Source organism: Vibrio tritonius, assembly GCF_001547935.1.
Lineage (GTDB): Bacteria > Pseudomonadota > Gammaproteobacteria > Enterobacterales > Vibrionaceae > Vibrio > Vibrio tritonius.
Window position 1 is genome coordinate 1,038,090 of record NZ_AP014635.1, and the last position, 57,671, is coordinate 1,095,760.

General features: G+C 42.8%; 34 protein-coding genes, 1 other RNA gene and 2 pseudogenes (2 of these 37 cut by a window edge). 24 read left to right on the top strand and 13 right to left on the bottom strand.

The genetic code is table 11. From position 1 onward, the window contains the following. From JCM16456_RS04845 to ptuB, 6 genes are all read left to right on the top strand, one after another. Positions 1 to 1,423, top strand: partial view of a GGDEF domain-containing protein gene (locus tag JCM16456_RS04845; protein WP_162266524.1) — the 3' portion only. Its footprint begins 458 nt before the window's first position; the window shows 1,423 of its 1,881 coding nt (coding positions 459-1,881); its start codon lies off the left edge, out of view; the stop codon is at positions 1,421 to 1,423. Positions 1,424 to 1,568: 145 nt separating this feature from the next. After that, positions 1,569 to 1,665: signal recognition particle sRNA small type (ffs, locus tag JCM16456_RS04850), an RNA gene on the top strand. 91 nt (positions 1,666 to 1,756) lie between these two features. Next, positions 1,757 to 3,817: a site-specific integrase gene (locus JCM16456_RS04855; RefSeq protein ID WP_068712878.1), complete on the top strand. Its 2,061-nt coding sequence runs from the start codon at positions 1,757 to 1,759 to the stop codon at positions 3,815 to 3,817. Between the two features lie 238 nt (positions 3,818 to 4,055). Then, positions 4,056 to 5,084 (top strand): retron St85 family RNA-directed DNA polymerase, encoded by a 1,029-nt coding sequence (locus tag JCM16456_RS04860; protein ID WP_082712213.1) that lies wholly within the window; start codon positions 4,056 to 4,058, stop codon positions 5,082 to 5,084. Continuing rightward, positions 5,068 to 6,723 carry an AAA family ATPase gene (locus tag JCM16456_RS04865; RefSeq protein ID WP_068712880.1) on the top strand — a complete coding sequence of 552 codons (1,656 nt, stop codon included), beginning with the start codon at positions 5,068 to 5,070 and terminating at the stop codon, positions 6,721 to 6,723. The genes JCM16456_RS04860 and JCM16456_RS04865 overlap by 17 nt, the downstream gene beginning before the upstream one ends. Then, entirely contained in the window at positions 6,710 to 7,486 is a 777-nt protein-coding gene (gene ptuB, locus JCM16456_RS04870) for a retron Ec78 anti-phage system effector HNH endonuclease PtuB (protein ID WP_068712882.1), read from the top strand. Before JCM16456_RS04865 ends, ptuB begins: the two co-directional genes overlap by 14 nt. An 11-nt stretch (positions 7,487 to 7,497) precedes the next feature. On the opposite strand, the gene JCM16456_RS04875 is transcribed toward ptuB, so the two are convergent. Further along, entirely contained in the window at positions 7,498 to 8,343 is an 846-nt protein-coding gene (locus JCM16456_RS04875; RefSeq protein WP_068712884.1) for a hypothetical protein, read from the bottom strand. Between the two features lie 191 nt (positions 8,344 to 8,534). On the opposite strand from JCM16456_RS04875, the gene JCM16456_RS04880 reads away from it, so the two are divergent. After that, the gene (locus JCM16456_RS04880) at positions 8,535 to 8,885 is read left to right on the top strand and encodes a hypothetical protein (protein ID WP_068712886.1); all 351 of its coding nucleotides are present in this window, start codon (positions 8,535 to 8,537) and stop codon (positions 8,883 to 8,885) included. Positions 8,886 to 8,940: 55 nt separating this feature from the next. On the opposite strand, the gene JCM16456_RS04885 is transcribed toward JCM16456_RS04880, so the two are convergent. Next, positions 8,941 to 10,563, bottom strand: coding sequence for a DUF3987 domain-containing protein (locus JCM16456_RS04885; RefSeq protein WP_068712888.1), 1,623 nt, complete (start codon positions 10,561 to 10,563; stop codon positions 8,941 to 8,943). A 348-nt stretch (positions 10,564 to 10,911) separates the two neighbouring features. Between JCM16456_RS04885 and JCM16456_RS04890 the strand changes: the two genes are divergently transcribed. From JCM16456_RS04890 to JCM16456_RS04900, 3 genes are read left to right on the top strand one after another with little or no spacing between them, the layout of a single operon-like run. Then, complete coding sequence (locus JCM16456_RS04890) at positions 10,912 to 11,535, top strand: TnsA endonuclease N-terminal domain-containing protein (RefSeq protein ID WP_068712890.1); 624 nt, start codon at positions 10,912 to 10,914, stop codon at positions 11,533 to 11,535. A 7-nt stretch (positions 11,536 to 11,542) separates the two neighbouring features. Next, positions 11,543 to 13,450 carry a DDE-type integrase/transposase/recombinase gene (locus tag JCM16456_RS04895; RefSeq protein WP_068715893.1) on the top strand — a complete coding sequence of 636 codons (1,908 nt, stop codon included), beginning with the start codon at positions 11,543 to 11,545 and terminating at the stop codon, positions 13,448 to 13,450. Beyond that, entirely contained in the window at positions 13,447 to 14,433 is a 987-nt protein-coding gene (locus JCM16456_RS04900) for a TniB family NTP-binding protein (protein ID WP_068712892.1), read from the top strand. The genes JCM16456_RS04895 and JCM16456_RS04900 overlap by 4 nt, the downstream gene beginning before the upstream one ends. A gap of 3 nt (positions 14,434 to 14,436) precedes the next feature. Here JCM16456_RS04900 and JCM16456_RS04905 read toward each other — a convergent pair whose 3' ends face one another. Further along, positions 14,437 to 14,739 (bottom strand): helix-turn-helix domain-containing protein, encoded by a 303-nt coding sequence (locus JCM16456_RS04905; RefSeq protein ID WP_068712894.1) that lies wholly within the window; start codon positions 14,737 to 14,739, stop codon positions 14,437 to 14,439. Positions 14,740 to 14,900: 161 nt separating this feature from the next. Between JCM16456_RS04905 and JCM16456_RS04910 the strand changes: the two genes are divergently transcribed. The 5 genes and pseudogenes from JCM16456_RS04910 to tnpC form a co-directional block, all read left to right on the top strand. Then, positions 14,901 to 15,407: a hypothetical protein gene (locus JCM16456_RS04910; protein ID WP_156430446.1), complete on the top strand. Its 507-nt coding sequence runs from the start codon at positions 14,901 to 14,903 to the stop codon at positions 15,405 to 15,407. After that, complete coding sequence (locus tag JCM16456_RS04915) at positions 15,401 to 16,780, top strand: DEAD/DEAH box helicase (RefSeq protein WP_068712898.1); 1,380 nt, start codon at positions 15,401 to 15,403, stop codon at positions 16,778 to 16,780. Before JCM16456_RS04910 ends, JCM16456_RS04915 begins: the two co-directional genes overlap by 7 nt. 176 nt (positions 16,781 to 16,956) lie before the next feature. Beyond that, positions 16,957 to 17,277, top strand: a complete 321-nt coding sequence (gene tnpA / locus JCM16456_RS04920; protein WP_068712900.1) for an IS66 family insertion sequence element accessory protein TnpA — start codon at positions 16,957 to 16,959, stop codon at positions 17,275 to 17,277. Then, a complete protein-coding gene (tnpB, locus tag JCM16456_RS04925; RefSeq protein ID WP_068712902.1) occupies positions 17,274 to 17,627 on the top strand; it encodes an IS66 family insertion sequence element accessory protein TnpB in 354 nt (117 codons plus the stop codon). Before tnpA ends, tnpB begins: the two co-directional genes overlap by 4 nt. Before the next feature lie 59 nt (positions 17,628 to 17,686). Beyond that, a pseudogene (gene tnpC / locus JCM16456_RS04930) lies at positions 17,687 to 19,063 on the top strand (IS66 family transposase); the annotation flags it as partial. Between the two features lie 257 nt (positions 19,064 to 19,320). Here the strand turns inward: tnpC and JCM16456_RS04935 are convergent. Further along, complete coding sequence (locus tag JCM16456_RS04935; protein ID WP_068712904.1) at positions 19,321 to 20,439, bottom strand: IS110 family RNA-guided transposase; 1,119 nt, start codon at positions 20,437 to 20,439, stop codon at positions 19,321 to 19,323. 46 nt (positions 20,440 to 20,485) lie between these two features. Between JCM16456_RS04935 and JCM16456_RS23235 the strand changes: the two are divergent. Beyond that, positions 20,486 to 20,674 (top strand): annotated as a pseudogene (locus tag JCM16456_RS23235) (transposase domain-containing protein); the annotation flags it as partial. 25 nt (positions 20,675 to 20,699) lie between these two features. Here JCM16456_RS23235 and JCM16456_RS24125 read toward each other — a convergent pair. The 3 genes from JCM16456_RS24125 to JCM16456_RS04945 all read right to left on the bottom strand — a co-directional run bounded on the left by JCM16456_RS24125 (position 20,700) and on the right by JCM16456_RS04945 (position 22,502). Next, on the bottom strand, positions 20,700 to 20,819 hold the full coding sequence (locus JCM16456_RS24125; RefSeq protein WP_231894419.1) for a transcriptional regulator domain-containing protein: 120 nt from the start codon (positions 20,817 to 20,819) through the stop codon (positions 20,700 to 20,702). 712 nt (positions 20,820 to 21,531) lie between these two features. Continuing rightward, on the bottom strand, positions 21,532 to 22,059 hold the full coding sequence (locus JCM16456_RS04940; RefSeq protein WP_068712906.1) for a hypothetical protein: 528 nt from the start codon (positions 22,057 to 22,059) through the stop codon (positions 21,532 to 21,534). Between the two features lie 92 nt (positions 22,060 to 22,151). Next, positions 22,152 to 22,502 carry a ZmpA/ZmpB/ZmpC family metallo-endopeptidase-related protein gene (locus JCM16456_RS04945; protein ID WP_068712908.1) on the bottom strand — a complete coding sequence of 117 codons (351 nt, stop codon included), beginning with the start codon at positions 22,500 to 22,502 and terminating at the stop codon, positions 22,152 to 22,154. A 457-nt stretch (positions 22,503 to 22,959) separates the two neighbouring features. Between JCM16456_RS04945 and JCM16456_RS04950 the strand changes: the two genes are divergently transcribed. The 3 genes from JCM16456_RS04950 to JCM16456_RS24310 all read left to right on the top strand — a co-directional run bounded on the left by JCM16456_RS04950 (position 22,960) and on the right by JCM16456_RS24310 (position 26,498). Next, entirely contained in the window at positions 22,960 to 23,304 is a 345-nt protein-coding gene (locus JCM16456_RS04950) for a YajD family HNH nuclease (RefSeq protein WP_068712910.1), read from the top strand. Positions 23,305 to 23,670: 366 nt separating this feature from the next. Further along, entirely contained in the window at positions 23,671 to 24,927 is a 1,257-nt protein-coding gene (locus tag JCM16456_RS04955) for a DEAD/DEAH box helicase (protein ID WP_068712911.1), read from the top strand. Between the two features lie 269 nt (positions 24,928 to 25,196). Beyond that, complete coding sequence (locus JCM16456_RS24310) at positions 25,197 to 26,498, top strand: methyl-accepting chemotaxis protein (protein WP_068712912.1); 1,302 nt, start codon at positions 25,197 to 25,199, stop codon at positions 26,496 to 26,498. Positions 26,499 to 26,554: 56 nt separating this feature from the next. Here the strand turns inward: JCM16456_RS24310 and JCM16456_RS04965 are convergent, their stop codons facing one another. Genes JCM16456_RS04965 through JCM16456_RS04990 form a run of 6 tightly spaced genes read right to left on the bottom strand, consistent with a single transcriptional unit; the run spans position 26,555 to position 34,647 of the window. Further along, on the bottom strand, positions 26,555 to 28,672 hold the full coding sequence (locus JCM16456_RS04965; protein WP_068712915.1) for a type I secretion system permease/ATPase: 2,118 nt from the start codon (positions 28,670 to 28,672) through the stop codon (positions 26,555 to 26,557). Positions 28,673 to 28,690: 18 nt separating this feature from the next. After that, positions 28,691 to 30,604, bottom strand: a complete 1,914-nt coding sequence (locus JCM16456_RS04970; RefSeq protein WP_068712917.1) for a bifunctional diguanylate cyclase/phosphodiesterase — start codon at positions 30,602 to 30,604, stop codon at positions 28,691 to 28,693. A 5-nt stretch (positions 30,605 to 30,609) separates the two neighbouring features. Beyond that, positions 30,610 to 31,272, bottom strand: a complete 663-nt coding sequence (locus tag JCM16456_RS04975; RefSeq protein ID WP_068712919.1) for a transglutaminase-like cysteine peptidase — start codon at positions 31,270 to 31,272, stop codon at positions 30,610 to 30,612. 48 nt (positions 31,273 to 31,320) lie between these two features. Then, positions 31,321 to 32,712 (bottom strand): HlyD family type I secretion periplasmic adaptor subunit, encoded by a 1,392-nt coding sequence (locus JCM16456_RS04980; RefSeq protein WP_068712921.1) that lies wholly within the window; start codon positions 32,710 to 32,712, stop codon positions 31,321 to 31,323. Between the two features lie 49 nt (positions 32,713 to 32,761). Further along, on the bottom strand, positions 32,762 to 33,376 hold the full coding sequence (locus JCM16456_RS04985) for an OmpA family protein (protein WP_068712923.1): 615 nt from the start codon (positions 33,374 to 33,376) through the stop codon (positions 32,762 to 32,764). Positions 33,377 to 33,378: 2 nt separating this feature from the next. Next, positions 33,379 to 34,647, bottom strand: a complete 1,269-nt coding sequence (locus tag JCM16456_RS04990; protein ID WP_404819158.1) for a TolC family outer membrane protein — start codon at positions 34,645 to 34,647, stop codon at positions 33,379 to 33,381. A 465-nt stretch (positions 34,648 to 35,112) separates the two neighbouring features. Between JCM16456_RS04990 and JCM16456_RS04995 the strand changes: the two genes are divergently transcribed. The 5 genes from JCM16456_RS04995 to JCM16456_RS05015 all read left to right on the top strand — a co-directional run. Continuing rightward, positions 35,113 to 54,633: an Ig-like domain-containing protein gene (locus JCM16456_RS04995; RefSeq protein WP_068712927.1), complete on the top strand. Its 19,521-nt coding sequence runs from the start codon at positions 35,113 to 35,115 to the stop codon at positions 54,631 to 54,633. 73 nt (positions 54,634 to 54,706) lie between these two features. Next, complete coding sequence (locus JCM16456_RS05000; RefSeq protein ID WP_068712929.1) at positions 54,707 to 55,063, top strand: response regulator; 357 nt, start codon at positions 54,707 to 54,709, stop codon at positions 55,061 to 55,063. After that, on the top strand, positions 55,063 to 55,674 hold the full coding sequence (locus tag JCM16456_RS05005) for a chemotaxis protein CheX (RefSeq protein WP_068712931.1): 612 nt from the start codon (positions 55,063 to 55,065) through the stop codon (positions 55,672 to 55,674). The genes JCM16456_RS05000 and JCM16456_RS05005 overlap by 1 nt, the downstream gene beginning before the upstream one ends. A 7-nt stretch (positions 55,675 to 55,681) precedes the next feature. Beyond that, positions 55,682 to 56,590, top strand: a complete 909-nt coding sequence (locus JCM16456_RS05010; RefSeq protein ID WP_162266525.1) for a sensor domain-containing diguanylate cyclase — start codon at positions 55,682 to 55,684, stop codon at positions 56,588 to 56,590. Positions 56,591 to 57,287: 697 nt separating this feature from the next. Continuing rightward, on the top strand, positions 57,288 to 57,671 hold the beginning of the coding sequence (locus tag JCM16456_RS05015) for a LysR family transcriptional regulator (protein ID WP_068712937.1). It continues 543 nt past the right edge of the window; only the first 384 of its 927 coding nucleotides appear in the window; the start codon lies at positions 57,288 to 57,290; its stop codon lies off the right edge, out of view.

Sequence of the window (57,671 nt, forward strand, 5' to 3'; positions counted from 1 at the left end):
CAACAGTGAAATGATGGTACATCCTGTCTCTATCATTGCCACCAAAGGTAAGCATCAGCAATTACTCAAACAGTTTGAGCATTTTGCTTATACCAACGACATACAAAAATTGCTGCGAGATACCATAGAGCGTTATCAATTTGAATTGCGTCGCCAAGCACTAAGGCAGCGAGTGTTAGACAGCGGTATAAACCCACAGCGAACCTTAAAGGTGAAATTTCAAAACTTGCCAATTTACGCCAATTACCAAAGCGATGGGCAAGTGAAGGGAATTAGTGCAGATGTTGTGATGGAAGCCTGTGATGTTTTGCTACTGCGTTGTGAAATTACCAGCCGAGAAAATGAAACTTGGGAACATATGTATCAGCAGTTGCGTGATGGGCAAATAGACGTTGTTGCACCAATCATTATTTCTGATGAGCGCAAGAAATACATTAACTTTAGCGATAGTTACTATCGCCCTCATGCCTTATTAATTAAGCGTGAACATTACAAAGATAATGTCTATCACGATATAACGGAAATGGTAGTAGAGCGCATAGGGGTAATTAAAGACGATTTCTTCGAAGAGTTGCTGCATCAAATCTTGCCCCATAAGTCATTGTATACGTTCAATTCTCAGCAAGATCTGGTTAAAGCTGTGCTTGACGGGAAAGTGGATTACATTGTGCTCAGTGAAGCCGACTACATTCAAGTACTAAGAGATTCGCCTAAAATGCTGCCCTTGGTGGTGGACGAAATGGTTGGCGATTTTTACCAATTCGATGTGGCAGTTGGGTTCAAAAAGGATGTAACTGGCCATAATTTAGCCTATTTGTTCTCGCAAGCGATCAATATTATTGATACCGACCTAGTAATCAAACAATATGAATATCAGCCAGATTGGCGTTCGAACATGGCGTTACAAAAGCGTTATGACCGTAACTCTCAAATCATGCTGGTGCTAGTGATTGTGCTTTTGGTCTTTATCGGTTTTTATGTGCAACGACACCTGATTATCGATTCATTAACGAAAGCCCGTAATCGTCGAAGTTTGTGTCGTCGTTTTTTACACGGAGTCCCAAAAGACATCTCTTTGGTTTACGTGGAAGTGAATAACTTTAAAGAGATCAATGAAAAGTATGGCTTTGATATTGGAGATGCCGTGCTTAAAGAGCTGTCGCGTAGAATGAAATCACTATGGAAAGGCCAATGTTATCGCTTCAGTGGTGATGAGTTTGTAGCGGTAAACCTCGCTTCACCGAAAGATGTTCAAGATTACATCGAGCGCATAGAAAGCTACATTTATGTTGATTCAGAGCGTGAGTTGAGCTTCCCCGTAGATTTATCGATTGGCGTATCGTTGTCTCGTGAACGCACTATGCCATTACGTGAAGTGTTGCACCTCATTTATCAGCAAATGAAGAACAATAGATTATCGTAGGTGAACTGAACAAATCGTCTATAGTGTAAGCACTTAACACCAATTTTTTGAATTTTATTGGTAACAGGGTTGCATTAGAGTAGGGGATGTTTAATAATCTCCGCACTCTTTGGTGACACGAAAACACTAAAGTGATCTATGGAGGCTCTGGTCCTCCCGCAACACTAGTTTGTGAACCTGGTCAGGCCCGGAAGGGAGCAGCCACAGCAAATGACGTGTGTGCCGGGATGTGGCTGGGGCTTCCACCCTTTTGTCTCTTTCCTGAGAAAAATCAATCCCTTACATTTCAGTTGATTATGTTTGTTTGCGCAGGTACTGACCTCAGGTACTAAAATGCGCTATTTATCACAATTAAAAAATGGCTCTTGGCAGTTTAGATTTCAGATTCCGGCGCAGTTTCGCGAACTACTGGATCATAAATGCGAATATAAGCGAAATTTCGGGTTTATTGATAAAAGCTCTGCTAGATTGCTTGCGTTAGAACATGAAATAGAGATTCGCAAACGCATGAGTGCCGTCGTCTACAACAGACAAACTTCAAACTTCGATCAGACATTTGTCGATGACATCATTTCTACTAAAGGGAATGAAGTTAAGGCATGTATTCTTATGTGCATCGATGCATTTAAGAAAGATGTTCGTTTGAAACAAGCACTAAGATTTTCAGTAATTGCTGCCCAAAGCGAACCTTCTATCTCGCCTTCCGGTTGTCTAATTGATGTAGCAAGTGGCGGTGCGCTGAGACAGTTAAGATCGATACACCCCAGAGAATTATCAGCGCAAGATCGGACGCAGGCATATTTAGATACAATTGATTTCGATTCAAAGGCGAAGAGTAGTACCGAATATGACCTACTTGATCAACAGCTCCGAATGATTCATTTGATTGCTATAAAAGCAAGAATGGCGATAGAACTAGAGGAATTTGAATTAGCTTATGACTTAAGTCAGTTGCTTGGCTATGGCTCTCTTGACGAGACTAAATGCAAAAAATATTTATTGACTAATGTTCAGTCGTTAAAGACAACTCAGCCTTTAGAGCCTTTAGAGCCTTTAGAGCCTTTAGAGCCTTTAGAGCCTTTAGAGCCTAAATTCTGGAAAGCTGGTAATCAAGACAATACGGTATCTATAACACCTAAAATTGAACGTCTGATTCCAAGTAATAGTAATGTTGAGACACCAGACAAACCCTCATATAAGTGTATAAATGGCTGGCTGGAAGAATATTCAGAATTAAAGTATGGCTTAAAGGCAATCAAAAATAGAATAGATAGAGAACTGCTTATAGAAGATCGTCATATCGATGCTCAGGTGCGAAAAGCTAGAATTGTTCATCAGCTAATAGGTAAGAAGAACATGTATGATATCACGAGAAGTGATGCAACTCAGTGCTTGATGACCTTATTCGATTTTCCCAAGGATCCAAAGAACAACCCAATATATGGTGACTTGTTCAGAAATTCTGATGAGTCAGAGTGGATTACTATAAATCAGCAGCTCAAATTAGAGACAATAATGAAGAAAACAGCCGCTAGGTATATAGAAGCTGCTTCTACAGTGTACAAACAAGCTATTCGATACGATAAAAATTTCACTTACAATCCTTTTGAAGGGATATCTTCAGAAATTGGAAAGGATGATGATGAAATCGATGATAAATTCCCTCTAAGTCAGAATGATTTGAGAGTCATATTTTCAGATCCTATCTTTACTGAGCATAAGTTTTCGTTAAATCATATAACCAAGCAGCTATTAACTTATCAGTATTGGTTACCTATTTGCAGTTTATTGACAGGAGGGCGACCTAATGAACTGGCACAGTCTCGTTGTGGGGATATACGTAGTGAGAAGGGGATAGTCTATTGGGATATCAATAAAGATAATATCAATAAAAATAATACCAATACCAATACCAATAAACGGCTCAAGAATAAATCGGCAAAAAGGAAAGTGCCGATTCATCCAAAATTAATTGAACTCGGATTTCTTGAGTTTGTTAAGGGTAGACCAAAGCACGAATTAATTTTTAATGACCTCAACTATATGGGGAAAGATGGCTACTTTGGTAAAGTTGGAGAATGGTTTAAACGACATTTTGCAAAGCCTAACAACTTTAAACAACAGAAAAAGTCATACTACAGCTTTAGACATACCTTCGCGGATTTCTATAAACAACAAGATAATATAGCTCCTCATCTTTCGGGGGCTCTTATGGGGCATAAAGATCCTTCCATAACCTATGGTGTTTATGGTCATCAACTTCCCTTAGAGAAGTTGAAAAAACTTATTGATATACTTGATTTTGATGACGTCTTGAAAGGTGTTAAGCCTTTTTATCAAAGAGTTAAGTGTGATTCTTCTAGAGCTGATAACGATTGGCAAATTGCAGAATAGCTATAAAATTGATATGATGTTTATGCTCTTTAGCTTGTGGCTCAAATTTTAGCCTAGTCGGGCGATTAGCCAGACTCAAACTTATTGAACGGGTTTTTGGGTGCGAAAGCACATAAAGCTTTACGCCCCGCTCTCGTTCCTCGTTTGGGGCGTAAAGCTTTATGCACTTTCGCGTCCTCTAGTAAAGAGCTTCCTTTAATGCCCTCAACTATGAGGGCATACATTTTAGAGCTGTTATATGACTAAAATTGCCAAGCAACTTCTCAGTTCACCTTTTATACATTCATATGCTTATAAAGAATTGGATGAACTGATGGATAATGTGACACAAAAGGACATTGATTCGTTTGTTGAGCTCACTGTTGATGATGCAATCATTAACGGACCAAAAATGTACAAGGTTTATGCTATCCCCAAGCGTAATGGTGGTCGAAGAATTATTGCACACCCATCACAGCCTTTAAAAGCTGTACAAAGAGATCTAATAGAGATTCTAAAGAGTCAGTTACCTATACATGATGCTGCATTTGCATATCAACAAGGGAAAAGTATAAAAGGCAATGCTGAAGTTCATCGGTTTAATAAGTTCTTTTTGAAGATGGACTTATCAAACTTCTTCAACAGTATTGATGTAGATTTATTTTATAATCATCTAGATTTGAATAGCGTTAACATTGATATTGAAGATAAAAGCACAATAAAAAATATAATCTTTTGGCGTCCTCAAAAGAATGAGACGGGTGAGTTAAGGTTAAGTGTAGGTGCTCCATCATCCCCATTAATATCAAACTTCATTATGTACAAGTTTGATTCAATAATATCAGAAGTCTGTGCATCATTTAAAATAAAATATACTAGATATGCTGATGATTTGTTTTTTTCTACAACTGTAAAAGGAGTTTTATTTAAAATTCCTGATATAGTTGAGTTTATTTTAAAGTCTAAGTATGACGATGTTTTAACAATAAATAAATCAAAGACTAGCTTTTCATCGAAAGCTCATAATAGGAATATTACAGGTATTACTATTACTAATTCAAACGAGCTTTCATTGGGTAGAAATAGGAAAAGATATATATCTGCATTAGTTCATAAATATCGTATTGGATTATTGGATGATAATGCTACTGAAAGTTTGCAGGGGCTTCTGGCATTTGCAAAAAATATAGAACCTAAATTCCTAATGAGACTTAAAAATAAGTATTCGAACGATGTTATTGAATCTATTATAAGTGGTAGGTGGAAAAATCATGAATCAGAAGAATGATAGAAAGACGCGAACAACCACTGACAAAGTTGAGTATGCATCTTTAGGTCACTTAGGTTACCTATATGAGGTTGCTGAATGGTATAAGACTGGACGCTATTCTTGTGTGAAAGATGAAGCAAAGTCTGAAGAATACCTAAATGCAGCCCGGATTGGTCTTGAATCAGAAAAGATTTATTTTGATGAGTTAGAACTTATTAATTTTAAAGGGATAACCTCAACGCAAACTCGAATAAATTTAGACCCAAATTTAAATGTTTTTGTCGGTGTTAATGGAAGTGGCAAAACTTCCATTATTGACTCGATTGTAAAAGTTACCTCATGGCTTGTCTATGGTATCAGGAATAACGCCAATGGGAAGTCGATAGAAATTAACGAAATTAACAATCATCCAAACAATAAAGATTGCTTTATTAAAGCTAAGCTGTGTATTGGTGATAAAAGCGATTTTAATATTGAGTTGTTTAAAAGTAAAAATAAATCTACAAGGTTAAAAAGTGAGTTAGCTGAGTTTAAAAATATTTCAGAAGCTTATAGTTATTTTAATGATGTAGATTATGATAATTTTCCATTACCTCTATTCGCTCACTACTCTGTAAGCCGTGCTCTTGATATAAAAGATGAACATGGGAAAAGGGATAGTGAAGAAATAGTATTTCAGAATAAGCTAGATGGCTATGCCAATTTCTCAGAGAGCAATCATAATTTCAAAAAATTATTAGAATGGTTAACACAACATGATCTTGTAAATAAAGAAGATGTTGTTAAGAAAACGGAGTTCACTGTAGTAACGGCTGAGTATAACACGACAAAAAAAATCTATGATTCTTTGACACAAGACCTTAAAGCTCATGCTGATGTCGGTAAGCCATTGGAAAAAAAACTTATAGAATTGAGGAAACAAATTGAACTTCTAATGCCAAGTCAAGACAACGATGATGATGAAGTTAGAGCTGTGAAAGATGCAATATATGCATTTATGGATATAAAAAACATAAGGGTGGAAGTAACAAAAGAAAGCATATCCATTCTTATGGAAAAAAACAACATAACTATTTCAGCAATGGATTTATCTCAAGGAGAGAAAGCTCTATTTGCTCTTGTTAGTGACATAACTCGTAGATTGATTCTGTTAAATCCAAACAAAGATTTTGATGCGCGTAATGGGTTCGGTATCGTGACTATTGATGAAATAGACCTGCATTTACATCCTAAATGGCAACAAGATATTGTTCTACAGTTGACTAAGGTTTTTCCAAACATTCAATTTATCTTAACGACCCATAGTCCCCAAGTGATATCCACTATTCCTAATTATTGCGTTAAAGTTCTCAACAGCGACGATGATGGAAAATTGAGAATTTCAGAACCAGAGTTTTCTTTAGGCTCCGAATCTAAAATGATTTTGGAGGATATATTTCTTGTTGATTCACGACCTAGCAATGTAGAGGAAGTTAAGAAGCTTGGGCGTTATAAAGAGTTAATACGGGCAGATAATTGGGATACTGAAGAAGCGGAACGCTTGGAGCTAGAACTTGCGAAATGGGCTGGAGAGCATGATCCAGTTATGAAGCAACTGAAAATGGATGTGAGATTACGTAAACGTCGTAGAGGAACTGCTTTTAATGAAAAAAATTAATAAGGGAGCAGAACCTCAGACTCTTACTGACTATCGATCCATGAATCCTGACGACGATTGGAAAAAAGGATTTAAGAAGAATGCAGGTCAGCAGCCGAATCAGGACGTTAGAGAGTATTTAGTAAAAGAACAAAAGGGACTTTGTGTCTACTGTGAAATTGATCTGAAGGATGGTGGAGGGCAAGCCCTTCACGATTTTAGAGTGGAACATTTTTATCCGGAAAACCCATCTCAGACTGATAAAAGGAATGATGGTGTCAATTATGCTCTTCTTTGGAATAATATGTTTGGTTGTTGTACTGGTGGGAATGCTCAATCAGTAACTGAAAGTGAATTTCGTTATACTAACCCTGATTTTAGTTGTGATGTTAATAAAGGTAATCATGATTGGACTGATGAACTTTTAAATCCGCTCACAGATATACCACCTTTCCCCCCAATTTTTGATTTTAATGAGGACGGTGAAGTTTCTGTCTCTATTAATTGCCCTGAAGAAATCAAACATAAGTCTGAGAAGACTATTGAGCTATTAGGGTTAGACTCTGAAAGACTTCGTCGATTTCGTAAGGCTATTATTGAAGATCTCAATCAAAAATTACAAGAATACGATGACGACAACTTAGATGACGCGATGATTGAATTAGCTTCTACTTATTTGCTGGAGGACGACCAAGGGTTATACGCATCATTTTTTTCCACAATAAGATGGTATTTAGCAGATGCAGCAGAAAAAGTTCTAGAAGATAATAATTATAATGGTTAATCTTTTAGTATCTATCTTGGTTGATTTTTATTAATTATTTCTTTGAATTTTTCAAGTGTGCCATGTGCTTCATTTGAATATCCGGTTTTTGTCAATTTTTCGTATGTTTTATACATGCGACTGTATTGTCTATTCACCTGCCTCAAGTCATTTTCTTCTTTAGCTTTTATCCATTTATCGACTTGATTCTGCAATTGTCGAATGAGCTTAAGCTCTTCCTTCGATTGTTCTACTCGTGAATATTGCATCTTCCATTGTTCTAAACGCTTTGAGCGCCCAATTTCCAAAGGTGTATAGTCGTTTATTGAATAGTTTGTATGCTTAAGTACAGAAAGGGTAAATGCAGATTTTAATGCTCTTGTTGCTCCTTTCTTCTGTAACTGAGTTAGCACGCCTTTTCCAGCAAGGACTTTCGACACAATAAAATGAACATGGTCACCAGTTCCCCTTGAATTGTTCTGATTCTGCTGATGTAGTACCGCACGAATGCCTTTTTTATAATTTTCATAATCTGATGAACTCAGGTTACAAACCTGAGCTAAAGCCTTAACACAATCAATAGTGATTGATTTCCATTGCTGAGGCGTCGGAGATATACCTTTGGGCAGAGTTATGCAATATTCAACTGCGTATGAGGAGAGAGGGCGACCACCTCTTTTTTGTTTCTGTTGCTGATATAGTTTGTATTGTTCACCTAAAATTGCCATTCTGCGCGATGTTTCTGGTGAACCTATTAGTGAAATAATTTTTGTTTCTTTATGACTTGCATTTTTAGTCGAGACTAAATAACGTTCCCTCTTCATTATTCCGTTAGATCCATCTTTTACTGCCTGTGTTATAACCGTCCAATTTTTCATGTCTTTATTTTAAATATATTAAATATAAAAACTTGATGCAAACTTTTATTAATATTCCGAGTTCAAGATAGGACAACGGATAAATACCTTAGTTGTTCCATCTTGTCGGGGTGCCCCCAAACCCCAAATAAATTTGTTTTTATATATAAAATTTCATTTAATGTATTATATAAATAAAACAAATTATAATTATGCCAAATACTTTCAAAAAGATTATTAATTCAATTAGTGAGAATATACAAAACAACCACGGAGAATATGTTTTAAACAAGGTAGTAAAAATATGTATAGAATCTAATTATATTAATTATTACGATATAAATAATAATTCAAATAAATATAAATGGATTCAACAAGTAGTATCAACGCACTTAATGGTAAATCGTGTTCTTGGTCACTGCTATAAAGATGATGAAATTAAATTTACGTCACAGCAGGTAATAGAAAATGAAGACCTTGTCGTGAACAAAATAATTGATGATATTTGTGCTAAATTTTTAGCATCAATACCAGACTTCACTAGCAATTGTTTTAAATTTTAAGTTCGACAAGTGAATATCCCCCATTTGGGGGATATTTGTATGCAGGCAACGCAGGTTATGCAGTGTAGGTGGGAGCATATTTTGGATGTACTAGATACTTTCTTGTCGGTTGCTCAACGACTTTGATATAACCAGAATCCAAAAGTGTCGATAAGGCTTCATCACGATCTTTTGCTGTTTTTAGGTTGCTCCATCCTTTCTGCGACAATTGGTGTTTAGTAAACTCCGGATAAAGGTCAGGCAATTTGCTCTCCAGTTTAACAGCTGATGATGTTTCTTGTGTTTGTAAACCTAAAGCGAATATCTTTTTTACATGTGTGTTTAGATATTTAATCCACTTGAAACTAAGCAACAATGTTTCTTCTGATATATAAGGGCACGGTTTGAATTCTTTTTGATCTTTATATAAAATCGCATATGTTTCAGCCTCATTATAAATGTGAAATATCGATGCTAACTTTCCACATGTGGCAATTTGTTTCGTCAAGAATGGTTGTAAACTTTCAGGAGATTGTTCAATCTTATGAATAAATTTCCTATTCCATTCTTCCCACAAACGCTGTGCATTTGTATCAAACTTTAGTTTAATAGGTTCGAACGGCTGATGAATCTGTGCAATTGTTTCTATCACAGAGTAAAGTCTCATATTAGAGTATGTATCTGGTAAAATATCCGTATACTCCATACCCTCTATATCAGGGAAAACGGAAAATTGCAAAAGCCGTTCCAGAAATCCATCGTCTTTTAGACCATGTAGTTTTTCCTTTACTATTGGGACAATAAGAGAGGGTTGGATACCTCCAAATATCTGTAATATAACACGATCAATTTCGACAATTTCGACATTTTCGCGCCCAATCCTTTCTTGGACATATGATGACTTGGATGCATTAAATGCTTCAAGGTAGAAAGATCTTTCATGCTCTCTTGCTTGTGAATTCATCGATGCTATAAAGCCAGATAATTCATCTCTCCAATTTAGAACGCCGCTTGGGTTTTCGGAAAGTCTTATTTGCATTGCCTCCACTGTCCCATCATTTATATACACATTTCTGAGGTACGGTCTTTTAGGTTCGGTCAGACTAGCCAATTTTTTAATACATTCCATTTTCAACTCCGAATCTCCGATTTCATGAGCTTGTTCAGCTTCCGATTGAATTCGTTGATAATCTTTGTCGTACATCTTTTTTTCGAAGTTATATACCGTTTTAGTTTCTTTTCCTTCGACTGAAAAAATTTCCGTCTGAATTTTTTGTAGCATGCCTAGCCCTAATGCAGCAGATGGAGTTTTCATCGATGAAGCAGGACCAATTAGCGCCCCCCACAAGACGATTGGTATTGACCAATCATCATTTTCTTTGGGGACTAACTCTACACTTCCTCCGCAAATCGTACTGATTACGATCAGTAAAGTCGTAGCAGTAAAGTCAGGTTTAGTATTGTTTAAACGTTCTGCATGATTGAAGACCGCATCTGCCATATAGCCCGGCAACATATCACGCGTAAGTTCTTGAGGTGAGGGTAGTCCAGTTGCAACAAGCTCTCTCGGATCTGACCATTTACCTTCATTTAAGGGTGGGGTAGCTGCATTGCCTGCATAACCTGCATGTTGGTCATTTAGTTTTTCTTTTGTGTTTTGCTCTAGGCTTAAAGTCCCTCGACTATCATTTTTTTTCATAAGTTACATTTGATTTAAAAGTAACTTAGAAATTTTGAAATATGCTTGTCAACACCTTGCGAAAAAAAATTAAAAAGTGAGTTTTTTAGTGCGTTTAGAAGTGATATTGTTCATCTCAGGACTGGTACTTGTTTCAGGTACTAAACTTAAATTCTCAAGCCTGCGAACACTTAACTTATTGAAAATTAGGCAAGTATTTTTCGTAATTGGAAGAGGCTGGGGCTTCCACCCATTTCATGTCGCTGAAAGCATAAAGTGTCCAATTAAAAGCATAAGCTGTCCTTTTAAAACTCATAAAGTGTCCTAAACTTAATTTGGTTGTTTTATTACAACGTTAAGGGACAAGTTATGTACGTTCGAAATCTCCGCAAACCATCTGCAACAAAAAATGTGTACAAGTTTGCGAGTTCTAAAAACCGAAGTGTCATTTTGTGTGAAAGTTCTTTAGAACGAGATTGTTGTTACCATCTCGAATACTCAAAGGACGTTATTTCATTCCAATCACAACCCGAAGGCTTCTATTATTCTTCAGGTAACAAACGCTGTCCCTATACTCCTGATTTTCTCGTCCGAAACCAAGATGGTTCAGAGTATTACCTTGAAGTAAAACCTCTTGCTAAAACCTTTTCTGAAGATTTCAAACGTTCCTTCGCTCTAAAGCGAATTGCAGCACAGCATCAAGGGAAACCACTGGTATTAGTCACAGATAAGCAGATACGTAATGGAGTGTATCTAGAAAACCTTAACTTAATACATCGATATAGTGGGCTAGTGGATTTCAGCTTGTCCTCAACAAAAATTGTTGAGGAGTTGAGTACTGCAGGAAGAATGTGTATTCGTTCGCTTGCGGATAACCTGAAACTATCGATTGGTGAAGTGATAGCAGTCGTCTTTCGTTTAGCTGGATTAGGCAGAGTTAATGTGCCTTTAGATTCTGCAATTAATGAGATGTCTGTGATCTCGGTGAATTGAAATGGTCATGCCTTTTGATGATGAGTTTGAATCCATAACAGATGATACTCAGGCCGAATATGATGCATCTTCTGAGGCTAAGCTAGCTCGAAAACAATACCAACCACTTGATTCAGTTACTATTCATGAACGAGACCTGTCATCTTTTTCTGAAGAACAGAAAAATAAGGCATTGGAGCGATACAAACTTATTTCTGCTGTCGCTAAAGAGATATCCGGTGGTTGGACACCTAAAAATATTAACCCATTAATTGATAAATACAGTCCCAACTTATCGATCAAACGGCCAAGTTACAAATCAGTTATTCGTTGGTATAAATCCTTTTGTGAGAGCGATGGAAACATTGTGTGTTTAGTGGATCACAATCACTCAAAAGGAAATAGAACCAAACGAATTATTGATGACGAATCCTTTTTTGTTGAGGCCACTGAACGTTTTCTTGATGCAAAAAGACCCAACTATTCACAAGCGTATCAGTTTTACTGTGACAGAATTGAAATTGAAAACAGCAATATTATTTCCGGTCAAATATCCAAAGTTAGTTATCAGGCGTTTAAAGAAAGACTGAAAAAACTTCCTCCTTATGAAGTTGCATTAAAACGATTTGGTCAAAATTATGCGAACAAGCTTTTCAACTACTATCAATCATCAGTTCCGACCACGAGAATATTGGAACGTGTAGAGCTAGACCATACGCCACTCGATTTAATCCTTCTTGATGATGACTTACTGATACCTTTAGGTCGAGCCTATTTGACGTTACTGGTCGATGTGTTTAGTGGCTGTATTATTGGTTTCCATCTTGGTTTCAATCCCCCTAGCTATGTCTCTGTTGCTAAAGCGATCATCCATTCAGTAAAAAGCAAAGACTATGTTCATGATTTGAATATTGAGCTCACTAATGACTGGTTATGCCACGGGAAAATGGAAACACTGGTTTTTGATAATGGAGCTGAGTTCTGGTCAAAAAGCGTAGATCAAGCCTGTATGGAAGCTGGAATACACGTTGAGTATTGTAAAGTGGGGCAACCGTGGGAAAAGCCTCGGGTTGAAAGGAAATTTTTAGAAATTATTCAGGGAATTGTTGGATGGGTTCCGGGAAAAACTTTTTCGAATATATTGGAAAAAGATCGGTATGACCCACAAAAAGACGCCGTAATGCGGTTTAGTAGTTTTGTTGAAGAGCTGCATCGTTGGATTATTGATGTTCATAATGCCTCACCTGATTCTCGGAATACGAAGATTCCCAATTACCATTGGAAAAAGAGTGAAGAAGCCTTGCCACCCGCAGCGCTCAGTGACCGAGATGAAAAGCAGTTTCGAATCATCATGGGGGTTATTCATGAAGGCGTTGTGACAACTAAAGGTATAAAATATAAGCACTTAATGTATGACAATGTGGCGTTAGAACAATATCGGAAGCAGTACCCACAAACAAAAGAGTCTCGTAAGAAAACAATAAAGATTGACCCCGATGATCTGTCTAGCATATTCGTTTATCTGGAGGAAATCGGTGGATACACCGAAGTTCAATGCAAAAATGATCCTTTGGGATACACAAAGAAACTATCACTGAGTGAGCATGTTCGCATTACTAAAATACATCGTGATTTTATAAAAGGCCAAGTAGATGCTTTATCATTAGCGAAAGCTCGGCAAGCACTTCATGAACGTATTAAAACGGAGCAAGAGCACCTTTCTTTAATGTCGGTTGAGAGCCGAGCGAAAAAAGCCAAACATGGTAAGAAAATGGCAGCTCTTTCAGGTATATCAAATGAGCAACCTATGTCCATACAGAATGCTTTAGAAAACAAGAATAAGCAGTTAGATGACAATCTTGACGAGCCTACTCCTGTGGATAATCTCAAATCGCTCTGGAATAAACGCAAAGCGATGAAAAGGTCTAAAGAATGAATCTATCTGCTAAACAAGAAATTGCTATTGATGAGTTACTAACTCAATACCACAATTCATTCGTTATATATCCAGATGTGCAACAGATATTCGATGGCCTTGATTGGATTGTACGTCGCAGTCAATTTGGCAATTTTACGCCATCGATGCTTATAACTGGTGGCACTGGGGCAGGTAAAACATCACTCATTAACTATTATCTAAAACACCATTTTAATGATAATGAAGTGTTGGTGACGCGTGTCAGACCGAGCTTTATCGAAACATTGATTTGGGCGATTGATAAGTTAGGTCTTCCTCATAATACCCGTTCGAAAGGTTCTGAAATTGGCTTACAGGATTATTTCATTAACAGTGTTAAAAAATCCAATCTTAAGCTCTTAGTTATCGAAGAAGCTCAAGAATTATTTGAGTGTGCATCTACCAAAGAAAGACAAAAAATTCGTGACCGGCTCAAAATGATCAGTGATGAATGCCGGTTACCTATTGTGTTTATAGGAATTCCGACTGCCAAACTTATCTTGGAAGACTCTCAGTGGGATAGACGAATTATGGTCAAAAGAGAATTACCATATATTCGAATCACATCCGCATCATCAGTAGATGTATACATCGATTTACTTGAAGAACTCGAAAAGCAACTTCCAATTCCAGTTGAACCGGAACTTTCGGATATGGATACAGCGATGAGATTACTAGCAGCGACCAAAGGTATGCTTGGAGCTATTAAAGAGTTAGTCGGTTATGCATTAGAACTTGCATTACTAGCAGGTAAATCAGCAGTGACCAATGAAGACTTTGTATTGGCATTCGAAACAATTAATGGCCCTGATGTTCTTAATCCCTTTACAACCAATATCGATAACCTATTGATACCGCAAGTTATAGAGTACGAAGGATTTATCATTGACCCTGAAAGTGGGGAAATCAAATTTACTAAACAGCTATTTCAAGACATGCCGTTAGCAGCGCTATTAGGGTAACCCTTACTTAGACTCAATCAATTTTTCTAACAGTTCCTGTTTCTCCTCTGTACTCAGCTTATCAATCAAGCACGCAAGCTCAGCAGACATCTCATCCTTACAGAAAAAGTAGTTTAGAGGCACATCGAGCTCTTCTGCCATCCGAGTTAATGTACCAATGTCGGGTACATGACGACCCTTTTCATAATGGTTCATTCGACCACTTGCAGAACTTTGTTCCATACCAATTTTCACACCCAAATCTTTTTGGGTGATCTTGGCTTTTTTACGTGCTGCTTTGAGCCTCGCTGGGATTGGGTTTTCCACTTAGACATTCTTTTTTGTACCTATAGATAACTTAGATTGTCTAAGTTTTACTTATTTTTGTATACTTAGCAATCCTAAGTTTTTTAAGTGCTAAGATAGTCGTGATGAACAAAACACCGAAGTTATTAAAACCGATGTATAACCTTTTGATAGAAAAGAACATGGATAACTTTTCTATCCTTCAAGCTAGGGATGAATTACTAAAATCGACGGATCGGTTTAGTGACGAAAACGAAGCAAGAAAGTTCATTCATAGGCAAGTTCATCATTTAGCTTCAAAAGGGTATTTGATCATACTGGGAACGGGTAGGCAAAAGCGGTTTAAGAAGACAGAGTTGTTCAATAAAACTGTATTTTCAGTGAGAACAGAAAAATCTAAACCTAAGTCAGTCATCATCAAGCATGAATCACAAGAGCCGCCAACTAAGAGACTTGATGACCATATTGTGCTGATCAAAGAACGTAACCAATATCAAGGCGAGTTAGCTATTTCGTTAGCTGAAGCGGAAGAGTACAAAGCTTTACTGGGACGCTTTCCTGATCGTTCAACGCTCCTATTTCCACTGCATTCGGCAGCTAAAGAGAAAGCAGCTACCATCTTAGGAAAGATGAACGCAGTTAATGCGTTAATTGCATCGATTGAGCAAGATGGTAACCAAACGTGTTAAGAGCGTGGCAAGAAGGCTGCGTTAAAGCTGCCATTCAAAAATACCAATCGGGACATCGACATTTCTTGTGTCAGGCGACGCCTGGTGCAGGTAAAACGGTCATGGCAGCTGAATTGGCAAAAGCACTGATTGATATCGGCAAAGTTGATCTGGTTGTATGCTTTTCTCCATCGATTTCTGTTGCTGAAAACATGAGATCTACTTTCTCTTGGAAGCTGGATTGCCAATTTAGCGGTAGCTTAGGTGAGATGGGCGGCTCTTATACTTACCAAAGCCTCAAATATCAATCCGATGGATTTTGGAAAACCATTCGCAAGTATCGTGTGCTGGCAGTGTTTGATGAGATACACCATTGTGCTGCTGATGAAGATGGTCGAAGTAATTTATGGGGTGAACAAATCGTCTCTAAACTTCAGCATGAAGCAGAGTACACATTGGCCTTGACGGGAACGCCATGGCGGTCTGATAAAGCTTCAATTGCTTTGGCAAGCTACACCAATCCTGAAGGGCAGATTATTTGTGACTATCAATATAGCTTAAGAGAAGCCATACACGAGAAAGTGTGCCGAATCCCTAAACTTGTTTTGGTCGATAACGACAATCTAACTATAACAGAAGGGGCTCAGCGGAAATCATTTTCTTCTATCGTTGAAATGCTTAAACAATCTCGCAGCTCATATCAGGACATCATTCAGAATGAGCAGGCATTGGGTTACTTAATTTCTTTAGGTTGCCGGCGTTTAGCCACGATTAGGCAAGTTAATGAAAATGCGGGAGGGTTGATTGTTGCTGCATCTGTCAAACATGCTCAGAAGATACAAAGTATGTTAGTAAACCGTTTTAAGCAGACGGCAACGATAGTGACTTATCAACACGATAACCCACTTCAAACGATAGATAATTTTCGTGAAAGTGACTGCCAATGGATTGTTAGTGTTGGAATGATCAGTGAAGGTACGGATATTCCTAGGTTACAAGTCTGTTGTCACCTTAGCGCGGTAAAAACTGAGCTTTATTTCCGTCAGGTTTTAGGCCGAATTTTGCGAACCAATGGAGAGCAAGAACAAGAAGCATGGCTCTATACATTTGCAGAAGAATCATTAGTGGGTTTTGCTGAGCGTATCGAGCAAGACATTCCAGAAACTTGCCAGTTTATTAACTTAGCTGAAGCTGAAAACAACAATACTGAAGTCGAATTTGCTGTTAGTTCACCAGGAATATCATCGGGTGGAATGTCTACAGCATCAAGTCGATCGATGTTCTCTTGGGAGTTATTTGGGGATGGGGAAGAACTTGTTGATTCCCATCTCTCGCAACAAGAGTGTGTGCTAATGGGGACGTTTAAACAGAGAGTGATTGCTGCGTTTAGTTGATGGTTTTGGGGAATAGAAAAGCAGCGCTGATCTAATGTATCTCTATCAGCAGTACAGTATTATCCATGTGAATTTACACCATTAAGTGTTTAAAACGTAAGCGCACCACAAACCCCACATTCTAATCAGGCTTTGCCCACTTTATGATCACATCTCCAATCCAAAGGAGATGTGACATGAATAAACGACGTACCGACCAAGAATGGCTTTCGCTGATTGAGCAATGCCAAGCCAGTTCGCTCACACAACAAGCTTTTTGCCAAAAACACGACATTAGCGTATCGACGTTTTACGCTAAGCGGCAGCAGTTGAGTGTTAACCCATCCCCAACTCAGAGTGGCTTCGTTAAGGCCGAAATTATTGAAAAAACCACCTGTCGCAAGGTGACCCAGACGTCGGTAGCCAACATGACTTTGATGGTAAATAACGTCGAATTGAGTATTCCTCAAGGCACGCCACCACACTATCTTGCTGAGTTGATTGGAGCCTTGTCATGAAGCGCATGATGACCGCGCCAGTGGTGTATTTATACCGCGAGTTTGTCGATTTCAGAAAGTCTATCAATGGTCTGGCGCTGTTGATTGAATCCGAAACCGACCTTGAGCTAGGCTCTGGGGCATTGTTCCTCTTCACCAATAAACAACGCGATAAAATCAAAGCGTTGTATTGGGACCAAACGGGTTATGCGCTCTGGTATAAACGCCTCGAAAAAGCCAAGTTTAAATGGCCCACACAAGAGAAAAATGCCGTGTTTACCTTAACGCAATTTGACCTCGACAGGCTGCTTTCTGGCTTCACAATAATCGGCCATAAACCGATAAAAATCGACAGTTTTACAATGGGTTAATGGCAATAAAAGTCAGATAAACCAAGCCTTTTTTATCGGTATAAAGTACAATAACCACCATGAAAAAGACGACCCCCGACATCAATCCAGACAGCCAAAACATCGCGGAACTTCAAGCGATGGTGAAGGCGTTGATGTCTGAGCAAGAAGCTTGGCAGCAAAAAGAATCACAGTGGCAACAAGAGCGCCAATCCTTGATTGAGCAGTTCAAACTGGCACTTGACCGTCAGTTCGCCAAACGCTCTGAAGCGTTAAAACCGTATAACGAAGCTCAGGGCGACTTCTTTAATGAAGTGGAATGCGAAGCGGAGAACGTCGAGGAAGAAGTGGTGACCACGACGACCACAACAAAGCGCCGTGGTAAACGCAAGTCATTACCGAAAGACTTACCTCGCGAAACCGTGGTGCTTGACCTGGATGAGCACGATAAAAATTGTCCTTGCTGCCAGCATTCTCTGCATCAAATCGGGGAAGACCGTAGCGAGAAACTGGAGTTCACGCCTGCAGTCCTCAAAGTTATCGAATACGTTCGTCCTAAATACGCGTGCCGTCATTGTGAGCAACACAGTGAGACTAACCCAGTTCACCAACAGCCAGCACCCGAGAGCATTATCCCGAAAAGCTTCGCCACAGAAAGCTTGCTGGCCAATATCATCTTGGGTAAATACCAGTACGCATTGCCGCTTTATCGACAAGAAACCTTGTTCACGCAATCGGGTATCGATTTATCAAGAACCACTATGGCTCGCTGGGTTATCCAAGTCAGTGAGAAGTTCCAACCCTTGTACCAAGCCTTAAAAACGCACTTACTTGAGCAAGTGGTGGTTCATGCCGATGAAACCCCGTTGAATGTTCTTCAAGAAGAGAAGCGCAGTTACATGTGGCTTTACTGCTCAGGAGCTGACTCTCCGCAAGCTGGTTTACCGGATATGAAAAACATCGTCTTGTACGACTATCAAAACAGTCGCGCGAGAGCGTGCCCAATGGACTTCTTGGGAGATTACTCGGGTTACCTGCAAACTGATGGTTATGCGGCGTACGATGGTCTCACTCAAGTGACGAATGTTGGTTGCTTCGCTCATGCTCGCCGTAAGTTCATGGAGGCAAAAAAGATTCAGGGAAAAGGCAAGACTGGGAAAGTGGATATCGCGCTAGCAAAAATCCAAAAACTCTATGCGCTTGAAGCTCGCTTAAAACAGTCGTCAGCTGAAGAGCGTTGGTCAGAAAGACAAACACACGCCAAACCAATATTGGACGACCTGTATCAATGGCTCACGACACAGAAAGTGTTCGAATCCAGCCCACTGGGTAAAGCGATTAAATACACCTTGGGTCAATGGCCAAAGTTGGTGCGTTATGTGGATGATGGGCACTTATCCATCGACAACAATCGAGCAGAACGTGCGATAAAATCAATGGTCATTGGCCGAAAAAATTCTTATGACCTTTTTCAAGTTTTTCGACAAAACCTCTCTCTCCTCTGTGAGACGAGGCATATTCTCAGAGTTGGAATTGCCTGAAAGTGAATCAACAAATACTTGGGTTATACATACTCTTATTCGGGGATCTTTAGCCCCAACATGGTTTTCGTAATGAGCTTGCCTCTTTCTGGCTGCTAGTATCTAACCTAATGGTCGACTTAAATTCTTGACGAGGATTACTCACCTTGAGCTTCTTCACTTCCAAGCAAATTTTAAACTCTCTGATTTTGAGTAGTTACCGCGATATCCCACATGAATCCAAGTAACTCTCTAGCAACAGCCGTAATAGCCACCTGCGATTTTTTGCCTTTTGCTACCAAGCTTCTATAACGGAAACATAAACGTTGTTGTGCTTTCCAAGAAATATCCTTAGCTTCTTGGCAGACGCTATCTGGGCGGTAGGTGACTAACCAGTTACCTACTTTTGCATTGGTTCTATAGCTCCATGCTGCTTCATATAACAAGCGCCTAAGTTCTACGTTGCCAGCCTTAGTTATTCCGGCTTTTCTGACGGTAGCTCCACTTGAATACTCACCAGGAATCAACCCCAGAAACGCCATGATTTGCTTGGGATTACTAAATCGAGAGAAATCTCCCAGTTCAGCAACAACTGAAATTGCAATAGTCCGACCGACGCCTTTCAAAGCTTGTAATTGGTTAACAAGATTATTAAGCGACCAATCTGGAAGTAATCGATCAATCTCTTGGTCAAGCTGTGTGATTCTATTTTCTATTTGTTCAAGGCTTTGTCGATAGTGCTCGTACGCAATTTGTTGGGATGGAAGCGGGAATGACTGATTTGCCAGCCATACTCGGTGGCGAACAGTCCACATCTTTTTCTCGTATATTTTTCCTGCTCTCAGAAGAATACTCTGAATTCGTTGCTTGGCTACTTTGGTATCCTTTTTTGCACAACTTCTCGCCCTAACAAGATCGCGCATTGCTTCATGCGTAATATCGGGAACCCAAATATCCACCAACTCTCCTGCTCTCAACAGCCTTGCTAATGCAACCGCATCTCGGTGATCATTTTTTATCTTGTTGGTTGATAGCTTGGGAATTCTAGAAGGAGCGACAACGATGCAATCGATATTCATACTTAACAATAATCGATATAGACCGTAGCCAGTTGGCCCTGCTTCATAGCAAACAAGAATCGGTTCGTGGAGTTTTATGAGCTTCTTCATCAAACGAATGACAGAATCTTTAGCTGACGATATATTGCCATAAAAACGTACTTCACCCTGTCTCTCGGGGCTTGCTATTGCAACAGCAATTGTATCTTTGTGAACATCCAGCCCAATATAAGCAGAATAGTTAACTGGTTTCATATTGACGACCTCCAAAAACGCACCATAGGTGAGTCTTAGTATATAAGGTCATACCATCTGGCTCTTCGCCAACACATCAAAAGGTGCTGATGCTAGCGCATTACTCTATAGCATCATCGAGACGGCTAAAGCCAATGGGCTCATTCTCTACGATTACATGGTCAAGTGCATGAAAGAGCTGGCGAAAGCAGAGCCCGACATTGACTCACTTCTTCCGTGGAACTTCTCACATTAAAACGCCCCGTGTGTTCATGGGGCGCTTACATATTATCTTGGTCTTTCTTTAGGTTTTTCCACTCATTGATGTAATCTGGATTTCTTCTCAAAAACTCCCAAGCCAAAGATAAATTACTGGTCGCTGTACTACGATGTTGTGTCATATTGCTCTCATTATTCTGAATTAAAACTGATTAATGTTTGCAATATTTTGATTTATAAAATTTTAATGTGATAGCAGTTCTTTTTGACCAAATATGGTGGAATGGTAGCGTAATCCCGGTAGGCCTGAATTGCCAAATAATTCGACCCGAGCAAGATTATACGTTGCATTAACTCGCGCACATCATAATGTTGCTATTGTGCCAGACCCTAATGAAGAAGTATTCGAAGGGACTGTTGTTTATCAAGGGTAAAGTGGGGTGATTTCAAGATACTTTTTCTAATCTGTTGTGGTCGTGTTAGTGCAATTGTACTAACACGTTTCTGTCCAGAAATCAGTTACAGACACGTTGTTCATGTCTGCAAATCTATATGTAATTTTCCTACATTCACTATCACTTGAAATTACACTACTTCAAAATAGGACAACTTATGCTTTCAATTTGGGACACGTTATGGTTTCAGGGGGTTGTTAACTAATTGATTCTAGGTAGGGTAGTAGGACACTTTATGCTTTCAGCGACATTTCAGGCCCCTGAAAATTCAAAATCCCAATTCTCAAAATAAGCTTAGTTCAGCAAACCAAATTTTGATCTTGTGTCGCTCTCTCTTGGCTAATTTTTGTTCATTCTGCAAACGTCGAAGTATTAGGTTTCGTATACGTAGCCATCAGTGAAATAGTATAAAGGAGCACAAAGTGCTCCTTTATAGCGGTTAGTTCTTAATGATCTGCTCCGTTAGAACGCCTGTGTCATGCCTTGGGTTATACCAATACAAGCCCTCATTGATGTCGTAAGTTTGGATGTTAGATAAAGTCGCGGCTGTCTTTGATGGTTTCAGGATATTGCCAGCGGCAATCCCTTTGTTTAATTGGTCATCTTCTACAGGTGCATCCAATACATCGCTACGAATTTCTGCATTAGCGAGTGTGCTGCCATTGGTTAATTGCCCAGTCAGTAACCCCACATTAGCCTTATCTAAGATTTGAGCGGAAATGCGATTGTCGCTGCTCTGGATGTTTGCAAGGCTACTGTTAAGCGCATTTCCTACAATGCCACCTACAAATTCTTGTTTATCATTGGTAATGGTAAGAACGTTGTTGCTGTTTACTAGCTCGGTTAGCTGGCTATCCTTGGTCTGGCCGAATAACATCCCCAATGCGTTTGTATGAACAACAGTAAGGTTTGAGTTGCTCACTTTTACCATATCAACGGTTGTGTCTTCGATGTTTCCTACCAGCATTCCTGCTCCGTGAACCACTTTTACAGGTGCTGTGACTGTGCTGTTATCAATGTTCACGTTAGTTAAATAGCTATCGTAAGCTCGCCCAGCAATTACACCAATACTATGATTGTGCTGGTTCCTGTGACCGAGATATTGCTTAGCGTTAGGTTTCTAACCGTTGCATTTCTGAGTTGAGCAAACAGTCCAACGTTCCCGGTCCCCATCAGTTTTAAATTACTAAGGGTAAATCCGTTCCCGTTCAACTCTCCTTTTAGGTAGCTAATAGGCTCAAAGGTTTGGTCACAGCTGATGTTTGCTGTTAGTTCGTAGTGTCCTTTGGGGTTGTCGTTAATTTGCAGTAAGTCGTCGCAATTGCTGATAGAAATAATTGAGGTTTCAGCATGTACAGTATGTGAAGCTAGCGCTGCAACGACCATTGCAGTAATTGATGCAAGTTTCATTAGGATTTTCCTGTGCTTAAGTTAGATTTATGTAGCTTTCAACGCTACGAAGATTGCTTTTTAAAAGCTGAAATCATCTTAACTCAAAGCATTTCAAACCAATTGATCATGTGATTTGATCAGAGAATTCTAAAAAATGGATATGATCAGAGGTTTATTCTGTGGTTTGTGCATGTCGATTAGATCAAGAGATGGCTAAGAGGCTTGTTAAACACGATAAAACGGCTTAAATATATGTCCGGAATTAGTTGACCACTATAGTCCAAAAACCTCACATAAAGACTAAAACTATGACAAAAAAACACGAAATTTTTCGATGACTTTTGTTGTAGTTTGCCTTTTGCTCCGGTGAGGTTTTACCTCAATTAAATACTCACCGCAGTGTGATGTGAAGTACTTTCGGCCATACTAAAAGCGGCTACTATGCTGGTGGCTATTCACCTATAAAGGCATCATGATGTCATCAGACCATTATGGAACCAGTGCTCGTTACGCACGTAAAGAAGCAAACTACCGTGAGAAAGCACTCAAAGTTTACCCTTGGGTGTGTGCAAGGTGCGCTAGAGAGTTTGACTATTCCAATCTCAGTGAATTAACGGTTCACCACAAAGATCATGACCATACCAATAATCCCGAAGATGGCAGCAACTGGGAGTTGTTGTGTATTTATTGCCACGATCACGAGCATAGTAAATACCTAGACTATGAACGTTACGGTAGCGAAATAACGCCCGGAGAAGTTGAACACAAAGGGGCGACGTATAACCCATTTGCTGATTTAGCCAAGATGATGAAGAAATGATGTAAAAGGATCCGAACGATTTGGGTTTTAGCTCTGAAACACGAAGAGTGACTATTCATTTTACGAGTGCATTATTTGACCTACTCAATTAGCTTTAAACCTTATTGGGTGATCAGCATATTTATCAAAATAACATGGTGGAATATAACCAAATGCTTCCTACAGAGACCTAAGAACGCCAACGATTGTCGAAAAAGATCTGTGCAGAGATTGGCGAAAATTGTACTGTTGAAACTCCACTGCATTCTAACTAAGCATCTTATGAATCATCGCTAGTGAATGTTCTTTGAGCCAAATATCACTAACATCCACAAGGCAAATAGCATAAGATACACGGCCTTTACCTAGCACTGAGCCACATAAGTAATGACCGAAACAACTCCGCAAGCAACATTTGCCAGCCTTGGCCTGATTCCAACCTTAATCGAGCGTCTCGATGTGTTGGAATATCACCAGCCGACTCCGATTCAATCTCATGTTATTCCTCATATTTTAAATGGAAGAGACATAGTTGGTGGTGCCAATACGGGTTCCGGTAAAACAGCGGCGTTCGCACTGCCTATTTTGCAAAAAGTATTGCAAGAAGAAGCGCAGCCTCGCCGTGGAAATTTTGTGTCACATCTTATTTTAGTGCCAACCCGTGAACTGGCTTCGCAAGTGGCGTACAGCGTGAAATCTTACTCGTACCATGTGCGCGAAAAGGTAAAAACGACGGCTCTGTTTGGCGGTGTATCGGTCAATCCGCAAATGTTAGCACTACGCGGTGGCAGTGATATTGTTGTGGCGACTCCGGGTCGCTTGTTGGATCTAGTCTCCAGCAACGCGTTAAAGTTAGACCACGTGAAAACTCTAGTTCTCGATGAAGCCGACCGCATGTTGAGCCTTGGCTTTACTGATGAACTCAATAAGATTCTGGCCTTACTGCCACAGAAGAAACAGACGCTGCTGTTCTCGGCAACTTTCCCTGAAAAAGTGACCAGCCTTGCTCAGAACCTACTGCACGACCCGATTGAGATTCAATTGCAAAGTGCGGATGCCAGTACCTTAGTGCAGCGAGTGTTTAGTGTTAACAAGGGGCAGAAAACCGCTGTGCTAGCTCACCTCATCAAGCAGCATCAATGGCGTCAAACGTTGATCTTTGTTAACGCTAAAAACGCCTGTAACCACCTAGCGCAAAAGCTGTCAAAGCGCGGCATTACGGCCGAAGTTTTCCATGGTGATCAAGGGCAAGGTGCTCGTACCCGTGTACTTGACGCGTTTAAATCTGGTGAGATTCAAGTGCTGATTGCGACCGATATCGCCGCGCGTGGCCTTGATATTGAAAAATTACCTGTGGTAATTAACTTTGACTTACCACGGAGCCCCGCTGACTACATGCACCGAATTGGTCGCAGTGGTCGTGCTGGCGAAATCGGCCTTGGGTTATCACTGATTGATTACGATGATTATCACCACTTCAAAGTGATTGAAAAGAAAAACAAGTTCCAGCTTGAGCGTGAGCAGGTTGAAGGGTTTGAAGTAGAAGACGATCAAAGCGAAGCCTACTTTTTACCGATGACTCCCAGAGCAAAACCGGCTGGTACAGGTAAAAAGAAGAAAAAGCGTAAGCAAGATAACGGATAAATCAGCAGTAATTCTTAGTGGCTACAGATGTGGTCACTTTCATGGCTGCAGGGAAGCTGCTTGTGAGTTCGGCGTTCAGTCGGGCTTTAGTAACCTGTCTTTTAGCACCTCGCCAATCAAGTTCAAATTCCCTAACTGTTATTAAATATCTCATTGAATTTTATAATTAAGCTTAATCAAATCGCATTCATAAATTGCAGAATTCGGTAGTGGTGTGAATCAAGCGCTATACTGAGTAATGTTTTGTTTTTTTGATTAGGGGATGGGGTATGTTCTTCGGAAGGAAAAATAACAATAAAAATGAAGACACAGTTACAAACAGCCGAGATCGGAATGTTCTTAACTCAATTAAAGATTGCGTAGCGGTTATTGAGTTTGATGTTAAAGGGAACATTGTGGATGCCAATAATTTGTTCCTTTCTGCAATGGGTTACACGCTGGATGAAATAAAAGGTAAACATCATCGTATCTTTTGTTCGGAGAAAGACAGTGCTTCACCAGAGTACACTAAGCACTGGTCTGAGCTTGGTCAAGGCTTCTCCAAAGCGGGAACATTTAAGCGATTCAACAAATCAGGCGAGCTTGTTGTGATTGAAGCTACGTATTTCCCGATAGTGGAGTCTGGCGTTGTTACTGGGGTAATGAAGATTGCGTCTGACATTACTCAGCAATATATAGAGGCTGAGAGAGTTAAAGATGTCTCAACTGCGCTTAATCGAGTTTATGCTGTAATTGAGTTTTCAACCGATGGAACCGTGCTAAATGCCAACGATATTTTCTTGGCAGGTTTAGGTTACTCACTGAATGAAATCGTTGGTCAGCACCATCGGATATTTTGTGACGATGAGTTCTATCAAGAGAATCCGCTGTTTTGGCAACACTTAGCAAACGGTAACGCTAATTCAGGCCGTTTTAAACGCTTCACTAAAAGCGGTGCTGTTATTTGGATTCAAGCCTCATATTGCCCGATAGTAAATGAATCAGGAGAAGTTTATAAAGTCGTTAAATTTGCAGTAGATGTAACCGACATAGTCGAAAGAGAAAAAGTGATCTCAGATGCTGCTTATATCGCCTATAGTACAGCAGTAGAAACTGCCCAAGTGGCAAGTCAGGGTAATGATGCGTTAAATAAATGCGTAAATTTATCAGGCGAAATGGAACAAGGCGTTCAGGAATCCTTTTCTAAATTAGAAAATTTAGATGGTTTAGCCAATGAAGTTGCTAAAATTGTGAAAACAATCAGTGAAATCGCAGATCAAACTAACTTGCTTGCTTTAAATGCCGCTATTGAAGCAGCGCGAGCAGGTGAGCAAGGTCGAGGTTTTGCGGTGGTTGCCGATGAAGTTAGACAGCTAGCGATAAAAACATCCAAATCAACAGAAGAAATTAGTAGTGTTGTTAGTAAGAATGTTTCTCTGACGAAAGATGTTACGGCTACTATCAAGAGCGTTTCTCACGTTTCCACTGATACCAATAATCACTTAACCGAGGTTGCTTCCATCATGAATGAGATTCATAAGGGGGCTGAAGACGTATCAGGTGCTGTGAGTGCTCTTCATCTAAATGAGTAGGGAACGAGTTAGATCGCATTCAGCTCTTCCCCTATTCAAAGTGGAATATCAAGCTATTAATCACTAACGGGGGCAGTGCTCCCCGTTTTCAATTGGTTCAATACCGCTTCTTTCTCTCCATCTGCCACGATGCTGCCTTTTTCCATAACAATTACCCGGTCAACAATGTCAAGCATAGACATTTTATGTGTAATCAACACTAAGGTATCTCTTTTATCAAGTCGTGCAAGATGGCGTTTGATCATTAACTCCGAACGATTATCCATGGCGCTGGTGGGTTCGTCTAAGACAAGAACGGGAGGAGAGCCTAAGAAAGCCCTTGCGATTGCAATTGACTGCCGCTGCCCTCCCGATAGAAGGTTACCGCCTTCGCCAACTTGTCGTTGTAACCCTGCAGGATCTTGTTGAGTAAAAGATGTCACACCAGCTTTGTTTGCTGCATCTAAAATGTCACGGTCGTCGGCGAGTGGGCGGCCTAAAGCGATATTATCTCTGATGGTGCCGTAGAACAGCGTACTGTCTTGCGTAACACACCCAATATTGCGCCTCACATCAATATGATGCAGTTGTTCTATGTCTGTATCGTCAATACGAACATGTCCTTGGGTTGGTTTATACAAACCCATGAGTAAGCGCTGAATACTCGTTTTCCCTGACCCTATGCGACCGATAATCGCCACTTTTTCGCCGGGATTAATGGTGAAAGACACTTTTTTAATGGAGGTAATATCGGAATTAGGATATTTAAAGCTGACATCATCAAACTGAATCTTGCCTTGAATAATTGGGCGGTGGATATACTTTTTCCCCTCTTCTTGCTCGGCGGGGAGTTCTATCACTTGATTTACCATGATCATTGACGATTTTGCTTGGTTATATCGAGCAGAGAGCAACGAAAGCTGTACTAACGGACCAATAGCACGACTACTTAGCATTGTTGCTGCAATGAGCCCCCCCATGGTTAAGCTACCGTCAGATATAAGATATACACCCAATATGACCATACCGATATTGACCATCTGCTGTACGAGATTGGCGAAACTCTGTATGCCATCGATAATCTTTCTGCTTTTTATACTCCAGTTCGCCATATGAGTGACGGACTCTTCCCATAGATATTGGAATTGGCTTTGAGCGCCAAATAATTTTATCGTTTCCAGTCCACCAAGGCTTTCGATTAAATTAGCGTATTTCTGAGAGGCTAGGCGGGAGCCTTCTTCTATTGCACGTCGAAGGGGAGCTTGGATTAAGAAGGCGTATATTATGAGCACTCCTATTCCTATAATCGGCACTAAAACTAGGTTGCCTGCCATAATCCAAATAAGCCCAAGGAAAAGTAGTGCAAATGGAAGATCAATTAATGTTGAAATCGTCGTTGAAGTGAAAAATTCCCTAATAGATTCAAATTCTTGTAAATGTCGAGCAAAGGCACCTATGGATTGAGGGCGGGACTCCATTCTAACATCCATCACTTTACTAAATAATCGAGAGGATATAAGAACATCTGATTTCTTTCCCGCAATATCGATAAAATAATTTCTCAGTGTTTTTAATAGAAATTCAAAAGCAAATATGATGACCACACCACTGGCTAAAACCCACAAAGTTTCAAATGCAAGATTAGGCACAACTTTGTCATAAACGATTCGAGTAAATATAGGTGGGGCAATAGCAAAAATATTAAGTATGAAAGACCCTATAAGCACGTCTCGATAGATATGTTTAGATTTCCAAAGTGTTCCCCAAAGCCAGTGATTATGATTAGATTTTAAAATTTCGGGGGAGCGCTGGTCGTAGTGAAAGCTTTTTTTCACCATGAAGTAAGAACCAGCATAACGTTCTTCAAGATTTTCAAGAGACGTGGATATTGGGATATTGTCAGAACCTTGTGTGACGATTTCGACAGATTGTGATGCATCGTCTTTGCTTATTAAAACACAGGATTCATTGTTCTTAAGAATAAGTATCACAGGAAATAACAAGCTCGATATATTGTTTAACGAACCTTGATTTTCCTTTGCTATAAGTCCAGCACGCTCTGATGCTCTTGGAAAAAGTTGTGGTGTTAATTTCCCATTTGCTAGGGGAAGCCCACTAATTAGAGCTTCTGGGGAGTTTGCTAAACCATAATAACGACTGACATAAATAAGCGAACTGAGCAAAGGGTCATGCATATGAGTTGTTCCTTGTTATTATTTTATTATAAATCCCTGAAATGCATCGACAAAGTTATCAGATAGTATATTTAGCTGATCTTGAGTTTCGACACGAGATGCAATGGTCACCAAACCTAAATTGTGAGCAGCTTTTGAAATAGATGACAGCATATGTGTTTGTCTTTCATCATCTAAATGCTGAGTGAACAAATAATCTAGCTTGACATAACGCGGTCTAAAGTTATTGATGTAATCGAGAGATTTAAAATGACGACCATAGTTATCTACACCAAAATCAGAACCAGATTTTCTGACAATATCACAGAACAGCTTTGCATGGTCTTTAGCGAAAATAAAACAGCTTTCAGGGAGTTCAAAATGTATTCTATCACTCACATCACTATAGCGTTCTAACTGACTACTGATCCAATGAATAAAGCCGGGTTGTTCTATACTATTTTGTGCAATATTAATGGCATATATTCCTGAGTTCTTATCTGCTCTCGCTGTTTCTAATGTTTTGCTAATAACGTACTTATCAAGTAGTTGACTAGCATCAAGTTGTTCTAATGCAAAAAGGTACTGGTTTGCTGTATATCTTTCTGAACCATTATCTATGGCTGAAAATACTTCTTTGTGAAACAGTTCACCATTGATATTTTTTGCAGATTGAAAACGGAATTGAATCCAGTTATTAAATATCGCCTGTTCAACAAGCTCCTTCCATTGTCTTTTCCCGAAGGTTGTTTGGTCTGTGTCGTTTGATAGGTAACCATATGACTGTTCAGGATTTGAATTTGCTTCTGAAATCGCGTTATCAATCAGAGACAAAATTTCACTACTTGTGCTTTGTGATTTACTGTGATTATAAATCACACCGAGCGGATCATCATTGACCGATATTCCTGTTGGATCTGAATGAACTTCTTGCGCGCATTCTATAATTTTAACCGCTTCTTCGTGCACTTTTTCCTCTTCGTAATTGGGGAAAATAAAACCAAATTCACTTTGGGAAATACGAGCAATAGTAATGTTATCGTACGCTAGTTTTGCAGAGAACAGAGACGATAGTGATTTGACCATTTCATCTCCTGCTTGGTAACCCTTTGTATCGTAGAGTTCTTTAATTTGGTGTGATTGATAAATAGCGGCACCACCGTTCGTTTTATCATTCAACCAAGAGCTCAATTGATTCATAAAATAAGCGCGATTACCTAATTTGGAAGTAGGATCTATATACGCTTTTTCTCGCAATGCCTGAGCTTCAGTAGCTTGTGATTGAAAATAATGCTCAACTTTACTCGACATCGTATTAATGCCTTTAACTACGGCATTCAAGTCTTTTGTTGGTGGAAGTGGTAGTGGATCCGTAAACCTATTTTGAGCAATAGCAGACATTTTATCTACGATATTTCGCAACGGTTTCAAAGCTTGATGAATTATAAATGCTGTGGTTGCTAGGCTGAGCGCTGCAACAATGATGAATGAAATAGCTAAACGAATAAATGCCGTCCATAGTTGGCTATAGATGCTCCCTGGATGACTTACTATTTCAACTTCAGCTAACTGTAGCCATCCACTGGTGATGATGGTTTTTTGCTCTATTGGATGGAAAAAACGTAGGTTTGAAAACCATTGTGGTACGTCGGTTGGTTTGGTTGGATACTCTCTAATAATTTCATCCTGAGTATCAAGAAATTTGAGGCGTACTAACGAGTAGCTACTTCCATCAAAAAGCGCATTAATTACTGATTCTACAGCAACTTGGTCTTTAGCTTCTAAGTAAGGAGCAAGGGCTAAGCCAACAGTATTTATTGTATTATTTACTTCCGACCTTTGTTGTTGTTCCAAGTGACTACAAATGGTTTTTAGCTCAATAGAAAAAACAATGAGCATCAACACCACAAGTATCGATAGAATTCCGGTCATCAATTGTTTATATAATGTCATAATACTTACTCATCATAATTCACTATTGGTTTATTTAACTTCTGCGATTGTTCACGAGCTCGTAGATCGTTCCAAACACTTAGTTTGGAGGAGTTACCCGCCAATTGACCATTTTTTGTTTTCATCAACCACAACTTACTACCATTAAAGCTGTATATAGGTAATAGGTCTGGCCTTTTTGATGCTGGCAATATTCTTTTATCTATATTGTCTAAAATCAGTGGCTGTGAATTTGGAGTCTCATAATAAGCCAGTACCATGTGGAATTGATTAAGCTCAATTGCCTTTACATAAACAAGCCTCATTTTTTCATCAGGTATTCCAAGTTCGCGCAGAGAAAAATATTTAGCGATTGTGAAATCTTCGCAATCGCCTGCGTTACTACCTAAAAACTCAAGCGGTGTTGCCCAGTAATCTTTTTTTCCCCACAGCACGATGTCATTTACAAAATATAACTGATTAAAAAATCGATTTATGTTAGTTAGTTTCTGTTTGTCAGCTAAGTTTGTTGATTGCTTAACCTCTTTACGCCACGCTTCCACTCTCATTCCGGCTCTGGTGCCATAGATTGTTGTAACGGTATTTACCCATTGCTGTTCCTTTGTGGTCAGAGCAATCGACCCCAGTGGTAGTATTGTGATAAATATGACGATTAACCAACGCAACATATTTGCACTCTAATGTGGGATATTAACGAAGCGTAATTCATCAATAGATTACTCCCTAAGCGCTGTATGTTGAGCATTTAATATGGGTTTTAAGAGGTAATCTATTACCGTTCTTTTCCCTGTAATAATATCGACCGATGTCGTCATGCCTGGGATTATTGGTAACGTATTATCTTCGTCAAAGGAGGTTTCGTTGGTACGGATTCTAACCAAGTAGTAGCTGTTTCCCTCTTCGTCCTCACTAGTATCCGCGCTAATATGTTCAAGTTTTCCGCTTAAGCCTCCATACCTAACAAAGTCATAAGCGCTGAATTTAACAATAGCATCAAGTCCTGGTCGCAAGAACGCAATATCTTTGGGCGCTATTTTAGCCTCAACAAGCAGCGTATCTTCAGTAGGAACAATTTCAACAATGTCCATTCCTGGTTGAATAACACCACCAACCGTATTGACATTTAATGTTTTAATTGTCCCAGTTACGGGTGAGACAACAACGGTTCGATTAACCCTATCTTCGAGTCCGACACTTGATTCAGACATGGCAGACAGGGAGTCTTCCGCCTGGTTTAATAAATCTTGTTGTTCTGATCTAAATTTTAAAGCGGTATTGATTCTATTTAACTTTGATTCTTGAATCGCGGCTTGTAAAAGAGGAATTTTAAGTTTGGCAGAAGTTAGTTCTCTCTTATTATCATTGACTTGTCGTTGGAGTTTTAGGAACTCTAGTTGCGGAACTACGCCTTCCTCAGCTAAAGGTTTAGTGATTTCCATCTCTTCTCTTGCAAATTCATAGCCTTGTTGGAGGTTTTTGACTCTTGCTTGAGCCTCAATTAAATCCTGTTGCTTTTGTTTGACTTGTTGGGTCATTGCTGAAATTTGGTTGCGTAATCCTTCGAGATCGTTTTTATATTCGTCTTGATGGCGTTTAACTAATGCAGGCTGAGCCTCGATCATGGAATAGGGGAACACCAATTTAGAGAAATGGATTAACACGCTGTCTTCCCATTCATCACCTGTGGCCTTTTCGTTAATTTCGATACTGTGTATCGAGGCAGCTAATTGCATAACGCTGGCTGATAAGTTCGAGATTTGTTGCTCTCGTTCACGGAAGTCTGATCTAAATCGAGTATCGTCAATAAGAAGTAACTGTTGCCCTTTCGTTACGGATTGTCCTTCTCTCACTAAGATACTTTTTACTAAACCCCCTTCCAAATTTTGCACCACCTGAATTTGTGACGAAGGTACTACTTTCCCTATTCCTGCTGTCACTTGATCGATTTGCGCCCAACTAGCCCATATGATTGCTATTACAAAGAACGTAGCGACCACCCATAACAACAAGCGAGCATGGGTAGGAGTATTAAGTAATAATGCTCCAGTTTGATCATCGACAAACTCTAATTCATTGTTAGATAAGTCTTTATGGTTCTTTGATGTCATCAAGGCCCCAGCTTTTTAAATGCGATTGAACTTCAGTTAGATAGTGCGCCTACTCCGGAAGTGTAGTAAAAATTGTCCATTCTTTTAAATAATCCCCTTTAACACCGATGACTGACGCCGTTACTCGTCTATTTTGTGCATGACTAAGTTGGTCGTCTCGGTCAATGAGTAGATTACTGTCGCCATACCCCAGTATGGTGATGCGATTTGGTTTAATACCAAACCGTATGAGTTGAATACGCACGGCTTGAGAACGTTCTTCGGAAAGGTTTTGATTGTACGCAGATGTTCCGGTTTTACTTGCGTAGCCTGATAGTTGGATTGTTGCTTCTGGATACAGCTTTAGAAAATCGGCCATCCGGCGAATCTGGGGTAAGAAGGATGGGGGGATTTGACTTGAGTCGTTAGCGAAAAGTATATGTAAGCGCTGTTGCTCGGTATTTTTGATAAGTTGTTCACATCCGTCATTGTCTACAACAACCCCTTTGGGCGTTGTTGTGCATTTGTCTCGAGCGTTGATTACACCATCATTATCATCATCATTGAGATCAGCAACTTGAATCGCCTTTGGCATTTCGATGTAAGGAATGGATTCAGAATCCTCCATCGCAAGGACAGATAAGGGGCAAGTGATAACAAAGCAGAACAGCAAGAATTTTGTCATGGTTAATCACTCTCCTTAAGCCACTCCGACGGTAAGTCGACTCGCAGTGACTCTAACAGAATTCCCATCGCGTTCATGACCCGATATTTAGCATATTGCTCAGCATATTTCGCTTCTAAATAATCTGTTCGAGCCTCAAATAGTTCATTTTCTGTATTCAGTAAGTCGAGTAAAGTTCGCTGACCGATAGAGTATTGTTTGCGGTAGGAACTGACAGTTTTGGATACTGCATCGATGTGTTGTTGCAAAAAGTCTTTTTGCTGTTTGGTAATTTCTAACGCATTCCAAGCAAGATGCAATCCTTCTTCCACGTTACGAATTGTGTTGCGCTGTAGGTCTTTGGCGCGATTTACTTGATAAGCAGAGCTGGTGATTGTGTCTTTATCACTGCCGCCACTAAATAAGTTATATCGAAAACGTAACATTACGCTGGTTTCTTGACTAAAACCTTTAGTGCCACCTACGTCATCGTACCATGACTGATTTGCCTCAAGTGAAACGGTTGGATAGTTTGGTCCTTTGGACTGTTTGTATTGATATTGAGCCGCTTCTACGTCTGATCGCGCGACTTTTATTTCTGGATGATGTTTTTGAGATTGTTCAATGGCCTTAGACACAGTCTCTGGAATGACGCTCATATCAGCTCTTGGAAAGTTAAGATCTTTAGGTTGTAAGCCGATCAACCTAAAGTATTGGGCGTAAATATCATATAAGTTGTTTTTTGCGGCGAGTAGGTTTGCCTGAGCTTTCGCAACTCTAGCCTCTATTTGGGTGACATCAGCAATCGATCCAATTCCTGAATCCGACTTCTTTTTGATATCGACGAAAATCGCTTGGTGGGTTGCCAAATTTCTTTCGGATAACTTCAACACTTCTTCCGCTTCAGTCGCATTTAAGTATATCTGTGTTACTTCCAAAGCCTTATTTGAAGCATCAGATAATAGTTGGTACCGATCCGCTTCTGCTTCTGCTTGAGTTCGATAGATATCGTTATAAGTAGCAGAACCATCCCAAATAAGCTGGTTTATCGAAAGAGTAAGGTCTTTTCGGGTTAGGCTGGTTTTTTCATCACCACTTGAGGTCGATGGTCTAATATGTTCGGGTCCGACACCACCATCTAAGTCTATGGTTGGTAGGTAGCTTCCTGTGGATGCCTTTGCAGTGTATTCCGTGCTTTTGAATTGATTGTATGCACCCAAAACTTCCGGATTATTTGTGAGCGTAAAAGCAACTGCCTGTTCTAGCGTTTGGGCAGCAATGTTATTACTCATGAAGAGCAACATGGTTGTGCTCAGGATGGTACATCTAATCACTGTGGATCTCCCTCGATGTTACTTCCGCTGCATATTGGGTCAAAAAGTACCTACTGCGAGCTGGTGTTTTGCCCAAAAACTTAATGTGTGGACGGTTAAGTGGTACGCATAAAAGTTGTCGAGGCCAGCTCCTATCTATATCTCGTAAAACAGTGCAACTCGATGTTTAGATTGACGTTTATTAAGGTTAGTTGCTAGTTGTGGAAAATGAAAGATAAGCAAACATATTTAAGTCATATTTAATAAGTTAATGCCAATATGGAAATATTAATAATTTGTAATATTTTTATTGGGCCTTATTGGGCACCCCCTTCTATGCTCTGCTATTTTTAAACGTGAGAAATAGTGATCTTAATGAGTTATACAGCGTAAGTTATTTTCGAACAGGCGTTTTGCATCCGTGTAGTCCAGAAGGGATTCCTTATGAAATTGAATCAAACTATTTTAGGCAGCGAACTATCGGACAATCAGCGTATTGCGATTGATGCTGATGGCAATATGTTCGTTATCGAAATAGGCGAAAGCCTTCCTGAAGGAGCGGTTGTACTGACTCCGACAGGTGACATTTCTGATTCTTTAGCGGTTTCTCTCGTAGACGAAAACAGTGCACTAGTCGATATTACATCTGACATTGATGATATTTTTGCAGCTTTGGAACAAGGTATTGATCCGACTTTAATTGACGACGAATTTGCGCCAGCTGCAGGTTCAAATCAAGGTTCATCTCTTACTAATTCCGGTTCCATCGATCGTGACGCCTCAGAAACCATTGCTGTTACTGAGTTTACTACACTAGGCTTTGACAGATTGGGATTGTCAGAATCACAAAGTGTTACGTTGTTTAATACTGTTACCCCTGAGCTGCCAGAAGTTCCTCCCCTTGATGTTCCAGAGACTCCCACTATTGTTCTATCCGGTTTTGGTGATGGACAGATAAGTGCAAATGAAGCCAGTGACACAGAAGTAAGCGGAACGGTTTCTAATATTGAAGATGGTCAATTAGTCACTGTGCTTATTACGGATTCGAATGGTCAATCCCTTACCCTACAAGTTCCGGTGCAAAACGGTACTTTTAGCGGAACTGTTGATCTTACGTCGATGATCGATGGTGAGCTCACGGTGGAAGTCACAGCCTCTAATTCTGATGGACTACAAGCATCAGTTACAGAAAGTGCTGTGTTAGATGCAGACAGTGCCGATTTACCATCGGTGACCATTGATAATGTGGGCGATGGCAATATTAGCTCTGATGAAGCGTCAACGGTTACTCTTAGCGGCAGCGTATCTAATGTTGAAAATGGCCAAACTGTAGAGCTGGTGGTGACCGATAGCAACAACCAAACTGTGACTGTCCAAGGCACGGTGCAAAATGGTGTGTTCAGTGTCGATGCCGATGTCACCGGTCTTGCTGACGGCCCCATTTCTGTCGAGGCTACGGTCTCTGACGTAGCTGGTAACAGCGCTTCCGGCAGCGCAACAGCAATTTTGGATGCAGATAATGTCGATCTCCCAACCGTGTCCGTGGATGCGGTGGGTGATGGCAATATCAGTGCTGATGAAGCGGCTAACGTTACCTTAAGCGGCAGTGTCTCCAATGTCGAAGATGGGCAAACAGTAGAGTTGGTGGTAACGGACAGCAATAACCAATCGGTGACGGTTCAAACTACGGTGCAAAACGGCGTGTTTAGCGTCGATGCCGATTTAACCGGATTGGCAGACGGCACCATTTCAGTTGCAGCGACCGTCTCTGATACTGCAGGCAATAGTGCGACTGACACAGCATCAGCGATCTTAGATGCCGACAATGCCGATCTACCATCTGTATCGGTGGATGCCATCGGTGATGGCAATATCAGCGTCGATGAATCAGTGGCTGTCACGTTAAGCGGCAGTGTTTCTAATGTCGAAGATGGCCAAACGGTTGAGTTAGTGGTTACTGATGGCAACAACCAAACGGTCACGGTTCAAGCGACGGTACAAAATGGTACTTATAGCGTTGATGCCGATCTTTCTGACCTTGCTGATGGCACTATTTCGGTTGTAGCGACGGTTTCTGATACAGCAGGCAATAGTGCGACAGGCTCGGCAACTGCAATCTTAGATGCGGACAACGCTGATCTACCCACCGTCACGGTGGATACGGTCGGCGATGGCAATATCAGCGCCGATGAAGCGACGGCTGTCACTTTAAGTGGTAGCGTTTCGAATGTAGAAGACGGTCAAACCGTTGAGTTGGTGGTCACCGACGGCAATAACCAATCGGTGACGGTTCAAGCGACATTACAAAACGGCGTGTTTAGCGTCGATGCCGATTTAACCGGATTGGCAGATGGCACCATTTCAGTTGCAGCGACCGTCTCTGATACTGCAGGCAATAGTGCGACTGATACAGCAACGGCGATCTTAGATGCCGATAACCTAGATCTACCAACAGTCACTATTGATGCCATCGGTGATGGCAATATTAGCGCTGATGAAGCTCAAGCAGTGACTATCAATGGTAGCGTTTCTAATGTAGAGGATGGTCAAACCGTTTCTTTAGTTGTGACTGATGATAATAATCAGTCGGTCACCTTGCAAACGACCGTGCAAAATGGTGCATTCAGTGTTGATACAGACCTGACGGGGTTTACCGATGGAACGATTTCTGTCGAGGCTACGGTTTCTGATCAAGCCGGTAATAGTGCGGTAGACTCTGAGACGGCTACTCTAGACGCAGATTATTCTGGTTTGCCAACAATAACTATTGAGTCGGTCGGTGATGGTAATATCAGTGCCGATGAAGCATCAGTTGTATCTCTAAGCGGCAACGTGACCAATGTAGAAAGTGGGCAAATAGTTACTTTGATTGTTACCGATAGCAATAATCAATCGGTGACGGTACAAGCCACTATTGAAAATGGCTCTTATGATGTAAATGCGGATCTGACGAATTTAGTTGATGGAAGTATTACAGTTCAAGCTGCAGTGTCGAACCTCGCAGGTAACAGTACTTCCGCCACAGCAACAGCGATCTTGGATGCAGATAACGCGGACTTGCCAACCATCACGGTTGATACCGTAGGCGATGGCAATATCAGTGCTGATGAAGCAACGGCTGTGACCTTAAGTGGCGGTGTTTCTAATGTCGAAGATGGTCAAGTTGTTGAGTTGGTGGTCACTGATGGCAATAACCAATCTGTGACGGTTCTAGCCACGGTGCAAAACGGCGTGTTCAGTGTCGATGCCGATTTAACCGGATTAGCAGACGGCACGATTTCCGTTGCGGCGACCGTGTCTGATGCGGCGGGCAATAGCGCAACGGGCTCAGCCACGGCGACCTTAGATGCAGATAATGCTGATCTGCCAACCGTATCGGTGGATGCGGTCGGCGATGGGAATATCAGCGCCGATGAAGCAACGACTGTGACCTTAAGCGGCAGCGTTTCTAATGTTGAAGACGGCCAAACCGTTGAGTTGGTGGTAACGGACAGCAATAACCAATCGGTGACTGTTCAAGCGACCGTGCAAAACGGTGTGTTCAGTATTGATGCCGATTTAACTGGATTGGCTGACGGTACGATTTCGGTTGAAGCTACTGTCTCTGATGCAGCAGGTAACAGTGCCACTGATACCGCTACTGCAGTTCTTGATGCCGACAATGCCGATCTCCCAACCGTATCTGTGGATGCGGTGGGTGATGGCAATATCAGCGCCGATGAAGCAACCGCTGTCACCTTGAGTGGTAGCGTTTCTAATGTCGAAGATGGTCAAACCGTTGAGTTGGTGGTAACGGACAGCACTAACCAATCGGTCACCGTTCAAGCGCTCGTGCAAAACGGCGTGTTTAGCGTCGATGCCGATTTAACTGGCTTGGCTGATGGCACGATTTCCGTCGAAGCAACCGTGTCTGATGCAGCAGGCAATAGCGCCACTGATACCGCTACTGCAGTTCTTGATGCCGATAACGCTGATCTCCCAACCGTGTCTGTGGATGCGGTCAGCGATGGTAATATCAGTGCTGATGAAGCGGCGGCTGTGACCTTAAGCGGCAGCGTTTCGAATGTTGAAGACGGCCAAACGGTTTCCTTAGTGGTCACTGATGGCAATAACCAATCGGTGACTGTTCAAGCAACCGTACAAAATGGCGTATTCAGTGTTGATGCCGACTTAACCGGTCTAGCAGACGGCACGATTTCAGTTTCAGCGACCGTGTCTGACGTAGCTGGCAATGGTGCCACCGATACGGCAACAGCGATCTTAGATGCCGACAACACCGATCTGCCAACCGTATCGGTGGATGCGGTGGGTGATGGCAATATCAGCGCTGATGAAGCAACGGCTGTGACCTTAAGTGGCGGTGTTTCTAATGTCGAAGATGGTCAAGTTGTTGAGTTGGTGGTCACTGATGGCAATAACCAATCTGTGACGGTTCTAGCCACGGTGCAAAACGGCGTGTTCAGTGTCGATGCCGATTTAACCGGATTGGCAGACGGCACCATTTCAGTTGCAGCGACCGTCTCTGATACTGCAGGCAATAGTGCGACTGACACAGCATCAGCGATCTTAGATGCCGACAATGCCGATCTACCATCTGTATCGGTGGATGCCATCGGTGATGGCAATATCAGCGTCGATGAATCAGTGGCTGTCACGTTAAGCGGCAGTGTTTCTAATGTCGAAGATGGCCAAACGGTTGAGTTAGTGGTTACTGATGGCAACAACCAAACGGTCACGGTTCAAGCGACGGTACAAAATGGTACTTATAGCGTTGATGCCGATCTTTCTGACCTTGCTGATGGCACTATTTCGGTTGTAGCGACGGTTTCTGATACAGCAGGCAATAGTGCGACAGGCTCGGCAACTGCAATCTTAGATGCGGACAACGCTGATCTACCCACCGTCACGGTGGATACGGTCGGCGATGGCAATATCAGCGCCGATGAAGCGACGGCTGTCACTTTAAGTGGTAGCGTTTCGAATGTAGAAGACGGTCAAACCGTTGAGTTGGTGGTCACCGACGGCAATAACCAATCGGTGACTGTTCAAGCGACCGTGCAAAACGGTGTGTTCAGTATTGATGCCGATTTAACTGGATTGGCTGACGGTACGATTTCGGTTGAAGCTACTGTCTCTGATGCAGCAGGTAACAGTGCCACTGATACCGCTACTGCAGTTCTTGATGCCGACAATGCCGATCTCCCAACCGTATCTGTGGATGCGGTGGGTGATGGCAATATCAGCGCCGATGAAGCAACCGCTGTCACCTTGAGTGGTAGCGTTTCTAATGTCGAAGATGGTCAAACCGTTGAGTTGGTGGTAACGGACAGCACTAACCAATCGGTCACCGTTCAAGCGCTCGTGCAAAACGGCGTGTTTAGCGTCGATGCCGATTTAACTGGCTTGGCTGATGGCACGATTTCCGTCGAAGCAACCGTGTCTGATGCAGCAGGCAATAGCGCCACTGATACCGCGACTGCAGTTCTTGATGCCGATAACGCTGATCTCCCAACCGTGTCTGTGGATGCGGTCAGCGATGGTAATATCAGTGCTGATGAAGCGGCGGCTGTGACCTTAAGCGGCAGCGTTTCGAATGTTGAAGACGGCCAAACGGTTTCCTTAGTGGTCACTGATGGCAATAACCAATCGGTGACTGTTCAAGCAACCGTACAAAATGGCGTATTCAGTGTTGATGCCGACTTAACCGGTCTAGCAGACGGCACGATTTCAGTTTCAGCGACCGTGTCTGACGTAGCTGGCAATGGTGCCACCGATACGGCAACAGCGATCTTAGATGCCGACAACACCGATCTGCCAACCGTATCGGTGGATGCGGTGGGTGATGGCAATATCAGCGCCGATGAAGCAACGGCTGTGACCTTAAGCGGTAGCGTCTCGAATGTTGAAAACGGTCAAACCGTTTCCTTAGTAGTGACCGATGGCAATAACCAATCGGTGACTATTCAAGCCACGGTGCAAAACGGCGTGTTTAGCGTCGATGCTGATTTAACTGGATTGGCTGACGGCACGATTTCCGTCGCAGCAACGGTTGCTGACATAGCAGGCAACAGCGCAACTGATACGGCGACAGCGACTTTAGATGCCGACAATGCTGATCTCCCAACCGTGTCTGTGGATGCGGTCGGCGATGGCAATATCAGTGCCGATGAAGCGGCGGCTGTCACTTTAAGTGGTAGTGTCTCCAATGTCGAAGACGGGCAAACAGTAGAGTTGGTGGTTACGGACAGCAATAACCAATCGGTGACGGTTCAAGCGACCGTGCAAAACGGCGTGTTTAGCGTCGATGCCGATTTAACTGGATTGGCGGACGGTACGATTTCCGTTGCAGCGACCGTGTCTGATGCGGCGGGCAATAGCGCAACGGGCTCAGCCACGGCGACCTTAGATGCAGATAATGCTGATCTGCCAACCGTGTCTGTGGATGCGGTGGGTGATGGCAATATCAGCGCCGATGAAGCAACCGCTGTCACCTTAAGCGGCAGCGTCTCGAATGTTGAAGACGGGCAAACAGTAGAGTTGGTGGTTACTGACAGCACTAACCAATTGGTGACGGTTCAAGCGACCGTGCAAAATGGCGAATTTAGTGTTGATGTTGACCTATCTAACCTAGTAGACGGTACGATTTCGGTCGAAGCTACTGTCTCTGATGCGGCCGGTAACAGTGCAACAGGCTCAGCTACGGCGACCTTAGATGCAGACAATGCCGATCTCCCAACCGTATCGGTGGATGCAGTGGGCGATGGTAATATCAGCGCCGATGAAGCAACGGCTGTGACCTTAAGCGGCAGCGTTTCGAATGTTGAAGACGGCCAAACGGTTTCCCTAGTGGTCACTGATGGCAATAACCAATCGGTGACTGTTCAAGCGACCGTACAAAATGGCGTATTCAGTGTTGATGCCGACTTAACCGGTCTAGCAGACGGCACGATTTCAGTTTCAGCGACCGTGTCTGACGTAGCTGGCAATAGCGCAACTGATACAGCAACAGCGACCTTAGATGCAGATAATGCCGATCTGCCAACCGTATCGGTGGATGCGGTGGGTGATGGTAATATCAGCGCCGATGAAGCAACGGCTGTCACCTTAAGCGGCAGCGTCTCAAACGTTGAAAACGGTCAAACCGTTTCTCTAGTAGTGACCGATGGCAATAACCAAACGGTCACCGTGCAAGCGACCGTACAAAACGGTGTGTTCAGTGTTGATGCCGATTTAACCGGGTTGGCTGATGGCACCATTTCCGTTGAAGCGACCGTGTCTGACGTAGCAGGCAATAGCGCAACTGACACAGCCACGGCGACCTTAGATGCAGACAATGCCGATCTGCCAACTGTGTCTGTGGATGCGGTCGGTGATGGCAACATTAGCGCCGATGAAGCAACGGCTGTCACGTTAAGCGGCAGTGTAGCGAATGTCGAAGACGGCCAAACCGTTGAGTTGGTGGTCACCGATGGCAATAACCAAACGGTCACCGTTCAAGCTACGGTGCAAAATAGCGTGTTCAGTGTCGATGCCGATTTAACCGGATTAGCAGACGGCACGATTTCGGTCGAAGCTACGGTTTCTGATGCAGCAGGTAACACTGCTACCGATTCAGCAACGGCGATCTTAGATGCAGACAATGCCGATCTCCCAACCGTGTCTGTGGATGCAGTGGGCGATGGTAATATCAGCGCCGATGAAGCAACCGCTGTCACCTTAAGCGGTAGCGTAACCAATGTCGAAGATGGTCAAACCGTTTCTCTAGTAGTGACCGACGGCAATAACCAGTCGGTGACTATTCAAACTACGGTGCAAAACGGCGTGTTTAGCGTCGATGCTGATTTAACGGGATTGGTTGACGGCACGATTTCGGTTGAAGCAACGGTTGTTGATACAGCAGGTAACAGTGCTACCGATACGGCGACCGCTGTTCTTGATGCCGACAACGCCGATTTGCCAACCGTGTCTGTGGACGCGGTCGGCGATGGTAATATTAGTGCCGATGAAGCAACCGCTGTCACTTTAAGCGGTAGCGTCTCCAATGTTGAAGATGGTCAAATAGTTTCCCTAGTGGTCACCGATGGTAATAACCAATCGGTCACCGTTCAAGCCACGGTCCAAAATGGCGTGTTTAGCGTTGATGCCGATTTAACCGGATTAGCAGACGGCACGATTTCCGTCGAAGCAACCGTGTCTGACATAGCAGGCAATGGTGCTACCGATACAGCAACGGCGACCTTAGATGCGGACAATGTCGATCTCCCAACCGTATCGGTGGATGCGGTCGGCGATGGCAACATCAGCGCCGATGAAGCAACCGCTGTCACTTTAAGCGGTAGCGTCTCGAATGTTGAAGATGGCCAAACCGTTGAGTTGGTGGTTACTGACAGCACTAACCAATCGGTGACTATTCAAGCCACGGTGCAAAACGGCGTGTTTAGCGTCGATGCTGATTTAACTGGATTGGCTGACGGCACGATTTCCGTCGAAGCAACCGTGTCTGACATAGCAGGCAATGGTGCTACCGATACAGCAACGGCGACCTTAGATGCGGACAATGTCGATCTCCCAACCGTATCGGTGGATGCGGTGGGTGATGGTAATATCAGCGCCGATGAAGCGGCGGCTGTCACTTTAAGCGGTAGCGTCTCGAACGTTGAAAACGGTCAAACCGTTGAGTTAGTGGTCACCGATGGTAATAACCTGTCGGTCACTGTCCAAGCGACCGTACAAAACGGCGCGTTCAGCGTTGATGCCGATTTAACTAGCTTGGTGGACGGAACCATTTCGGTCGAAGCTACGGTTTCTGATCCAGCAGGTAACACTGCTACCGATACAGCAACGGCGACCTTAGATGCAGATAATGCTGATCTGCCAACTGTATCGGTGGACGCGGTCGGCGATGGCAATATCAGCGCCGATGAAGCGGCGGCTGTCACCTTAAGCGGCAGTGTTTCCAATGTTGAAGACGGCCAAACCGTTTCCCTAGTGGTCACCGATGGTAATAACCAGTCGGTCACTGTCCAAGCGACAGTGCAAAATGGCGCGTTCAGCGTTGATGCCGATCTATCTAACCTAGCAGACGGCACGATTTCTGTCGAAGCCACTGTCTCTGATGTGGCGGGTAACAGAGCGACAGATACGGAGACAGCTATTCTTGATGCCGACAACGCCGATTTGCCAACCGTATCGGTGGACGCGGTCGGTGATGGCAACATTAGCGCCGATGAAGCAACGGCTGTGACCTTAAGCGGCAGCGTCTCAAACGTTGAAGACGGCCAAACTGTTTCCCTAGTAGTGACTGATGGTAATAACCAATCGGTCACCGTTCAAGCTACGGTGCAAAATGGCGTGTTTAGCGTCGATGCCGATTTAACCGGATTAGCAGATGGCACGATTTCGGTCGAAGCGACGGTTTCTGATGCGGCGGGCAATAGCGCAACGGGCTCAGCCACGGCGACCTTAGATGCCGATAATGCCGATCTGCCAACTGTATCGGTGGATGCAGTCGGTGATGGTAATATCAGCGCCGATGAAGCAACGGTTGTCACGTTAAGCGGCAGTGTCTCCAATGTTGAAGACGGACAAACCGTTTCTCTAGTGGTGACCGATGGCAATAACCAATCGGTCACCGTTCAAGCGCTCGTACAAAACGGCGCGTTTAGCGTTGATGCCGATTTAACTGGATTGGCGGACGGTACGATTTCGGTCGAAGCTACTGTCTCTGATGCAGCAGGTAACAGTGCCACTGATACCGCAATAGCGGTTCTTGATGCAGACAATGCCGATCTACCCACTGTCACTGTGGATGCTGTCGGTGATGGCAATATCAGTGCCGATGAAGCGGCGGCTGTCACGTTAAGCGGCAGTGTAGCGAATGTCGAAGACGGTCAAACCGTTTCCTTAGTAGTCACCGATGGCAATAACCAAACGGTCACCGTTCAAGCTACGGTGCAAAATAGCGTGTTCAGTGTCGATGCCGATTTAACCGGATTAGCAGACGGCACGATTTCGGTCGCAGCGACGGTTTCTGATGCAGCAGGTAACACTGCTACCGATTCAGCAACGGCGATCTTAGATGCAGACAATGCCGATCTCCCAACCGTGTCTGTGGATGCAGTGGGCGATGGTAATATCAGCGCCGATGAAGCAGCTAACGTCACCTTAAGCGGCAGCGTCTCGAATGTTGAAGATGGCCAAACGGTTTCCCTAGTGGTCACTGATGGCAATAACCAATCGGTCACCGTTCAAGCGACTGTGCAAAACGGTACTTACAGTGTCGATGCCGATTTAACTGGATTGGCGGACGGTACGATTTCGGTCGAAGCCACGGTTTCTGATGCAGCAGGTAACACTGCTACCGATACAGCAACGGCGATCTTAGATGCAGACAATGCTGATCTCCCAACCGTTTCTGTGGATACGGTGGGCGATGGCAATATTAGCGCTGATGAAGCTCAGGCTGTCACTTTAAGTGGCAGTGTTTCGAATGTCGAAGATGGCCAAACCGTTTCCTTAGTAGTGACCGATGGCAATAACCAATCGGTCACCGTTCAAGCCACGGTGCAAAACGGTGTGTTTAGCGTCGATGCCGATTTAACTGGCTTGGCTGATGGCACGATTTCCGTCGAAGCAACCGTGTCTGATGCAGCAGGCAATAGTGCCACTGATACCGCTACTGCAGTTCTTGATGCCGATAACGCTGATCTCCCAACCGTGTCTGTGGATGCGGTGGGTGATGGCAATATTAGTGCCGATGAAGCAGCTAACGTCACCTTAAGCGGCAGCGTCTCGAATGTTGAAGATGGCCAAACGGTTTCCCTAGTGGTCACTGATGGCAATAACCAATCGGTCACCGTTCAAGCGACTGTGCAAAACGGTACTTACAGTGTCGATGCCGATTTAACTGGATTGGCGGACGGTACGATTTCGGTCGAAGCCACGGTTTCTGATGCAGCAGGTAACACTGCTACCGATACAGCAACGGCGATCTTAGATGCAGACAATGCTGATCTCCCAACCGTTTCTGTGGATACGGTGGGCGATGGCAATATTAGCGCTGATGAAGCTCAGGCTGTCACTTTAAGTGGCAGTGTTTCGAATGTCGAAGATGGCCAAACCGTTTCCTTAGTAGTGACCGATGGCAATAACCAATCGGTCACCGTTCAAGCCACGGTGCAAAACGGTGTGTTCAGTGTTGATGCCGACTTAACCGGTCTAGCAGACGGTACGATTTCGGTCGAAGCCACTGTTTCTGATGCGGCCGGTAACAGCGCAACAGGCTCAGCAACAGCGACCTTAGATGCAGATAATGCCGATCTGCCAACCGTATCTGTTGATGCGGTCGGTGATGGCAATATTAGTGCTGATGAAGCAACCGCTGTCACCTTAAGTGGTAGTGCTTCAAACGTTGAAGATGGCCAAACAGTAGAGTTGGTGGTGACCGATGGCACTAACCAAACCGTGACTGTTCAAGCCTCGGTGCAAAATGGCGCGTTCAGTGTTGATGCCGATCTATCTAACCTTGCTGATGGTGCCATTTCGGTCGAAGCCACTGTGTCTGATGCAGCAGGTAACAGTGCCACTGATACGGCGACAGCGATTCTTGATGCGGATAATGCCGATCTTCCAACCGTGTCTGTGGATGCGGTGGGTGATGGCAATATCAGCGCTGATGAAGCAACGGCTGTCACCTTAAGCGGCAGTGTCTCCAATGTCGAAGATGGTCAAACCGTTGAGTTAGTGGTAACGGACAGCAATAACCAATCGGTCACTGTTCAAACTACGGTGCAAAACGGCGCGTTCAGTGTTAATGCTGATTTAACTGGATTGGCTGACGGCACGATTTCCGTCGAAGCAACGGTTGCTGACATAGCAGGCAACAGCGCAACTGATACGGCGACAGCGACTTTAGATGCCGACAATGCTGATCTGCCAACCGTATCTGTTGATGCGGTCGGTGATGGCAATATCAGTGCCGATGAAGCAACGGCTGTCACCTTAAGCGGCAGTGTTTCCAATGTTGAAGACGGCCAAACCGTTGAGTTGGTGGTAACGGACAGCAATAACCAATCGGTGACGGTTCAAGCGACCGTGCAAAACGGCGCATTCAGTGTTGATGCTGATCTAACCGGGTTGGCTGATGGCACGATTTCGGTCGAAGCCACGGTTTCTGATACAGCAGGTAACAGTGCTAGCGATACGGCGACCGCTGTTCTTGATGCCGACAATGCCGATCTGCCAACTGTGTCTGTGGATGCAGTCGGTGATGGCAATATTAGTGCTGATGAAGCAACGGCAGTCACCTTAAGCGGCAGCGTCTCGAACGTCGAAGATGGTCAAACCGTTTCCCTAGTGGTCACCGGTGGCAATAACCAATCGGTCACCGTTCAAGCCACGGTCCAAAATGGCGTGTTTAGCGTTGATGCCGATCTTTCTAACCTTGCTGATGGCACGATTTCCGTCGCAGCAACCGTGTCTGACGTAGCAGGCAACAGTGCGACTGATACGGCGACAGCGATTCTTGATGCGGATAATACCGATCTCCCAACCGTATCAGTGGATGCGGTCGGTGATGGCAATATTAGTGCTGATGAAGCAACCGCTGTCACCTTAAGCGGCAGCGTCTCAAACGTTGAAAACGGCCAAACCGTTTCCCTAGTGGTCACCGATGGCACTAACCAAACCGTGACGGTTCAAGCGCTCGTGCAAAACGGCGTGTTCAGTGTCGATGCTGATCTTTCTAACCTTGCTGATGGCACGATTTCAGTCGCAGCAACGGTTTCTGATGCGGCAGGCAACAGCGCAACTGACACAGCCACGGCGACCTTAGATGCCGATAATGCCGATCTGCCAACCGTGTCTGTGGATGCAGTGGGCGATGGTAATATCAGTGCTGATGAAGCAACCGCTGTCACTTTAAGTGGTAGCGTTTCGAATGTTGAAGATGGCCAAACCGTTTCCCTAGTGGTCACCGATGGTAATAACCAATCGGTGACGGTTCAAGCCACGGTACAAAACGGTACTTACAGTGTTGATGCCGATCTTTCTAACCTTGCTGATGGCACGATTTCTGTTGAGGCAACGGTTTCTGATGCGGCCGGTAACAGCGCAACTGACACAGCAACGGCGACCTTGGACGCCGACAATGCCGATCTACCAACCGTATCGGTGGAAGCGGTCGGCGATAGCAATATCAGTGCCGATGAAGCAACGGCTGTCACCTTAAGCGGCAGCGTTTCGAATGTTGAAGACGGCCAAACGGTTTCCCTAGTGGTCACTGATGGCAATAACCAAATGGTCACTGTTCAAGCGACCGTGCAAAATGGCGTGTTTAGCGTCGATGCCGATTTAACCGGATTAGCAGACGGCACGATTTCCGTTGCAGCGACCGTGTCTGATGCGGCGGGCAATAGCGCAACGGGCTCAGCCACGGCGACCTTAGATGCAGATAATGCTGATCTGCCAACCGTATCGGTGGATGCGGTCGGCGATGGGAATATTAGTGCTGATGAAGCAACGGCTGTCACCTTAAGTGGTAGTGCTTCAAACGTTGAAGATGGCCAAACCATTTCCCTAGTAGTCACCGATGGTAATAACCAATCGGTGACTATTCAAACTACGGTGCAAAATGGCGTGTTCAGTGTTGATGCCGACTTAACCGGTCTAGCAGACGGCACGATTTCCGTTGAAGCCACTGTGTCTGATGCGGCGGGTAATAGTGCAACAGGCTCAGCTACGGCGACCTTAGATGCAGATAATGCCGATCTGCCAACCGTGTCTGTGGATGCAGTGGGTGATGGCAATATCAGCTCCGATGAAGCAACGGCTGTTACGTTAAGCGGCAGCGTCTCCAATGTTGAAAACGGTCAAACCGTTTCCCTAGTGGTCACCGATGGCAATAACCAATCGGTGACGGTTCAAGCGACCGTGCAAAATGGCGCGTTCAGTGTTAATGCTGACTTAACTGGATTGGATGATGGCACGATTTCCGTCGAAGCAACCGTGTCTGACGTAGCAGGCAACAGTGCGACTGATACGGCGACAGCGGTTCTTGATGCCGACAATGCGGATCTGCCAACTGTGTCTGTGGATGCAGTGGGCGATGGCAATATTAGTGCTGATGAAGCAACGGCTGTCACTTTAAGTGGTAGTGTCTCGAACGTTGAAGATGGGCAAACAGTAGAGTTGGTGGTCACTGACGGCAATAACCAATCGGTGACGGTTCAAGCGACCGTGCAAAATGGTGTGTTCAGTGTTGATGCTGATCTAACCGGATTAGCAGACGGCACGATTTCCGTCGCAGCAACCGTGTCTGACGTAGCAGGCAACAGTGCGACTGATACGGCGACAGCGATTCTTGATGCGGATAATACCGATCTCCCAACCGTATCAGTGGATGCGGTCGGTGATGGCAATATTAGTGCTGATGAAGCAACGGCAGTCACCTTAAGCGGCAGCGTCTCGAACGTCGAAGATGGTCAAACCGTTTCCCTAGTGGTCACCGATGGCAATAACCAATCGGTCACCGTTCAAGCCACGGTCCAAAATGGCGTGTTTAGCGTTGATGCCGATCTTTCTAACCTTGCTGATGGCACGATTTCGGTCGAAGCCACTGTCTCTGATACAGCAGGTAACAGTGCGACTGATACGGCGACCGCTGTTCTTGATGCCGATAATGCCGATCTGCCAACTGTATCGGTGGATGCGGTCGGCGATGGCAATATCAGCGCCGATGAAGCAACCGCTGTCACTTTAAGTGGTAGCGTTTCGAATGTAGAAGACGGTCAAACCGTTGAGTTGGTGGTCACCGACGGCAATAACCAATCGGTGACGGTTCAAGCGACATTACAAAACGGCGTGTTTAGCGTCGATGCCGATTTAACCGGATTGGCAGATGGCACCATTTCAGTTGCAGCGACCGTGTCTGACGTAGCTGGCAATGGTGCCACCGATACGGCAACAGCGATCTTAGATGCCGACAACACCGATCTGCCAACCGTGTCTGTGGATGCAGTGGGCGATGGTAATATCAGCGCCGATGAAGCAACCGCTGTCACCTTAAGCGGCAGCGTTTCTAATGTTGAAGACGGCCAAACCGTTTCCCTAGTAGTGACTGATGGCAATAACCAATCGGTCACTGTTCAAGCCACGGTACAAAACGGTGCTTATAGCGTTGATGCCGACCTATCTAACCTTGCTGATGGCACCATTTCCGTCGCAGCAACGGTTTCTGATGTAGCTGGCAATAGCGCAACTGATACAGCAACAGCGACCTTAGATGCAGACAATGCTGATCTGCCAACCGTGTCTGTGGATGCGGTCGGCGATGGCAATATTAGCGCTGATGAAGCTCAGGCTGTCACTTTAAGTGGCAGTGTTTCGAATGTTGAAGACGGCCAAACGGTTTCCCTAGTAGTAACCGACAGCAATAATCAATCGGTCACCGTTCAAGCCACGGTACAAAACGGTGCTTATAGCGTTGATGCCGACCTATCTAACCTAGCAGACGGCACCATTTCGGTCGAAGCGACTGTAGCTGATGCGGCGGGTAACAGTGCGACTGACACAGCAACGGCGATCTTAGATGCCGATAATGCCGATCTCCCAACCGTGTCGGTGGATGCGGTCGGTGATGGCAATATCAGCGCCGATGAAGCGGCGGCTGTCACCTTAAGCGGTAGCGTAACCAATGTTGAAGATGGTCAAACCGTTTCCCTAGTGGTCACGGATAGCAATAACCAATCAGTGACTGTCCAAGCGACCGTACAAAATGGCGTATTCAGTGTTGATGCCGACCTATCTAACCTTGCCGATGGCACGATTTCGGTCGAAGCGACTGTAGCTGATGCGGCGGGTAACAGTGCGACTGACACAGCAACGGCGATCTTGGATGCTGATAATGCCGATCTGCCAACCGTGTCTGTGGATGCGGTCGGCGATGGCAATATCAGCGCCGATGAAGCAACGGCTGTGACCTTAAGCGGCAGTGTTTCCAATGTTGAAAATGGCCAAACGGTTTCCCTAGTAGTAACCGACAGCAATAATCAATCGGTCACCGTTCAAGCCACGGTGCAAAACGGCGTGTTCAGTGTTGATGCCGATCTTTCTAACCTTACCGATGGAACGATTTCTGTCGCAGCAACCGTCTTTGACGTAGCTGGCAATAGTGCGACTGGTAACAAAGTTGCGGTGTTAGACACGGTTGCTACAGCGTCCATTACCATCGATAGTATTGCTGAAGATAATATTTTGTTGGCCGATGAGATTACCGGCACAGTGACAGTGACTGGTCGTGTAGAAGGGGATGCTAAGGTCGGTGATACAGTCACCTTAACTGTGAACGGTCAGAATTATCAAGGTTCTGTCATTAGCGATAATGTTACAGGTCTAATTTACAATATTGATGTGCCTGGAAGTGAATTATCTCAAGATAGCGATTTTGTTATTCAAGCGAATATTACAGGGGTTGACGATGCTGGAAACCAATACTCAGCTACAACGAGTCAAAATGGTGAATATCTGTTAGGTCCCCTGGCTGCAGATGATGTAGCGAGCCCGATTCAACATTTCACAGGTCGATATTTTGCCTACAATGAAACGACAGGTAGCTTAGGGGGAATAGATACAGTTGCTGATGCCTTACAAGTTATTAATACCCAATCAGCTAATGTGACGTTTAATTCCACTTCGATAGATTATTCACTCACATCTGGCACGGAAGGTATTACTTCAACGGCTCAACTGGAAAGCTTTTTAGGTGCAGATTCAACGAGTATTGTTGGGGCAATTCCAGAGGGAACGACTGATGCCGTAATTTCTCTCTCGGGTGCGGTTTACCTCAGCGCTGGTGACTACGCGCTGCAAGTTAGTGCAGATGATGGCTATTACATCTTAGTTGACGGCCAAATTGTCGCGCAACATGAGGGCAATGATTCCAGCAGTACTCAGGTTCACCCGACATTTAGCTTAGATAGTGATGGTTACCATAGTGTTGAAATCGCTTATTGGGATCAGGGAAACCAAGCGATACTAGAGGTGGAATTAGGGCGTTATGAAAACGGCACTTTAGTCGGAGAGTTTGCTCAGCTGTTAGATGCGCCAATTCTTTCTGACGAGTTAACAACCACACAAGATAGCAGTTTGAATATCGCTGCGAGTACATTATTAGCTAACGATAATGACTTTGACGGTTCATTAGTGTCGATTACCGCAGTCGGAAATCCATCTTCTGGCTCTGTCACTTTAAACAACGATGGGTCTATTTCGTACACACCTGCACAAGGTTTTAGTGGAGATGCTACGTTCACTTATACTGTCGTTGATAATGATGGCCTATCTGATCAAGCAACAGTAACAATTCATGTCGCACCTTTATCTGATGCGGTTACCGTTGAGGCTAATCTGACAAGTTCAGGAAGTTATGTTGATAACATCATTAACGCAGTAACGTCTGATGAATTCGGGGTCTCATTTAGTTTAGAGCTAGACGCCAATGTGTCGTTATCAGGCAGTCTGCTTGATACACTGCTTGGTGTATCGGTATCTGCAAGCTTGCTGAAGTTTAATGATGGAAGCGGTAGTGATTTCTTCTTAGCAACGGATTTAAATAGTAGTTTGGCAATTACTGGCGATGGTAATTCAGATATCGCAGTGCTACCAGCTTCACTATCGGACTTTCAATTCATTCCTGCAGGGCTTAATACGCTAGCATTGACTGCTGATTTCAGCCTTTATCATGAGGCTACAGGCAACTACTACGACTTTTATGGCGTTGATAGTCTTATCTTGAATGACGGGAAATTCAGCTTAGTTGACGGCAGTTTGGTGCGTGTTACGGAATTCTACGAACTTGATATTTCAGCTTCTCAACTAGACAACGATGGCAGTGAAGCCTTTGTAGATATCATTGTATCTAACGTGCCTAGTGGGAGTACTATTGCGGGAGCGGAAGACCTCGGGGATGGCCGTTGGCGCCTGGATGCCGAATTACTTTCCCAAACAGGACAAACAACCGTTAAGGTTGAGGTCCCAGCTGGTTCGAAACCAAACCTGACAGTCACCGTCGGTTCCCAAGAAGTAGACGAAGCAGGTAATGCTCTAGATTTACCGAATTACTCATCGGCCGACACTGGTCGGGTGGTGCTGCCGGAGTCTGACCAAAACGGTAACAATAGTGTAACTGGTGGTAGTGGTAACGATATTATCATGGGCGATGTTGGGGGATACACTACGCATGTTCAACCAGGTAGCAACTACAACATTGCTTTAATTGTTGATACCTCTGGAAGTATGAACTCGACTCTTGTTGATGTAGATGGTAGTAGCATCACGCGTTTAGATCTGGTGAAAAATGCGTTGACTGATCTCTCTGCCGAATTGGCTGACCATGACGGCATTGTCAATCTTAAGCTCATTAGTTTTGACAATTTAATTGAAGTTTCTTTTGCCGTTGATGATTTAACCGCTGGTACACAGGGTTACACTGATCTTTTGGCTAACATCAATGATCAACTCATCGCCGAAGGGGCTACAGACTTTTCTGTGGCTTTTGAGGATGCCAATTCGTGGTTCGATAGTTTGAGTAACGGTTATGAAAACCTGACCTATTTTATTACTGATGGTGAAACAGGTACGTATACACTCAAAGATTCACTCTCAAAATTTGCCGAGTTGAGTACGAAATCGTCCGTTGTCGCTGTGGGCGTCGGTGCCGATGTGTCGGTGGATGCACTCGCATTTTTTGATAACACTTCCTACCAAGGTGATCAGTCCATTGTTGTTACTGAAAAACTCATCGATTTTAGCGTGGATGCGGAAGGTGGGTATATTCAATATGATTCCTCAAGCTCTGCGCAAATTACTAATCAAGGCACGTTAAAACTCAGTGATAGCGATCTGCTGTTTGATAATAACGTGATTTACTATCAATCCAATAGTCAGAATATAGCGGTTAATGGGGCATCAATTAGCTTTGATGTTAGCGTTGTAAACGGAACGTTTGGTTGGGGCCTTTACAATGCAAGTAATCAGTTAGTCTCATCTGGCTCGTCTTCCACCGGTGGTACTGTGACGATTCCTAATATAGATGCCGGAGACTATTACCTAGGGATTAGTTTTGATGCAAACTTTACCACTTCTTTACTGGTGGATAGTTATGTAGAAGTTCAGGACATTGAGCTCACAACAACCATTAATGCACCAACAGGTAGTGCGCAAATTGTAACAACCAGCGTCGGAATTGAAGCAGCTTTGCAAGGGGAAACCAGTGTTACAGAAGTCGATAGTATGGGAGATGACACTGTTTCCGGCGGTGCAGGTGCTGATATTTTGTATGGTGACAGCATTAACACCGATAATCTGCCTTGGGGAGTCGATGGTAATCCGGATAAACCGAGTGATCTCGAAAGTGGCGCGGGGTACTCCGCGTTAGTGACTTTCTTAGAGCTTAAAAATGGATATGAACCATCGGAAAGAGAAATATATGACTACATTAGCGAAAATCATGAATCACTAAATGTTGACGGTGATGTAAACGGCGGTAACGATACCATTGATGGTGGTGATGGTGACGATATCTTATATGGCCAAGGAGGAGACGATATACTTATTGGTGGTGCCGGCAACGACATTTTAACAGGGGGAGAAGGAAACGACCTATTCGTTTTCGATCACATTGCAGATGAAGTCGATATCATCACAGATTTCCATTTGGGAGATAAGATCGATATGTCTGATCTACTTCAAAATGATGAGTTTAGCTCACTAGATGACTTGTTGAGCCACATTGATCTTAATGTTAATGGCACTGAAATTGAATTAACAGTGAGCAATGATGAACATTCTCAATCGGTAGTGTTAAATGGTGGAGCCACGGAGTTTAGCCAGTATATTTCTAACGGGTTAATATCTGGAGATAATGTTACTAACTTATTGAATGAAATAATTAAAACGGATCCTATGTGATACTTTATTTTTCAAAAATCACGATGCTAATGAAAATCAACTACACTTTATCACCAGATAGGAGAATTTTATTATGAGTCTGAATATTCTAATTGTGGATGATAGTAAAGTATCAAGAATGATGACCAAAAGAACAGTGTTAGGTGTTAGGGAAGATTGTACTTTTATCGAGGGCGAAAATGGGCAAGAAGCGACAGAGCTTTTTACTCAAGAAAGTATCGATCTGGTTATTATGGATGTAAACATGCCAGTGATGGATGGCTTTGAAGCAACCTCAATCATAAGGGAAATTGCACCTAATATTCCGGTTATGATTTTAAGTGCCAATATCCAATCTTCTAGTAGAGAGAAAGCTGAGTCTTTAGGCGCTAGTTTTTATAAGAAACCAATAACCAATGATAGTGTTATTCAAATGTTGGAGGGTTTATAGTGACTAAGAACAAAGTGACATTTGATGCACTAGAATTAGATGCCTTAGCGGAGCTGTTCAACATCAGTGTGGGGTATGCAGCTTCAACATTAAGCGATTTAACTGATGAAGATGTTGTCTTGAGTGTGCCTTTTGTAAATTTGAGCTCTGTTGATAGGCTTCACAAGCTACTCTCCTTTGAGCGTGGAAAATTAACGGCCATTTCACAAAACTTCGATGGGAAACTTAATGGTCTGGCTTTTCTTATTTTTCCAGAGAATAATGCATTCGATGTTATCAAATTGATGCTTAAAACGGATTTTAGTTCAGAGGAAATATCTGAGTTTGAACAGGATGCGCTAAACGAAATTGGAAATATCATTCTTAATACGTGTTTTTCAACACTTGCGGATCTTTTAAAAATTAATTTTGAGTGTGGTTTGCCAACGTTGAGCCTATTGACCGCTGAAGATCTATCTAAACCTAACAATCCCGACCAAGATGTATTATTGATTCAAATAAAAATGTCATTAGAAGATTATGATATAGAGAGTTTTGTTGTTTTTATCATCAGTGTTGATTCTACGATGAACTTGAAGATTGCTTTGGATGATTTTATTGAAAATATGTGAGAGTTTTATGATTTTGGATGATATTTTAGATGGACTAGATACGGGAGTTATGGTCGTCGATAAAAATCTAAGTTTAGTCTATGTTAATCAGTGGATAAAAAAGAGGACAGAAAGAGAGGAGTATAGTAATCTTTATGAACTCTTTCCTAAAGAGCTTTTAAGTAAAAGATTAAATGATGCTATAAATACCTGTTTGACTCATAACCTTCCTTCTGTGATTACTCCAATATTAAATAAATATCCGATCCCTTTAGTAAAGTTAAGTAACGAATCCAAAGTTAAAATCATTCCTTATATAAAAATAACGCCTTTTTATCAAGAAGATGAAAGTTACTGTATGTTGCAAATTTCAGACGTAACATCTGTAATGGTGAGAGAAGAGTTTTTTTCTAGTAAATCAAAGAAACTATCTAAGATCGCCTTAACCGATGAATTAACCAATATTCCTAATAGACGCTATTTTAATAAGCATTTAACCGAGCTTTTTGAAAAATCAAGCGATAAGATATCTAAGATAACACTACTTTTTATCGATGTTGATTTCTTTAAAAAATACAATGACTTATATGGTCACCAAAAGGGTGATGAGTGCTTAATAAAAATATCAGGTATTATTAGTCATACGGTAAAAAGAGCAAATTGCAAAGCCTTTCGATATGGAGGAGAAGAGTTCTGTATCATTGCGCACAATCTAGATGAGTGCAATATAGAAAATCTAACAGAAGCGATTATAGACAATATTTCTAAGTCGAATATAAAGCACGATGATAGTGTATATAAAAAGCTTACGGTAAGTATCGGAGTTTCGTCCTATGTCTCTGGCAGTGAACAAACTCAAGCTAGCCTGATCTCGAAAGCGGACAGCGCCTTATATCACTCTAAAGATAAGGGTAGGAATACTTTTACCATCTTATAACTCATTTTATTATTTTTCCTTCATTTTAATGTCTCTAATGATAATGAAAAAAGCCCACTCATGGTGGGCAAAATGGAGTAATGCTATCAGGTCTTTTGATAAAATAGCTACCCTCCCCAGTGCAGCTACTTTATCAGTATAGTGTATATTTTTTATTTGTATAAAATTTTAAAGAAAATTTATACAGTTAGGATAGACCATCTACTTTACCCATGTGATCAATAATATCGTGTGGGACGAAATAAATACTTAAACTATCCGTTCGATATTTTTTGTTATGCTTTGCCACATGCTGACAGGGTTTGAATACATAGGGAAGTGTCCACAGGACGGTATTTTTGCCAACATTACCCCTTGGTTTTCAATATAGGGCAGGTAAGACAAGTGCTGGTTTTGCTCACCATACATAAACATCTTAGGGCAGGGCAGGTTGAGAAATTTTGTCATTAACTCACCATATCGCCTTCTCGTGTTATTGCTGAGACGTTGAGGTGAACACCTTCGATTAAAAAAGGGAAACGACGGCTAGTAAATAAGTCCATATAAAATTCGTATCTGTGATTGATAATGGCAATATACTGTCTTTTACTGATAGTTAAATTATGTTATTCGTATCTCTGTGATATGAAAATAGAATTAGTGGTCTAGCTAGGCTCGTTTTAACGTATGCTTTCAGTTGTGCCTTTAAGGACTTATCATGAGTAAGATCGATTATAGATTAATCAAGCAGCTTTATCTTTTTCTAGCGGTTGCAGAAGAGGAGCATTTTGGTCGTGCGGCAAAGCGCCTTGGTATGTCTCAGCCTCCTTTAACTGAGCAAATAAAAATATTAGAGCAGTCCCTAAAGCTGACATTATTTGAGCGTTCGCGACGAGGAACCAAACTGAGCGCGTCGGGAAAGGCTATATTCCCGCACGTTCAAAAGTTTGTGGCCCATATGTCCTCGTTGGAAAAAATGGTCCGCGAGGTCTCCCATGGGCAATCTGGGGTGCTTCATATAGGTGCCATTACCTCCGCGATGTTTGAGGTTGTGCCTGCCTTTCTCGAACACTTCAAACAGCAGTTTCCCAATGTCACTATT

Bases quoted from the DNA above. Each gene is read 5' to 3' on its own strand.
- JCM16456_RS04990 (WP_404819158.1), bottom strand. From the start codon at position 34,647: ATGAGTAATAACATTGCTGCCCAAACGCTAGAACAGGCAGTTGCTTTT.
- JCM16456_RS04890 (WP_068712890.1), top strand. From the start codon at position 10,912: ATGTACGTTCGAAATCTCCGCAAACCATCTGCAACAAAAAATGTGTAC.
- JCM16456_RS24310 (WP_068712912.1), top strand. From the start codon at position 25,197: ATGTTCTTCGGAAGGAAAAATAACAATAAAAATGAAGACACAGTTACA.
- JCM16456_RS04955 (WP_068712911.1), top strand. From the start codon at position 23,671: ATGACCGAAACAACTCCGCAAGCAACATTTGCCAGCCTTGGCCTGATT.
- JCM16456_RS04885 (WP_068712888.1), bottom strand. From the start codon at position 10,563: ATGAAAAAAAATGATAGTCGAGGGACTTTAAGCCTAGAGCAAAACACA.
- JCM16456_RS04910 (WP_156430446.1), top strand. From the start codon at position 14,901: ATGGATAACTTTTCTATCCTTCAAGCTAGGGATGAATTACTAAAATCG.
- tnpA (WP_068712900.1), top strand. From the start codon at position 16,957: ATGAATAAACGACGTACCGACCAAGAATGGCTTTCGCTGATTGAGCAA.
- JCM16456_RS04950 (WP_068712910.1), top strand. From the start codon at position 22,960: ATGTCATCAGACCATTATGGAACCAGTGCTCGTTACGCACGTAAAGAA.
- JCM16456_RS04980 (WP_068712921.1), bottom strand. From the start codon at position 32,712: ATGACATCAAAGAACCATAAAGACTTATCTAACAATGAATTAGAGTTT.
- JCM16456_RS04970 (WP_068712917.1), bottom strand. From the start codon at position 30,604: ATGACATTATATAAACAATTGATGACCGGAATTCTATCGATACTTGTG.
- ptuB (WP_068712882.1), top strand. From the start codon at position 6,710: ATGAAAAAAATTAATAAGGGAGCAGAACCTCAGACTCTTACTGACTAT.
- JCM16456_RS04855 (WP_068712878.1), top strand. From the start codon at position 1,757: ATGCGCTATTTATCACAATTAAAAAATGGCTCTTGGCAGTTTAGATTT.
- JCM16456_RS04900 (WP_068712892.1), top strand. From the start codon at position 13,447: ATGAATCTATCTGCTAAACAAGAAATTGCTATTGATGAGTTACTAACT.
- JCM16456_RS24125 (WP_231894419.1), bottom strand. From the start codon at position 20,819: ATGACACAACATCGTAGTACAGCGACCAGTAATTTATCTTTGGCTTGG.
- JCM16456_RS04875 (WP_068712884.1), bottom strand. From the start codon at position 8,343: ATGAAAAATTGGACGGTTATAACACAGGCAGTAAAAGATGGATCTAAC.
- JCM16456_RS04945 (WP_068712908.1), bottom strand. From the start codon at position 22,502: ATGAAACTTGCATCAATTACTGCAATGGTCGTTGCAGCGCTAGCTTCA.
- JCM16456_RS04940 (WP_068712906.1), bottom strand. From the start codon at position 22,059: ATGCTGGTAGGAAACATCGAAGACACAACCGTTGATATGGTAAAAGTG.
- JCM16456_RS04865 (WP_068712880.1), top strand. From the start codon at position 5,068: ATGAATCAGAAGAATGATAGAAAGACGCGAACAACCACTGACAAAGTT.
- JCM16456_RS04975 (WP_068712919.1), bottom strand. From the start codon at position 31,272: ATGTTGCGTTGGTTAATCGTCATATTTATCACAATACTACCACTGGGG.
- JCM16456_RS04880 (WP_068712886.1), top strand. From the start codon at position 8,535: ATGCCAAATACTTTCAAAAAGATTATTAATTCAATTAGTGAGAATATA.
- JCM16456_RS04995 (WP_068712927.1), top strand. From the start codon at position 35,113: ATGAAATTGAATCAAACTATTTTAGGCAGCGAACTATCGGACAATCAG.
- tnpB (WP_068712902.1), top strand. From the start codon at position 17,274: ATGAAGCGCATGATGACCGCGCCAGTGGTGTATTTATACCGCGAGTTT.
- JCM16456_RS04985 (WP_068712923.1), bottom strand. From the start codon at position 33,376: ATGACAAAATTCTTGCTGTTCTGCTTTGTTATCACTTGCCCCTTATCT.
- JCM16456_RS04965 (WP_068712915.1), bottom strand. From the start codon at position 28,672: ATGCATGACCCTTTGCTCAGTTCGCTTATTTATGTCAGTCGTTATTAT.
- JCM16456_RS04860 (WP_082712213.1), top strand. From the start codon at position 4,056: ATGACTAAAATTGCCAAGCAACTTCTCAGTTCACCTTTTATACATTCA.
- JCM16456_RS05010 (WP_162266525.1), top strand. From the start codon at position 55,682: ATGATTTTGGATGATATTTTAGATGGACTAGATACGGGAGTTATGGTC.
- JCM16456_RS04895 (WP_068715893.1), top strand. From the start codon at position 11,543: ATGCCTTTTGATGATGAGTTTGAATCCATAACAGATGATACTCAGGCC.
- JCM16456_RS04935 (WP_068712904.1), bottom strand. From the start codon at position 20,439: ATGAAACCAGTTAACTATTCTGCTTATATTGGGCTGGATGTTCACAAA.
- JCM16456_RS05000 (WP_068712929.1), top strand. From the start codon at position 54,707: ATGAGTCTGAATATTCTAATTGTGGATGATAGTAAAGTATCAAGAATG.